Annotated in this window: 43 protein-coding genes, 1 rRNA gene and 1 pseudogene (1 of these 45 running past the window's edge); 6 read left to right on the forward strand and 39 right to left on the reverse strand. The window is 34.8% G+C overall.

The genetic code is table 11. The annotated features are described in order from the left end of the window. From BM383_RS11225 to BM383_RS11255, 7 genes are all read right to left on the reverse strand, one after another. Positions 1-117, reverse strand: a 16S ribosomal RNA gene (locus BM383_RS11225); the annotation flags it as partial. A gap of 582 nt (positions 118-699) precedes the next feature. Further along, positions 700-1,437 carry a tyrosine-protein phosphatase gene (locus BM383_RS11230; protein ID WP_093025238.1) on the reverse strand — a complete coding sequence of 246 codons (738 nt, stop codon included), beginning with the start codon at positions 1,435-1,437 and terminating at the stop codon, positions 700-702. Positions 1,438-1,530: 93 nt separating this feature from the next. Further along, positions 1,531-3,654, reverse strand: a complete 2,124-nt coding sequence (gene scpA, locus BM383_RS11235) for a methylmalonyl-CoA mutase (RefSeq protein ID WP_093025239.1) — start codon at positions 3,652-3,654, stop codon at positions 1,531-1,533. A gap of 9 nt (positions 3,655-3,663) precedes the next feature. Next, positions 3,664-5,043 carry a methylmalonyl-CoA mutase subunit beta gene (locus BM383_RS11240; protein ID WP_093025240.1) on the reverse strand — a complete coding sequence of 460 codons (1,380 nt, stop codon included), beginning with the start codon at positions 5,041-5,043 and terminating at the stop codon, positions 3,664-3,666. Between the two features lie 167 nt (positions 5,044-5,210). Continuing rightward, a complete protein-coding gene (locus BM383_RS11245) occupies positions 5,211-5,642 on the reverse strand; it encodes a DUF2059 domain-containing protein (RefSeq protein ID WP_093025241.1) in 432 nt (143 codons plus the stop codon). A gap of 15 nt (positions 5,643-5,657) precedes the next feature. Beyond that, positions 5,658-6,293, reverse strand: a complete 636-nt coding sequence (locus tag BM383_RS11250; RefSeq protein ID WP_093025242.1) for a porin family protein — start codon at positions 6,291-6,293, stop codon at positions 5,658-5,660. A gap of 147 nt (positions 6,294-6,440) precedes the next feature. Continuing rightward, on the reverse strand, positions 6,441-7,439 hold the full coding sequence (locus BM383_RS11255) for a PorP/SprF family type IX secretion system membrane protein (protein WP_093025243.1): 999 nt from the start codon (positions 7,437-7,439) through the stop codon (positions 6,441-6,443). A gap of 338 nt (positions 7,440-7,777) precedes the next feature. Here BM383_RS11255 and BM383_RS11260 point away from each other — a divergent pair, with 338 nt between their 5' ends. After that, positions 7,778-8,674 carry a NifU family protein gene (locus BM383_RS11260; protein ID WP_093025244.1) on the forward strand — a complete coding sequence of 299 codons (897 nt, stop codon included), beginning with the start codon at positions 7,778-7,780 and terminating at the stop codon, positions 8,672-8,674. A gap of 80 nt (positions 8,675-8,754) precedes the next feature. Here the strand turns inward: BM383_RS11260 and BM383_RS11265 are convergent, their stop codons facing one another. Further along, a complete protein-coding gene (locus BM383_RS11265) occupies positions 8,755-11,001 on the reverse strand; it encodes an inorganic phosphate transporter (protein WP_093025245.1) in 2,247 nt (748 codons plus the stop codon). A 194-nt stretch (positions 11,002-11,195) separates the two neighbouring features. Between BM383_RS11265 and BM383_RS11270 the strand changes: the two genes are divergently transcribed. Beyond that, complete coding sequence (locus BM383_RS11270) at positions 11,196-13,220, forward strand: thioredoxin domain-containing protein (protein WP_177229111.1); 2,025 nt, start codon at positions 11,196-11,198, stop codon at positions 13,218-13,220. Here BM383_RS11270 and tsaB read toward each other — a convergent pair. From tsaB to cyoE, 11 genes are all read right to left on the reverse strand, one after another. Continuing rightward, positions 13,217-13,888, reverse strand: coding sequence for a tRNA (adenosine(37)-N6)-threonylcarbamoyltransferase complex dimerization subunit type 1 TsaB (gene tsaB / locus BM383_RS11275; RefSeq protein ID WP_093025247.1), 672 nt, complete (start codon positions 13,886-13,888; stop codon positions 13,217-13,219). The genes BM383_RS11270 and tsaB overlap by 4 nt on opposite strands. Positions 13,889-14,210: 322 nt before the next feature. After that, positions 14,211-15,479, reverse strand: coding sequence for an efflux RND transporter periplasmic adaptor subunit (locus BM383_RS11280; RefSeq protein WP_093025248.1), 1,269 nt, complete (start codon positions 15,477-15,479; stop codon positions 14,211-14,213). Positions 15,480-15,492: 13 nt separating this feature from the next. Further along, complete coding sequence (locus tag BM383_RS11285; protein WP_093025249.1) at positions 15,493-16,830, reverse strand: TolC family protein; 1,338 nt, start codon at positions 16,828-16,830, stop codon at positions 15,493-15,495. A 79-nt stretch (positions 16,831-16,909) separates the two neighbouring features. Beyond that, positions 16,910-17,128, reverse strand: a complete 219-nt coding sequence (locus BM383_RS11290; RefSeq protein ID WP_093025250.1) for a hypothetical protein — start codon at positions 17,126-17,128, stop codon at positions 16,910-16,912. Position 17,129: 1 nt separating this feature from the next. Further along, the gene (locus tag BM383_RS11295) at positions 17,130-17,672 is read right to left on the reverse strand and encodes a DUF420 domain-containing protein (RefSeq protein ID WP_093025251.1); all 543 of its coding nucleotides are present in this window, start codon (positions 17,670-17,672) and stop codon (positions 17,130-17,132) included. A gap of 15 nt (positions 17,673-17,687) precedes the next feature. Further along, on the reverse strand, positions 17,688-18,365 hold the full coding sequence (locus BM383_RS11300) for an SCO family protein (protein ID WP_093025252.1): 678 nt from the start codon (positions 18,363-18,365) through the stop codon (positions 17,688-17,690). After that, positions 18,355-19,032, reverse strand: coding sequence for a hypothetical protein (locus tag BM383_RS11305; RefSeq protein ID WP_093025253.1), 678 nt, complete (start codon positions 19,030-19,032; stop codon positions 18,355-18,357). The genes BM383_RS11300 and BM383_RS11305 overlap by 11 nt, the downstream gene beginning before the upstream one ends. A 71-nt stretch (positions 19,033-19,103) precedes the next feature. Then, positions 19,104-19,490 (reverse strand): cytochrome C oxidase subunit IV family protein, encoded by a 387-nt coding sequence (locus BM383_RS11310; RefSeq protein WP_093025254.1) that lies wholly within the window; start codon positions 19,488-19,490, stop codon positions 19,104-19,106. Positions 19,491-19,512: 22 nt separating this feature from the next. Further along, entirely contained in the window at positions 19,513-20,484 is a 972-nt protein-coding gene (locus BM383_RS11315; RefSeq protein WP_093025255.1) for a cytochrome c oxidase subunit 3, read from the reverse strand. Between the two features lie 49 nt (positions 20,485-20,533). Beyond that, complete coding sequence (locus tag BM383_RS11320) at positions 20,534-21,118, reverse strand: cytochrome c oxidase subunit 3 (RefSeq protein WP_317040079.1); 585 nt, start codon at positions 21,116-21,118, stop codon at positions 20,534-20,536. Then, positions 21,115-22,023 carry a heme o synthase gene (gene cyoE, locus BM383_RS11325; protein ID WP_093025256.1) on the reverse strand — a complete coding sequence of 303 codons (909 nt, stop codon included), beginning with the start codon at positions 22,021-22,023 and terminating at the stop codon, positions 21,115-21,117. Before cyoE ends, BM383_RS11320 begins: the two co-directional genes overlap by 4 nt. 184 nt (positions 22,024-22,207) lie before the next feature. Here cyoE and BM383_RS11330 point away from each other — a divergent pair, with 184 nt between their 5' ends. Next, entirely contained in the window at positions 22,208-23,320 is a 1,113-nt protein-coding gene (locus tag BM383_RS11330; protein WP_093025257.1) for a DUF2891 domain-containing protein, read from the forward strand. On the opposite strand, the gene BM383_RS11335 is transcribed toward BM383_RS11330, so the two are convergent. The 11 genes from BM383_RS11335 to ruvB form a co-directional block, all read right to left on the reverse strand. Next, on the reverse strand, positions 23,317-25,446 hold the full coding sequence (locus BM383_RS11335; RefSeq protein ID WP_093025258.1) for a gliding motility protein RemB: 2,130 nt from the start codon (positions 25,444-25,446) through the stop codon (positions 23,317-23,319). The genes BM383_RS11330 and BM383_RS11335 overlap by 4 nt on opposite strands. Before the next feature lie 82 nt (positions 25,447-25,528). Further along, positions 25,529-26,344, reverse strand: coding sequence for an energy transducer TonB (locus BM383_RS11340; protein WP_093025259.1), 816 nt, complete (start codon positions 26,342-26,344; stop codon positions 25,529-25,531). 100 nt (positions 26,345-26,444) lie between these two features. After that, entirely contained in the window at positions 26,445-27,167 is a 723-nt protein-coding gene (locus tag BM383_RS11345; protein WP_093025260.1) for an energy transducer TonB, read from the reverse strand. A gap of 60 nt (positions 27,168-27,227) precedes the next feature. Continuing rightward, positions 27,228-27,602 carry a VanZ family protein gene (locus tag BM383_RS19060; protein ID WP_093025261.1) on the reverse strand — a complete coding sequence of 125 codons (375 nt, stop codon included), beginning with the start codon at positions 27,600-27,602 and terminating at the stop codon, positions 27,228-27,230. Continuing rightward, on the reverse strand, positions 27,595-27,975 hold the full coding sequence (gene gcvH / locus BM383_RS11355) for a glycine cleavage system protein GcvH (protein ID WP_093025262.1): 381 nt from the start codon (positions 27,973-27,975) through the stop codon (positions 27,595-27,597). The genes BM383_RS19060 and gcvH overlap by 8 nt, the downstream gene beginning before the upstream one ends. A gap of 68 nt (positions 27,976-28,043) precedes the next feature. Further along, positions 28,044-35,189: a T9SS outer membrane translocon Sov/SprA gene (gene sov, locus BM383_RS11360; RefSeq protein WP_449421148.1), complete on the reverse strand. Its 7,146-nt coding sequence runs from the start codon at positions 35,187-35,189 to the stop codon at positions 28,044-28,046. Between the two features lie 71 nt (positions 35,190-35,260). Then, positions 35,261-35,842, reverse strand: coding sequence for a Holliday junction branch migration protein RuvA (gene ruvA / locus BM383_RS11365; protein ID WP_093025264.1), 582 nt, complete (start codon positions 35,840-35,842; stop codon positions 35,261-35,263). An 82-nt stretch (positions 35,843-35,924) separates the two neighbouring features. Beyond that, positions 35,925-38,201, reverse strand: a complete 2,277-nt coding sequence (locus tag BM383_RS11370; protein WP_093025265.1) for an NADP-dependent malic enzyme — start codon at positions 38,199-38,201, stop codon at positions 35,925-35,927. Between the two features lie 93 nt (positions 38,202-38,294). Further along, a complete protein-coding gene (queG, locus tag BM383_RS11375) occupies positions 38,295-39,221 on the reverse strand; it encodes a tRNA epoxyqueuosine(34) reductase QueG (RefSeq protein WP_093025266.1) in 927 nt (308 codons plus the stop codon). A gap of 1 nt (position 39,222) precedes the next feature. Further along, positions 39,223-40,551: a cytochrome P450 gene (locus tag BM383_RS11380; protein ID WP_093025267.1), complete on the reverse strand. Its 1,329-nt coding sequence runs from the start codon at positions 40,549-40,551 to the stop codon at positions 39,223-39,225. A 5-nt stretch (positions 40,552-40,556) separates the two neighbouring features. Continuing rightward, a complete protein-coding gene (gene ruvB, locus BM383_RS11385; RefSeq protein ID WP_093025268.1) occupies positions 40,557-41,579 on the reverse strand; it encodes a Holliday junction branch migration DNA helicase RuvB in 1,023 nt (340 codons plus the stop codon). 218 nt (positions 41,580-41,797) lie between these two features. Between ruvB and pckA the strand changes: the two genes are divergently transcribed. Then, entirely contained in the window at positions 41,798-43,390 is a 1,593-nt protein-coding gene (gene pckA / locus BM383_RS11390) for a phosphoenolpyruvate carboxykinase (ATP) (protein WP_093025269.1), read from the forward strand. A 120-nt stretch (positions 43,391-43,510) separates the two neighbouring features. Beyond that, positions 43,511-45,054 (forward strand): annotated as a pseudogene (locus BM383_RS11395) (IS1182 family transposase). 533 nt (positions 45,055-45,587) lie between these two features. Here the strand turns inward: BM383_RS11395 and BM383_RS11400 are convergent. The 8 genes from BM383_RS11400 to BM383_RS11435 are packed head-to-tail and all read right to left on the reverse strand — an operon-like array spanning position 45,588 to position 57,010. Beyond that, positions 45,588-47,369 (reverse strand): cytochrome c oxidase subunit I, encoded by a 1,782-nt coding sequence (locus BM383_RS11400; RefSeq protein WP_093025270.1) that lies wholly within the window; start codon positions 47,367-47,369, stop codon positions 45,588-45,590. Between the two features lie 38 nt (positions 47,370-47,407). Continuing rightward, complete coding sequence (locus BM383_RS11405) at positions 47,408-48,538, reverse strand: cytochrome c oxidase subunit II (protein ID WP_093025271.1); 1,131 nt, start codon at positions 48,536-48,538, stop codon at positions 47,408-47,410. A gap of 29 nt (positions 48,539-48,567) precedes the next feature. Further along, positions 48,568-49,947, reverse strand: a complete 1,380-nt coding sequence (locus BM383_RS11410; RefSeq protein WP_093025272.1) for a quinol:cytochrome C oxidoreductase — start codon at positions 49,945-49,947, stop codon at positions 48,568-48,570. 36 nt (positions 49,948-49,983) lie between these two features. Further along, positions 49,984-50,541 (reverse strand): c-type cytochrome, encoded by a 558-nt coding sequence (locus tag BM383_RS11415; protein WP_093025273.1) that lies wholly within the window; start codon positions 50,539-50,541, stop codon positions 49,984-49,986. Between the two features lie 8 nt (positions 50,542-50,549). Further along, positions 50,550-51,074 (reverse strand): DUF3341 domain-containing protein, encoded by a 525-nt coding sequence (locus BM383_RS11420; RefSeq protein ID WP_093025274.1) that lies wholly within the window; start codon positions 51,072-51,074, stop codon positions 50,550-50,552. Beyond that, a complete protein-coding gene (nrfD, locus tag BM383_RS11425; protein WP_093025275.1) occupies positions 51,067-52,464 on the reverse strand; it encodes an NrfD/PsrC family molybdoenzyme membrane anchor subunit in 1,398 nt (465 codons plus the stop codon). The genes BM383_RS11420 and nrfD overlap by 8 nt, the downstream gene beginning before the upstream one ends. 43 nt (positions 52,465-52,507) lie before the next feature. Next, on the reverse strand, positions 52,508-55,618 hold the full coding sequence (locus BM383_RS11430) for a TAT-variant-translocated molybdopterin oxidoreductase (RefSeq protein ID WP_093025276.1): 3,111 nt from the start codon (positions 55,616-55,618) through the stop codon (positions 52,508-52,510). Between the two features lie 33 nt (positions 55,619-55,651). Further along, complete coding sequence (locus BM383_RS11435) at positions 55,652-57,010, reverse strand: c-type cytochrome (protein ID WP_093025277.1); 1,359 nt, start codon at positions 57,008-57,010, stop codon at positions 55,652-55,654. A gap of 226 nt (positions 57,011-57,236) precedes the next feature. On the opposite strand from BM383_RS11435, the gene BM383_RS11440 reads away from it, so the two are divergent. Further along, positions 57,237-57,611 (forward strand): SPOR domain-containing protein, encoded by a 375-nt coding sequence (locus BM383_RS11440; RefSeq protein ID WP_093025278.1) that lies wholly within the window; start codon positions 57,237-57,239, stop codon positions 57,609-57,611. A gap of 52 nt (positions 57,612-57,663) precedes the next feature. Here BM383_RS11440 and infB read toward each other — a convergent pair whose 3' ends face one another. After that, positions 57,664-57,671, reverse strand: partial view of a translation initiation factor IF-2 gene (gene infB, locus BM383_RS11445; protein ID WP_093025279.1) — the end only. Its footprint extends 2,878 nt past the window's final position; the window shows 8 of its 2,886 coding nt (coding positions 2,879-2,886); its start codon lies beyond the right edge, outside the window; its stop codon occupies positions 57,664-57,666.

Raw genomic sequence — 57,671 nt, forward strand, 5'->3', positions numbered from 1 at the left:
ACGCGTTACGCACCCGTGCGCCGGTCTCAAAATAGCAAGCTATTTCTACCCCTCGACTTGCATGTGTTAGGCCTGCCGCTAGCGTTCATCCTGAGCCAGGATCAAACTCTTCATCGTTAAATCTTAAATAATTTTTAACTATATGAAGCGCATAAACTCTTTATACTCAAAATGGATTTGCTTAAATCTTTGATTTTAAATCTCTTTAAAATCGTGCTGTTAACAATATTTTCAATGAACTTGATTTCTTTATCTTTACCTTCTCTCCGAAAGCGGGGGCAAATATAAGAAGTTTATTTCTTAAACTCCAAAAATTTTTTGAAGTTTTTTTTTGATTTTTTTCAATCCTAAAATGAATTAAAAAAACACAAACCCTTATCCCACCTGTATTTTAAAGAACTCGCCTTGTTTCTTAAAGCGGGTGCAAAAGTAGATGTTATCTCTAAACTAACAAACTTTTTTGAAGTTTTTTTAGTTTCTTTTTTTTTAAGACCTAAACCCTAAAAAAAACCACAACACCAACTCTTCAATGAACACCTCTTTCTTCCAAAGCGGGTGCAAATATAAAACCTTTTTAAACCAATCAGCAAACTTTTATTTAGGTTTTTTGAAAAGAAAAAACCTAAATCCTTATATCCAAATAGTTACACATTGAATTAATTCAATTATGTCATTGAATCGGCAATACTAAGTCAATAATTAATGAAAAAGCGCATTAGATTCCATTGCCTTTTGAAGCTGTTTGTGTGATTTAATCATCAATTTAGATTTAAATGACTTTACATGACGCATATGATGTATATCAGAACCCGTAAAATCAATCATCTGATTTTTCAGTAATTTATCAGCTGCTTCTGCAACAGACCTTCCATAATACCCAATTCCTGACAACATATTCATTTGTAATAAACACCCTGCTTCTTTCAACATTTCATATTGACTAAAGTCATTATGATAATATAAGTATCTTTCAGGATGAGCCATAACCGGCTTATACCCCTTTAATTGAATTGCATACAAAATTTCTCGTAAATTAATTGGAGGATTCATATATGAGAGCTCTACCAATATATATTTATCCTTTAAAGGAATAATATCATTTGCTTCTAATGTTTTTTCTAAAAAATTAGAATCTAGAAAATATTCTGAAGACGCTTTCAACTGAACGCTCACGGCAAGATCTTGCTTTGTATTCTTAAGCAAATCATATGCCTTCAATATTGTTTCAGAAGTATTCTCCCAAACATTTGGCAACGTATGTGGAGTTCCGATAATTTTTGAAAACCCCAACTCCTTCATCCCGTTTAATAGTTCTTCTGATGTCTCAACACTATCAGAGCCATCATCGATACCAGGAAGAACGTGTGAATGTATATCTATATAACCTGAGGGAATTAATTCTTTTAGAATAGGCTTCTTTCCAAATGAAAAAAACATAGTAATTTAATTTTTAGGAATGCAATGTAGCAAACATTCTACAAATTACTACGCCTCATCCACACTACTTTTATGATTACAGCTAGGTTTTCATTACTCAATTATCATATTGAGTATTTCTATAGCAGCCTCACTAATTTTTGTACCAGGCCCAAAAACACCTGCAGCACCAGCTTCTATTAGAAATTTATAGTCTTGCTGAGGAATCACACCACCTACAATAACCAAAATATCATCTCTTCCATATTCCCTTAAAGTTTTTACAACCTGAGGAACCAAAGTTTTATGACCAGCTGCCAAACTTGACACACCCAAAATATGAACATCATTTTCCACAGCCTGCTTAGCTGCTTCTTCAGGAGTTTGAAATAATGGACCTATATCTACATCAAAACCAACATCCGCATAACCAGTAGCTACAACTTTTGCCCCACGATCATGACCATCTTGCCCCATTTTAGCTATCATTATACGAGGACGTCTTCCCTCCTGCTCAGCAAACTTATCTGTTAGCTCTTTTGCCTTCACAAAGCTTTTATCTTCTTTCATTTCTTTACTATAAACACCACTAACCGAATTAATTTTCGCCTTATACCTTCCAAAAACATTTTCCAAGGCATTGCTAATTTCACCAAGTGTTGCTCTTTTTCTAGCAGCATCAACTGCCAATGCAAGCAAGTTCTCACTATTACCTTTTGCTGCTTCTGTCAATTTACTTAATGAAGCCTCTACTTCCGAACTATTTCTAGACTCTTTTACCTCTTTTAATCTAGTCAACTGCTGATGCAACACCTTCTTATTATCTATTTCTAGAATTTGAAGAGGCTCTTCTTTAGACAGTCTATATTTATTAACCCCTACAATCACATCCTTTTCACTATCAATTTTAGCCTGTTTTCTAGCAGCCGCTTCTTCTATCCTCAACTTCGGAATCCCAGATTCGATAGCCTTAGTCATTCCTCCTAATTCCTCTATTTCTTCCATCAAAGCCCAAGTCTTTTTCACAAGCTCCTCCGTAAGCGACTCTACATAGTAACTACCCGCCCAAGGATCTACTGTTCTTGTAATATTTGTTTCTTTTTGCAAATATAATTGTGTATTTCTAGCTATTCTTGCCGAAAAATCTGTGGGCAATGCTATAGCTTCATCCAAAGCATTTGTATGTAAACTTTGAGTCCCTCCAAAAGCTGCCGCTGAAGCCTCTATACAAATCCTAGTCACATTGTTAAATGGATCTTGTTCTGTTAAACTCCAACCACTTGTTTGACAATGTGTTCTTAAAGCTAATGACTTCGGATTCTTTGGTTTAAATTGATTAACCAACTTAGCCCACAATATTCTCCCGGCTCTCATTTTTGCTATCTCCATAAAATGATTCATTCCGATAGCCCAAAAGAATGAAAGTCTTGGCGCAAAACTATCTATATCCATTCCGGCTTTTAAGCCCGTTCTTATATACTCTAGCCCATCTGATAATGTATATGCTAATTCAATATCTGCTGTTGCACCCGCTTCCTGCATATGATATCCAGAAATACTGATACTATTGAACTTCGGCATATTCTTACTTGTATATTCAAAAATATCTGAAATAATCCTCATGGAAGGAGTAGGAGGATAGATATAAGTATTTCTTACCATAAACTCCTTTAAAATATCATTTTGGATTGTTCCGGATAGTTGTTCAAGCTTTACTCCTTGTTCTTCAGCTGCTACAATATAAAACGCCATAATTGGCAATACAGCCCCATTCATAGTCATAGAAACCGACATTTGATCTAACGGAATTTGATCAAATAACACTTTCATATCTTCTACAGAATCAATCGCAACACCCGCCTTACCTACATCTCCCACTACACGCTCATGATCACTATCGTAACCACGGTGAGTTGCCAAATCAAATGCAACAGACAATCCTTTTTGACCAGCCTCTAAGTTTCTTCTGTAAAAAGCATTACTTTCTTCCGCAGTAGAAAAACCTGCATATTGACGAATTGTCCAAGGTCTTGTCACATACATTGTACTGTATGGCCCGCGAAGATAGGGTGGTATTCCAGCCGAAAAATGTAGTTGCTTCTTTTCACTTAGATCATCTTCACTATAAATAGACTTCAACACTATACCTTCCGCTGTAGTATACTGTTTCCCTTTATCTTCTACTTGAGTAGACTTAGATCTATTTACTACTAACTCCTGAATATTTTTTCTTTTCATCCTAAATTTTTAAGATTCTGAAAATAATCGTTGCTTCTCCCATTTCTCTGATAAACGTCTTACCAGAATAGGCTCTATAAGCGTTTTGCGTACATTCTTCTTTGGAAAGATTGCTTGGCGTATTTCATTCTTCATCCTATCCTCTTTGTTTGGAAATACATTTGTTCCCACAGCATAAATTTTGCCTTCATCAAACATCGCCTGTTCTTTTAAAGCACTCTCTTTGATTTTCTTTTGTATTGTATGGTTTTTTAGCTGCACTAAAAAGCCTCCTCCATTCTCAATTGATTTGAATAATTCCAAAGCTTTTTCAGCAAGTTGACCTGTTAAAGATGATATATAATAAGACCCTTCAGCCGGATTTTTAACTTTATCAAAGTAACTCTCCTCCTTCAATATGAAAAGTTGATTCCTGGCTATTCTATCTCCAAAATCATTTCTTTCATGAAACACAACATCATAAGACCTATTTTCTATTACATCTGCACCTCCTAAAATAGCACTCATACATTCCGTTGTAGTTCTCAACATGTTTACATTATAATCATACAATGTTTTATTTCTCAATGATGGGATTGCCTCCACAGTAAAAGAAACTTTTAAATCACTGTAAGCACTTATTAATGTATCCATCAAAGACCGTAAAGCACGTGTTTTAGCAATTTCAAAAAAGTAATTTCCAGCATAAGCTACATTAAATATTAAATGTAGTTTTCTTGAAATATTTTGTGATGAAAAATGATTTAAATACTCGTTGCAATGAGCTAGCGCGTATGCTATTTGCTGAATCATATTGGCTCCTGAATTTTGATATAGTCCAACATCAATTCCAATGGAAATATTCCCACCGGAATTTAGCAAACTATCTAATGATTTATGATCATCTGAAAGTGAAGAATACCAATTTCCTGTAGTAGCTAGATTTCCTATAATATCTACACAAATACTATGGTTGATTTTACTATTCTTTAAATATTCTTGAAGCGCTAGCAAAAACTCTACATCTAGAAACTTGACATCAATAACCAAACTAACATTCGAGAGATCGACTCCAGAGAACAACAGTTCAAAATCAACATCGCTCTTTAATACCAGCTTAATTCTTGCTATTTCTAATGCTACCAAAGAGAGTAATTTCTTTTTTGCATCAACTATATTTTCAACTATAACGGACTCTTGAATTTGCCATTCCTTCACCAACGGAACATGAATACCGTTTTGCAAATCCTCTATCGTATAAAACGGTTTCACATCAATCCCTTCCAAAGAATGCCAAACTAGAGTATCATTAAAATCTTTTCCTTTAAGATCAAACTGAATTTTCTGTTTCCATTGTTTAGCTGAAACTTCAGGAAATTCATCAAATAAATTATTTTTTGTGAAGCTCATAGCAATTGCTTTTTATCAAATGTACTAAAAACCTATAGCAAATCTATCAAATACACATCACATTACCAGAAAAACAAGCGAATAACTAAAACGTTGTATTGAATTGCCTGTAAATTAAAAAAGCATCCTTAGTAAGGATGCTTTCTACACTGTTATGAAAACTTAATTTAGTTTTGTAATTTTTGTTGAAGCTTCTGAACAAGCTGCATACCCCATTGCTGCCCAACCTGCATAGATTCTGAAGTAATTGCAGGAGTTGCTTCTGCATACTTTTTACCTATTGGTGTTTGGTAAAATTTTATCAATGCTTTTAAATCATCTTCCGTCAACTGCTTTTTATAAACAGGAACTAACATTTGTACTAAATCATCGATTGAAGTACTTTTCATTTCATTTATAAACTCATCCACTGCTTCAGAATTTGAAGGACTTTGAGCTTTGTACATTTGAGCTACTTGATCTAGAACTGCAACATACGACTCTTTACTTCCATTTAAATCAAAAAGTGTTTTTAAAGTTTTAGCATAGGAATCTTCCTGTGCATGGGAAATCGAAACAACACCAACAAAAAGCATGATAGTTAAAAATAATTTTCTCATAATTAAAATGTTTATTTATAAAATTCCATATGACAATCCTAATTGCCATACCGATGTTCTAACTTCATCTCTTAGAAGCAAACCGTAGCTATATCTTGCTCCAATTTTCAGCCTGTTGGTAAGATAAAAACCAACATCAAAATTTAAATTTACTGAAATTCTATCTTCCGGATCATCACTGTAATTAAATAATTCTTCCATTGATTCATCATCTAACTCTATTGATATACCTTCAGCCGATGCAGTAATATTTCTAGCTAGCGAATATCCAACTTGTGGACCTACAGCAAAATCAAATTTCATTAAGTTTAAACGAAACATTAATGGAAGTAAAAGCAAATCTTCTTTACCATCTGCCTCCACATCCATTGAAAACATTCCACCAATTAAATCACTAGTATTTCCATTAGCTTTTACGGTTTGTCTAGCATAGAGCAATTCTGGAGCAAAAGTAACTTTTGGCGCTATAGGCACACTTACAAAAACTCCTAAATAATATCCTAGTCCCGCATCATACTCTGCAAATACATCTTCGTCTCCTACATATTCATAATACGCATAATTTCCACCACCTAAAATACCGACATCAAAACCATCTTGAGCATGAACAGCCGTTGAACAAATCAATACTAATAAAAATAATTTTTTCATAGTTGTAAGAAGTTGATTTATGGTAAAGATAGTTCAAAGCAATCCCCCATTAAAACAGAGGCTTCTTTTTTGGATAAAACCTAATAATTACAAACAAAAAAGGGATGTTTATTAAAACACCCCTCTTAAAATATTATTATATTCAATTTATTTTGCAAATGGACAATTACAGTGATAAGGCTCCTCTTCTTTACCTATATCAAAACCTAACGTAATTTGATGATATCCTCCATTTTGAAATTTAATATCTCCAAATTGATAAGAATACGTATATGCAAATAAGAAGTTATTATAATTAAAACCTACGATTGGAGAAAGCAACTGTAATTTTTGCTCATTTACAGACTGACCTAAAATGTATTCAGCACCATCTAAGCTAGTTCTATATGACAAACCTCCCCAAACATTACCAAAATCATCTATACTTCTATAAGCCTTTGCATTGATATCTATAGTTGATTCCTTTGTGTATTGTACATATTGAAATAATGTAGACGGCTCAAACGTCCATTCTCCGTTTCCAAAAGTATATCCAGTAGAAAATAATATTCTTCTTCTATTCCCTGGTTCTACATCTGAATAAACCCCTCTTCTTACCTTTGTCAAATTCATAACAGCACCATGAATATAAAAATCTCCAACCATGTAAGACACACCTAAATCAATATTCATATAAGAAGCGGTTTGATCTGACCCGTAGATATTAGGATCTGGAACACCATTGTAATCAAAGAATTCTGATTCATCCAAGCTTCCCTGTAGAAAAACTCCACTAATACCAAAAGATAACTGATTTAAAAATCTAGATCTTTGATCTAAACTAATATGGTGGGCATAGGTTAACTTTAAACCTGTTTGAGCATGATATCCATTTTTATCATTCAAAATGACAGCTCCCAAACCAGACCTTTCGCCTAAACGTGTATTCACACTTAAAGTTTGTAACGACGGGGCATCTTCTATTCCAAACCATTGTTGTCTGGCCGTTAATCTTACCTCTGTACCAGAAAAAGCACCAGCCATAGAAGGGTGTACTAGATAGTAGTTATCCGATAAATAATCTAAATAAACTGGTAAACCTTCTTGAGCATACATGTATCCTGAAAAAACAGTAAATAGAAGAAAAAAGTATTTTTTTAAATTCATGGTTATTTGTTGTCGTTTTTTAGTAAGTCTTTCAGCTTAGCTGTAATCTTAATTAGCGGCTCTTTTTTTTCAGATTTTATTTTCTAAACGTTTGTTTGTATCAATTTATTACAAAACTTAAATGATTCGTTAACAGAACATCAAAAATGTAAGTAATCAAACAACTTTTAGTAAATACTTCATTAAAAAATATTCAAAGCAGCAAATTACTGAAATCCTAATCAATTTTCATAACAATTTCTTAAATTAAATCAAAAATTATCAATCCATAAATTAATATCTCTATGAAAAATTAAAACAGTTTTGTTTTCCGTATTTTTGTGAAAAATATACAAATTATGACCCAATATAAAATAAGTATTCAGGAAACCAACAATCCTGCTATCATAAAATTCACAGCCAATGAGTTTGTATCTAAAAATTCATTTGAATACAAAAATATTGATGAAGCTGCAGATTCACCTTTGGCGCAGCAATTGTTTTATCTTCCTTTTGTAAAAACAGTCTATATCTCTGGAAATTTTATAGCTATTGAACGCTACAATATTGTAGAATGGAAAGATGTTTCTGAAGAAGTAGGTGAACAGATTGAAAATTATTTAAATAGTGGCAAGCCTGTTGTAAACAAAGATGAAGAAAAAAAACAAGTTCCAGCAACGGTGTATGCAGAAAGCACACCTAACCCAGCTGTTATGAAATTCGTTTCCAACAAAAAGCTGGTAACTACTATTTGGGAATTTAAGAATATAGATGAAGCATCTCATTCTCCTTTGGCTAAATCTCTTTTCCACTTTCCTTTTGTAAAGGAAGTTTTCTTGGATGAAAACTATGTTTCTATTACCAAATATGACATGGCTGATTGGGGAGATGTAACAATGGAGTTACGCGAATTCATTAGAACCTATATTGCAGACGATAAAGAAATAGTTAATGAAAATGCTCCAAAGAAAAAAGAAAATGAAGCAATAAGTGAAGAACATTTTGAAAATTTAGATACTACTTCACAACAGATCATCAATATTATTGAGGAGTATATTAAACCTGCTGTAGCCAGTGATGGTGGTAATATTCTATTCAAAAAATATGAAAAAGAAGATAATAGAGTTTCCGTAGTGCTTCAAGGTGCTTGTAGCGGTTGCCCTTCTTCCACTTTTACGCTAAAGAACGGAATTGAGAACATGTTAAGAGAAATGCTTCACAACCCTGAAATTAAGGTGGAAGCCATTAACGGATAAATCATAATTCAAAACTAATAAATTAAAAAAGGAGTGTTGATAAAATCAACACTCCTTTTTTATTACATACTATTTTTTTCTTATTTGATAATCTTGTTATAGTCTCTATGAAACTCCTGAAATAACTCTAACAATTTAATAGTTGCTCCTATCAAATCTTGAGTTTCCAACAACAAACTAAAATACAATTTAGTATTTTTAGGACTCGTTTCCGTTGTTCTAATTCTATCAATCTGCTTTTGAATTAACACCGAAACCTTTTCTCTCAACTCTTTATGTTGATAGATAATATCAGTAATATCATCAAAAGTTTCATTAGCAAAGTTCTTAGAGATTTCATTGAACACTACTTGTAGCTCTTTATCAATTCCTTTTAAATCTCTAATCTGATTAAACTTCAGGTTTTTATGATTGTTATTTACGTGACCAAAACTGTTTTTGGTAATATAGCCAATAGACTGAACCATATCTTGCAAATAATCCAATATCAAAATGTAGAATTTACTAGCTTCTACAGAAGTATCATCTAATGATTTAATGAAATAGAATACATCACTCTTTAATCCATCAACCTCGTCTTCTAGCTTTTTGAGGTCTTTCTTATTCTTCTTTAAGTTACCTAAATCTTGCAAACCTAAGTTATCAATAACTCCAGTGTACAAATGATTTACTTTTCTAATTACTTTTGAAATATTATCTGAACTTTCGTTGATAATTTCATTAATTGTAATAAGATCTGTTCTATCAAATTTTCTGTTGGCCTCTTTCTCTTTTTCAGATTTCTTATGAGCCAAGTAACTTCTAAGTAAAAGTAAACTAGCCAAAATAAGCAACCCAACAATTGCAATAATACCTCCAAAGTAAATAATTGTTGCAAAAATAGCTGCCGTTACAAAGGCAACCAAAGCTGTTACAAACCAACCTCCAATTACATTGAAAACTCCGGCAACTCTATATACAGCACTTTCTCTACCCCAAGCTCTATCTGCTAAAGACGATCCCATTGCTACCATGAAAGTAACATAAGTTGTAGAAAGTGGTAATTTTAAAAGTGTACCCACAGAAATCAATATACTTGCAACCACAAGATTTACAGCTGCTCTTACCATATCAAAAGCAGGAGCTTCCTCATCATTCTTCTTTACTATTGGTTTCTGAAATCTTTGATCTATTTTTTTAGATAAAGAATCTGGAACCACATACCCAATTCCTTGTGATAAATTGACCGTTGCTCTTACTACTAATCTGGAAAGACCGTTTGGCTCAAATCTTTCAGCACCATCATTTTGTCTTGCCAAGTTCACCCCGGTTTCTACAACCGCTCTTGCCTTTTTAGAAAACCAAAGCGTTACAATCATTACAAGCCCAGCCAAGAATAGCATTTGGGAATTTGCAGGAACTTTACCAGCTAATCCTTCCATAGTAAAGTTTGCTTGCATTCCGCCATCTACCCATAATCCGTATGAATTATAAGCCGCTAAAGGAACTCCAATAAAGTTCACCAAGTCATTACCCGCAAAAGCCATTGCTAAGGCAAAAGTTCCAATAATAATAACAAGTCTTAAAATATTTACTTTGAAAACACTTTGCAATAACTGAGAAACTGCTGTCCAGACAACAAAACTTATCCCCAATAATAACAACGTATTATCATTTACCCAATCAAGTGCTGTTGAAGGAATAAAAGAAACACCTTTCAATCCTTTAAAAAGAATAAAATAAGAGATTGCCGTAATTGAAAGTCCTCCAAAAATTCCGCCTGTATATTTTAAATTCTTTTCAAAATGAAATGTAAAAATCAAACGAGAAAAATACTGAATAATGGCCCCAACCGTAAATGCTATGAGAACCGAGATAAAAATACCCCGTATAATCCCAAAAGCTTGTTCTGTATTGATATATCTAAAAAGTTCATCAATACCTTGATCATCAGAATAAATCTTAACCAATGCAATTGCCACTGCAGAACCTAAAAGCTCAAAAACGATAGAAACCGTAGTAGATGTAGGCAGTCCTATGGAATTAAAAACGTCTAGAAGCAGAATATCTGTAATCATAACCGCTATAAAGACAATCATAATTTCTTCAAAATAGAAAGATTCCGGATGGAAAATTCCCTTCCGTGCAACTTCCATCATTCCACTAGAAAATACAGCTCCAACACCAATACCCACACTAGCAACTATCATAATGGTTTTCATAGAAACCGCCTTTGATCCGATTGCTGAGTTTAAAAAGTTTACGGCATCGTTACTTACTCCTACAACTAAGTCTATAATAGCAAGGGCAAACAATGCCACTAACATGAAAATATATACCTGATCCATATTAAATTATTCAGAGCACAAAAGTGAGGCAAGTTCAAAAACTATATGTTAATTTAATGTTACCAATTAGTTTCAAATGCTTCATTTCCATACTCAATTTAGTATTTCTTAAAAACCTCGTAAAAGTACTATTTACAAAAAGTATACAAGTTATTTTAAAATTAATTATCTTAAAAGTTCAAACATCTATTAAAATGGCCACACCAAATAAATTGATTCACGAAGAAAGTCCTTATTTAAAACAACATGCCTACAATCCTGTAGACTGGCATCCTTGGTCAAATGAAACATTGGAGCTAGCAAAAGAATTGCAAAAACCATTACTCATAAGCATTGGTTATGCCGCTTGTCATTGGTGTCATGTAATGGAAAAAGAAACGTTTGAAGATACAGACACCGCTTACTATATGAATAAAAATTTCATTAATGTAAAAGTGGATAGAGAAGAGCATCCAGATGTTGATAGAGTTTATATGAATGCTTTGAAATTAATGACTAATAGCGGAGGTTGGCCACTAAATATTTTTGCTATGCCAGATGGAACTCCTTTTCACGGCTGCACTTATTTACCCAATGAAACCTGGAAATCTAACATTCAAAAGTTAGCCGACATATACTATAACGAGAAAGAAAAAATTCAGCTATACACTGGTCAAATCCTCAATGCTCTAAGATTGTTTGATTTAACTGAAAAAGTAGAAACTAGTTGTATTGACATTCGATTAATACGCATGGCAAACAAAGAATGGTCAAAAAAATGGGATTCTGAAATGGGCGGAACAAAAGGAGCTCCAAAATTCATGATGCCAAGCGAACTCAATTATCTTTTAAATTTTGCAATTCTAGAAAAGAACGATGAAATAAAAACTCATGTGTTCAATACACTTACTAAAATTGCTCAAGGTGGAATTTTTGATGTTGTGGCAGGAGGTTTTTCAAGATACAGTGTTGATGAAAAATGGCATGTTCCACATTTTGAGAAAATGCTGTATGACAATGCTCAATTACTCTCTCTTTACAGCAAAGCTTACAGACATTCCAAAAATGATTACTTCAAAACTATTATAGACAAAACTGTGCATTACCTTCTGAAAGATTTCAAGAACGAACAACATTTATTTTATGCTTCTTACGATGCCGACAGTTTAAATAATGAAAAAACACAAGAAGAAGGAGCGTATTATTGCTGGACAAAGAATGAATTAATAGAGCTTTTAGGGAATGAATTTCCATTGTTTCAAGAAGTTTTCAATATCAATGCTGCTGGTTATTGGGAAGATGATAAATACGTTTTATTCCGAACTAAAACATGGGAAGAACTGGCTACTTCTCTTCACCTAGAAAAGAATGATCTAGAAAAACGCATTCAAATTTGTTTAACTATTTTAGAAAGTGAAAGATCAAACAGACCTAAACCAGCGCTTGATCACAAAATAATTACCTCTTGGAATGGACTTATGATCTCTGCTTTAGTAGAAACTTACTTAGCCCTTCAGTATGATCAATTATTAGATTTAGCCATTTTATCTGCAAATTCGGTTCTAAAACATCTTACCAGTAGCGAAAACAAACTCTATCACACCCTAAATTATTCTAAAAAAATTCCGGGATATTTAGAAGATTACGCAGCCATAATCGATGCATTTTTGAAACTATATGAAGTAACTGGAGATTTCAAATGGTTGAATGAAGCCAAATTTTTAGTCAACATTTGTTTAGATGAATTTTATGAAGAAGAAACCGGAATGTTTTATTTCACCTCAAAGAATCAACCTGCCATTATTTCTCGTGGAGTAGAAAGAACGGATGATGTTATCCCGTCTTCCAATAGCATGATGGCTCAGAATTTATTCAAATTGGCTTCGTTGACTTCTTCAGAAATTTACAGGAAATATGCATTAACAATGACTATCAACATATTTTCAGACGCAAGAACACACCCACAAATGTATAGCAACTGGCTAGATCTCTCCTTAAAAACAGATTCTGACACCTATGAAATTGTGATTATTGGTAAAAATGCGAAGGATGTTTATTTACAATTTACAGAAAACTATTATCCGAATCATGTGTACGCCCTAAGTACTTCGCCATCGGATTCTCTCATTTTTAAAAACAGATTTCAAGAAGGAAAAACGCTCATTTATGTTTGTAAAAACAACGTTTGTCAATTACCACATGAAACCGTAGCGGAAGCATTAAACGAAATAAACAATTAGTTCTTTTTGCCTGCTATAAAATCTTTCAAATAAAAAGGTTCAAAATAAGCAACATCTTCGAAATCCTTTTGCTCGAATTTTTCGGAAGCAATCATTCCTAATTCTTGAGCAGAAGGAAATCTATCTTCGAGATACTGAATATGCACGTTAGATATAAGCTCTTTGGTCTTTGGCATTCCATCACCTAACAGAACCACTTTTCCTTTCTGGATATATTCCTGAAACGAATTTTCATCAATCACTTCAGCCTTAATTTCTCTTATGAAATTCAAATTTTTATCTAAAATGGCCGAATACACTTCCATACGACGCGCATCTAACAAAGGAATAATGTAATCAACTTTACACAATGAAGCTTGCTTTGCTAAAACCTCCAGCGTAGATACGGCTATCAAGGGTTTATCCCACGCAAAACACAATCCTTTAGCTGCTGAAACTCCAATACGAAGACCTGTATATGACCCCGGACCTTTGCTTACAGCAACGGCATCAATATCTTCCTGAGTTACACTAGCCTCTTCCATCGCAGCCTTTATAAATACATGTAACTTTTCTGCATGAGAGAAATTACCCGTATTTTCTTCCTTTAAAGCAATCAATTTTCCATTTTCCGTAATGGCAACGGAACAATTGGTTCCTGAAGTTTCAAGACATATGATCTTTGACATGAGAAAAAATTTATGCAAAAATAAAAAAGAGAAGTGCAAAATAACACTTCTCTTTTCCCTTTTTTAATACCAGCTAGCAATAAACTGGCACTTGCGCTAACAAACTTGGGTAATAGTTTTTCTGCTAATTCTTTCTTTTTCTTTAACTATGTTAGCATTTTTCCCCTAAACAAAATTTAACTAAATCAATAATTAAAATCACCTTCTTTTTACCCCTAAAAAGGTTAACTATTAATGAACAATACAAAGAAACAACCTATATTAATATCAAAAAATCCCCATATATGGGGATTTTTCATTTTTTTTTAATTTTTTTCAAAAGCTATTTGATTTCTTCTTTAGTCTTTACTTTATCTCCAGAATTCAATGTTTTTGAAACCATCGTATAAGGCCCTGTAATTACTTCTTCTCCTTCTTTTAATCCACTGATAATTTCAATATTTGATTCATCCTGAATTCCCGTTTTTACAACTCTCAATTTTGCTACATCACCTTCCTTTACATAAACACATTCAAAACGCTCGTCTGCTGTATTCTCAGATGTTTTTGCCACGACTGGCTTTTTCGTGCTTGTGGTATCAGTTTTCATGATTACCGCGCTAATTGGAACCGCCACAATTGCATCTTTCTTTGTAGTAATAATATCTACCGTTGCAGTCATCCCAGGACGAAATGGCGAAAACCCTTCTGGTTTACCTTCTAACAAATCTTTGTACGAAGATTCTAATATTCTAACTTTCACTTTGAAATTGGTAACCTGATCTGCACTTGTAGTTTCATTTGCTGTATTTGCAATTTCGGTTACTAATCCTTTGAACTCTTTCTTCAAATAGGCATCAACTTCTACAATCGCGCTATCACCAACTGCTACTTTTACAATATCATTTTCGTTTACATCCACTTCAACCTCCATGTTATTTAGGTTGGCTACACGAAGAATTTCGGTACCTGTCATTTGTTGTGTACCCAAAACACGCTCTCCTATTTCCACATCTAGCTTCGAAATTGTTCCAGATACCGGAGCATAAATCGTAGTTCTTTTTAAATTATCCTGAGCTTCTGAAACTGAAGCTGCAGAACTTTTCACATTGTAAAAAGCAGATTCTTTACTTGCTTTTGCACTTTGATAAGCAGATACAATTTGGTCCCATTCAGACTTTGAAATAATGCCCTTTTCAAAAAGAACCTTATTTCTATCATAATTTTGTTTAGCCTCTAGCAAACCTGCTTCTGCTTGCTGTAAATTTGCTTTGGTTGTTTGTAAGGCTGCTTGAGTCCTGCTTACACTTGACTCATAAATATCTGGATTGATACTTACCAGCAAATCACCTTTTTCTACTTGTTGACCTTCTACAACCGGCAAAGCAATGATTTCACCGGAAACTTCAGAAGAAATTTTAACCTCTACTTCCGGTTGAATTTTACCTGTTGCAGAAACTGTTTCTACAATACTTAATTTTTCTATTTTTTGAAGTGTTACCTCCTTGCCTTCATCTTTTTGGCCCAGCATTCCTGCTTTGTTTAAGCCAAGTAAACCTAAAATAATGATCAAGATAACGGCTAAAATGATAATAAATGTCTTTTTGTTCATAATTGAGATAGGATTAATTGGCAGTTATTGGAATGCCAAAATAGAATTCTAGTACTTTAAGTTTAAAAATATAGTCGTATTTATTTTGCACAACATCAGACTGTGCACTTTCGAATTCGGTTTTTGATTGATTGAAATCATAAGAATTAAGAAGTCCAACATTGAATCTTTCTGTAGAAAAATTATATGCTTGTTGGCGCGCTTCCAATGTTTTCAAAGAAGCCTCGTATAATTTTCTTGCATTAGAAGCATCCATATAGGCTTGATAAACATTTTTTTCAAGATCTAATTCACTTTGCTCCAAAGTATACTCCGCTCTAAGCACATTTATTTTACTTCTTTGAACTTGTGCTCTTGTATTAAACCCATTTAAAATAGGAACACTTAGTTGCAACCCTACCGAAAGACCGTCAAACAAATACAATTGCTCACGAAATGAAAAATAGGGACTTTCTGACCATCTGGTATTGTAATTTGCAAAGGCAGAAAGAGAAGGATAATATCCTGATCTAGCAACTTCAACATCTTTTTCAGCAACATCAAGATTCGCTTCAGCAATTTTAAGTGTATTCAAAACCTCTTTTGCCTTCTCAGAAATCTGTTGTGGTGATTTGGTTAAAACATCAGCATCTTCCGGAACATCAAACTCTTCATCGGCAATGTCAAAATTCATATAATCCTTTACTAATAAGGTTTGAGCCAAACCAACTCGGGAAATCAACAATGCATTTTCTGAACTGATAATAGCTTGCTCTTGCGAAGCGTCGGTAGCTTGTAACTCATAAATATCCCCTGCTGGTAAAGAACCGGCATTGATCAACTCTTGAGTTCTTTCGATATTTTCCTTGGTTAATTGATTTTGTGCTTTTAAAACTTTCAACTGTTCTTTATTGAACAAAATTTGAAGGTACGCATTGGCTACCATTAAAACCACATCGTCTTTCATACCGTCTAAAGCATATTGACTTGCAATTTTATTCAGCTTTGCTCTTTGAAAATTTTTCCATGCCGAAAGTCCTGAGAATAAATTTACACCACCTCCTACGTTTGCTGAAAACGAAGCAAAAGTTTGATTAATAATGGTATTTGTAGTTGGATCTTGGTTGGCACCGGTGTTAGAACTGTAGCTACCTGAAGCACTTAATGATGGAAGAAAGTTTCCTTTTGCAGATAAAATATCTACATCGGTAGTTTCTAAATCTAAAGTAGATTGCTTTACAGAAATATTATTCTCAAGTGCGTAGTTTACACATTCTACCAATGTCCATTTCTTTTCTTGTGCGTTTACAAATGAAATCGCAAAAAGACAAAGTAGAAATACACTTCTTTTAAATTGTATAGCGTATTGCATAAATAATAGGTCTAATGTTTTTTGAATGATTCTTCAGTTGCATTAGACTAGCATTTATACTTTTTGTTACAAATAAATCTTAATTTCTGAATTTTCTATAAATTATGAAGACAACGCCTGCTACTAGAACGTAAGGAACCGCCATAAGATATACAATTCCGTTATTGATTGCTTCTGCCTGACTGGTATCATCACCATTTTCTAAAACCGCTCTACACATAGCACATTGCGCGGATCCTTGCAAAACAAAGAAACACACAAAAGCTACGGATAAGATGTATTTTATTTTCTGATTCATACTACCCATAATACGGAGCAATCATAAAATAAACCACTACACCAGTAGTTGCTACATACAGCCAAATAGGAAACGTAATTTTTGCAATTTTTCTGTGTTTATCAAAACGCTCTGCCAACGCTCTTACATACGAAATCAAAACCAATGGAATTATTGCAATGGATAAAAGAATGTGTGTAATAAGAATCACATAGTAAATATACTTAGAAGCTCCTTCTCCACCGTATGGAGTAGAATCTGCACTCATGTGATACGCAACATACATCACAAGAAAAACAAGCGAAAGCCCAATACAAACCTTCATCAAATTTTCATGTAATTTTACATTCTTATTCTTGATTGCCAAAAAAGCGACTACCAATAAAATAGCAGTTGCGGCATTGATACCTGCATAAATTGGAGGTAAAAAATAAAAAGGCTCTACATCTAAGCCAAAATCGGCTAACTTTATTGTGAATAAAATTGCTACTGCAATTGGAATAATTACCGACAGGGCAATAATCCACTTATTATATTTTTTTTCTACAGTTCCTTGTGCTTCCATTTTTTGTAACTCGTATTATTTTCTTAACTCTATAGCTATATCGTTCATTAAATCTCTAATTCCGTCGTCTTCTAGACCGTCGTAATATACAATAGGATTTCCATATTTATCTTTACGACTTACAATATTTCCGTTCTTATCAATCAACGCAAATAGCCCTGAATGCTCAAAACCTCCATTGGAAACATCACCCTCTCCAACATAAATATTGAAACCTGAATTGGCTAACTCAAAAATATCATCTCGATCTCCTGTAAGAAAATGCCAGTTTGGATTTTTAACTCCGTACTTATCTGCATAATTTTTTAAAACCTCTGGAGTATCGTTTTCAGGATTAATGGTTATAGAAGCGATTCCAAAATTCTTTTTCGTAATAAATTCATTCTGAATTTTTATCAAATTCTGATTCATCACAGGACAAATGGAAGGACATGTTGCAAAGAAAAACTCTAACACATACACTTTCCCCTCATAATCTTTATTGGTGATGGTGTTTCCATTCTGATCGGTAAAACTAAACTCAGGCGCTTTACCCATAGTTGTCATTTCTATATAATCTTCCATCCCCACCATGTGACGATCATCATCTACAATGGTATCGTTTTGAACTTTTTTAGAAATCATTCTTACTGTTAGAAAACCAAAAATCAAAACAATAATTATTAATCCAATAACATATTTTTTATCCTTCATCTCCACTTAATTCTTTTAATCTTCTTTGATCTGAATCAAATTTTCCATTTCTTTTATCACGGTATTCCTGAAACAAAATTCTAAGATCTTCTGTAACTTTCTTTTGTAACTCCGCTAAATTCTCTGCGTTGTAACCATACAACTTCCCTTCGTCCTCATCATCTAATCGACCTCTTAAATTCATTTCCTTATCAATTATATAGAAATGGTTGTTCATTGCCATTGTAGAAGAATTGATACTTCCTTTGAACTTTTGAAAATAGGTATTTACGGTTTGCTCATCTGCAAAAACAAAACGCCAATATTTCAAATCTACATACTCTCCAATTTTACTACGAATAGCTTCCTCGGAAGGTTCATACTTTTTTGGAACTACAAATATCACTTGGAAATCTCTAAATCCTTTTGCCCATTTATAAGCTTTCTCATTAAGATTTGAAATTTCCGGGATGTGTTTCAAAGGATCTTCATTGAACATCATTAAAACCGAAATATGATCTTTCAAATACACATTTGCTGTATCATATTCTTGATGAAAATCAGTTAGCTCCGGCACATTTTGTTTAACTACATCTAAAGGCGTGTAGTAATGCTTTGAAGAAAGCATGAGAAATAAAAATGTTACAGGAATTACAAATAACGACCCTAAAATTAATTTCTTTTTCATACATCATTTTAAAACAGTACAAAAATAAAAAAAGGCGGTTAAAAAACCGCCTTTCCTATATTCTTAACTTATTAAAAATCCCATTTAATAAATCCGTTTTGGTAAACTTCAAAAATGTAATCTCCTTCAGTTAACAAAATAAATGCTAAGTAAGGAATTAAAATTACTAACGGAATTACCAAAGAGTATTTAAAACTTGGTTTTTCATCTCTAAGGTGCATAAAGTCCCAAGCAATATAGTAAGCTTTTACTATTGTAAGAATAATGAATATCCAGTTAAGTAAACGCATGCCAAAAACTTTTGAACTCATTAAAAAGTCTGGCTTGTAAATACCAAGTACAACTTCAACTGTTGTAACGATAGATAAGAAGATTAAAACTCCCCATATCTTTTGAACGTTAGACTTGAACTTAACAGTTCCTCTGAATATTTCTAATTTATGTGTATCGTGTCCCATGATTGTAAACTTGATATTTTAATTAAACAAGGTAGAAGAATGTAAATACAAACACCCATACTAAATCTACAAAGTGCCAGTAAAGACCAACTTTTTCTACCATTTCGTAGCTCTTTCTTTTCTCATATGTACCTACAATTACATTTGTAAAGATGATGATGTTAAGCACAACTCCAGAAAATACGTGAAAACCGTGGAAACCTGTAATAAAGAAAAAGAAGTCTGCAAATAATTTGCTTCCATACTCATTTCTATGAAGGTTTGCACCTTGTACTATATATTTAGCACCTTCTAATTTTTCGATAGACTCAGCTCTATTAAGAATAGTCTTTTTACCATTCTCATCAAGATCTTGAAGTCTTACCAAAACATTGGCATCTGCTTCAAAAGCTTCCTGAACTTCAGCAACTGTATAATCTGCTTGAGAGTTTTGGCTCAAGAACCATAAATCTCCTGGCTCCTCAGTTTCTGCTGCTTCAGCATGAACAAATTCTGATAACGCAACTTGCTCTCCTGTTTTTGCATTTACAAATTGAAGAATACTACCACCTGTAGTTTCTACAGCTCCATATTCTCCACGAATAAAAGTGCTCCATTCCCAAGCCTGAGATCCAACGAATGCTAAACCTCCAACAATAGTAGCAAACATATACCAAGCAACTCTTGTCTGCTTAAGTTTGTGTCCTGCATCTACTGCCAAAACCATAGTAACAGAAGACATAATCAAAATAAAAGTCATCAATGCGACGTAGTACATTGGCAACTTATGACCATGCATAAAAGGGAAGTGAGTAAACACTTCATCGGCAATTGGCCAAGTGTTCATGAACTTAAACCTAGAAAAACCGTAGGCTGCTAAAAAGCCCGAGAAAGTCAAAGCATCGGAAACGATGAAAAACCACATCATCATTTTACCGTAACTTGCATTTAACGGCTTATTACCGCCGCTCCAAACTTTACCTTCTGTATCTGCATGTGTAACAGTAGCTTCCATATAAAGTATATCTGTGTTAAAAATTTCTCAAATTTACATTTTTTTCCATTTAAACGAAATAGAAAAAAGAAATCAGCATCAACCATAAAACATCTAAAAAGTGCCAAAAAGTAACACCTAGTTCAAATCCAAGGGTTTGACCGTTTTGGTATCGCTGTTTATAATGATTATAAATTACAACTAAAAGGACTATAAGGCCCGCCACAACGTGTAATATGTGCAAAACTGCAATTAAATATACAAACGAAGTGGTCACATTACTCGCTGGTCCCGTAAAGAAATACCCCTGCGCTATAAGTTCCTGAAAACCTAAAAATTGACACACTATAAATCCTATTCCTAATAACAAGGTTAACCCTAAAAATAGACTTGTAGAACTTCTATTTCCTTTTGAAAGTCCGGTCCATGCTAAATGCATGGTAATACTACTGATTAATATCATTGCAGTACTCACCAAAAATAACGATGGAATTTGAAAAGAAGTCAACCAGTCTTTTCGCTCACTACTTACAAGATATGCACTGGTTAATCCTGCAAACATCATGAACAAACTAATTATTGCAAACCATAGCATCATTTTTTTTGCTCTGGCAATTTTTTGGGTTTCGGTTCCCTGAGTTAAATCCATCATCATCCTGCAATAAATTTATCGGCTACGTAAATTATTTGTATTAAAGTTATATAGGTAACACTCGCAAGCATTAAATTTCTTGCAGATTTGTTATCTCTCTTATGGTATAATTTGAATGCGAACAACAACATTCCTATCCCACATAACGTAATTAACACTGCTGCAACTACTGAAAGATGCAAGTCTCCTGTTAATCCCGTTACCGGAAAAATTGCTGTAATCATCATCCAAAATGTATACATGATAATTTGCATTGCTGTTCCTTTATCTCTTTCTCCTGTTGGAAGCAGATTAAACCCACCTTTCTTATAATCGTCATGAAGCACCCAACCAATTGCCCAAAAATGAGGAAACTGCCAGAAAAACTGAATCATGAACAACATTCCAGGCTCTATACCAAAATTATTAGTGGCTGCTACCCAACCTAACATGAAAGGAATAGCACCAGGAAAAGCACCCACGAAAACAGCAAGCGGTGTTTTTGTTTTTAGAGGCGTGTAAACACAAGCATATAAAAAGATGGAAATAGCACCAAACATTGCTGTTTTAGGATTCACATAATACAAAGTAATTACTCCTAAAATGGTAAAAGCAATAGCAATAAACATTGCTACAGGAACGGAAACCCTACCTGCAGGTAAAGGTCTGTTCTGTGTTCTTTTCATCAAAGCATCCAAATCCTTTTCAATCACTTGATTAAAAGCATTTGAAGCCCCAACCATAAAATATCCTCCAAGAGCCAACAATAATAACGTATAAATAGAAATCGTTTCTGCTCCCAAAAGATAACCAGCAACTGAAGAAAACACGACACTCGCAGCCAAACCAACTTTGGTAAGTTGCTTGAAATCTTCAAAAGCTATGGAAAAAGAATTGGATTTAGAAATAGTATTCAATGCTGTCTTCATCAAGATTTACATGATTGTGGCCGCAAAGATAACCGCCAGATAAGTTTTGCGCAATGTATTATCCATCTTTTTTCTGGACGAAAAATAGGTTTAACAATTAACCACAATGATTTTACTCATTTTTTTAAAACAATTCTTAGAAAATTGAATCTTCAAATTCATGTATATTTGAAAAAATACTAACATGAAGAAACTTATTTTACTCGCATTACTCGCTACAGTTTCCTGTTCTGAGAACAAATCAGAAAAACAACCAAAAACTATAAATGATGTTCAGAAAGAACAAGCCTTTCAACTTTCTATGGAAGAAGCATATAAAATTTCACAATTACCAATTACTTGCATAACTACCGAATTCCCTAATAAAACAAGTCAATCTCTTAGAAATGCTGAAGACTTAGGAAGTCCTTCTCAACTCCACCCAGCTTTTTACGGATGTTTTGACTGGCATTCATCCGTTCACGGTCATTGGTCCATCGCAGCCGTACTAAACAATTTCCCCGATATCAAAAACAAAGACACACTTATTTCAATATTAAAAAATAGCATTTCGGAAGATAAGATAGCCGGCGAAATAACCTATTTCAACAGATCTAATGAATACAGTTTTGAAAGAACTTATGGATGGGCTTGGCTATTAAAACTTTCCGAAGCCTTAAAAACTTCAAACATAGAAGAGTTGAATCAACTTCATGAAACGCTACAACCGCTTACAGAAATTGTTGTGCAACGCTATCTTGATTATTTACCAAAATTGCAGTACCCAACCAGAGTTGGTACACATACGAATACCGCATTTGGTTTAAGATTAGCATATGATTATGCATTGAACGAAAAAAATAATGAATTAAAAACGTTAATTGAAAAAACAGCTGATCGATTTTTCAAAAATGATGCTGACTGCCCTATTTCATGGGAACCTGGAGGAAGCGATTTTCTTTCTCCTTGTTTGGAAGAAGCAGACCTGATGCGTAAAATTTTATCAAAAGACAAATTCAAAATTTGGTTTGAAAACTTTCTTCCGGAAATGAAAAACAAAGATTATCAATTAGCTACTGGAATTGTAGGTGATAGATCTGACGGGCATTTAGTTCATTTGGATGGACTAAATTACAGCAGAGCTTGGTGTTTATACGGTATTGCAAACACTTTAGGAGAGGATTACAATCATTTAATCCCTGTTGCTAATAACCATATTAAAAACGCTATTGACAACTTAAATGGTGATACCTACGAAGGCAGCCATTGGCTAGGAACCTTTGCACTGTATGCTTTAATAGAAGGAAGTAAAATTTAAAAATCGTTATACCAATTAAATAAGTCTGTTCTAAAACCAAGAGAAAACCAAACTGTACTTTGTTTAAATGTAGTTTCGGTCTCCGCAGTTGGATCAAAATTTCTCAAAAGCACATTACCGTATAATCGCAAGTTGGTTACAGGATTTATAACGTAACCAGCTTGTAATTCGGTAATAAAAATACTCGTTTTATTACCCTGAAGCATTTCTATTCCAACATCTGCAGTTCTATCGTCATAGCTTCTGTAAATATCTCCACCATAACTATAGCTATCTTCAGTAGTATTGAAATCTAATCCTCTTTGACCATATGTAAGTTTTCCATAGCCAAACCAGCGTCCTTTTCTATAATTTGCTATAGCAATCATCTCTCTAAAATTGGCACCCCATAAATGTGCCATTGATTGATTATTGTGTCCGTAATTATACCTAGGATATCTATGCGCATAGGTGTATGGACGTACTTGGTTATATTCAAATTGCAACAAAAGATCTTTCACTTTAAAAGCATTGTAATACTTAGCTCCTAACTGAAAACCATATTTATTTTTCCAACTTTTTTCTCCACCTGTAAAATCACCTGTTGAAAGTTCATCTAAAATGAATTGCCCATATAAGTTCACACTATTATTTAATTTGTATTTACCGGTTAATCCCATTAAGGCATTTCCGGAACGTGAACCCGCATTAAATTCTATTGCTCTGTAAAATATAACCGGATTTAAATTAGCTACATCAAAACCTCTATTGTTATCATCATTCCAGATTACGGACTCGAAGAATCCTAAGTTTAATCGTTTAGAAACATTCCAACTTAAATAATGTGTAGCCATAAATTTCGTAAGAAAAGCACCATCTTCAGTAACCTCTGGCCTAACATCTTTTAACCACATCCAAGTATTGGTATATTTCAATTTCCAAAAGGTAGTATTGATTTTGAAAAACGGATAAGGACTTGCTACATCACTGGTTAATAAAGAACGATATCCATCTCCAATAAAATTCTTACCATTACCAAACTGAAAATTAAAATGCTTACTTGGAGAATAGGATAAATAAGCTTCTGCAACCGGATAATCATAACCATCTTCTCCGTAAGCTTTAGCTATTCCACGCCCTGGAATTATAGCCGGGTTTCCACCGTCTGGAGCCATGCTCTCTGCATAGTCATTAAAATAACCGGCAAAACGTCCTTGACTCTCATAAAAAGTAGTATAAAAGGCTAGGTTTTTTCCAATCCCACCTTGCACCTGCACTGCTCTCGTATTATTATAGGTATTGATTCCGCTTTCTGTATCTTTCCCAACCCGAAGATCGGCCACGATATCAAAATCTATCCAATAATCTTTTCCTCTTATAGTTGCAAAATGCTCATTCCAAAATTTACGTCCGAACCATGTTTTTCGATCTTGCAATAGAGAGTTCGTATAGCCTTCAAAATCATAATACTGCTGCACTTCATTATATAAAAATGGTTTTGAAGCCGTATGAGAATTAGTCCCCACAGCATTCATGGCAGCATCAAAAATAGCATACCGTTGATGCTGAAAAGGCACATTTAGGTTACTTTCAAATTCTTTATTTACATAAGTACTTTTCTTGAAAGCATCATATTCATTTGTTGCATCTAATTTTGCAAACGCATCCAAAGAATCTGTAACTACTACACTTCTTTTTCTTTCAGACGAAATCATATCAGATGGCTCTTCTAAATTAGAAGTATTCATTTTTGAAAATGGATATTTCAACTGTAAAGAAAACTGCATATATGTTGGTTCACCGTTATATGTAGCAGGCTGTATATTATCCAATGTAGCAAAAACATTTTGCATTTCAGACTTTAAAGATTCTTCTGCTGTATCTATATAAACCAACTTGAAAGCTCCTTCTTCTGAAACTTCAAATAGTATACCTATTGGATAAACTTTTGTAGAATCTACACCTGAAGGCTTATGAAAACTCTCCTTTATTTTAGCTAGTAAAGTACTATTAAAACAGCTCTGCATGAATACCGTAGAATCACACTCTTTAAAACTTGGATATACTTCTGAAGTATTTTGAATTGTTTGTCCAAAAGAAAAACAAACAAATAAAAGTAAAAGGCTAGTTAACTTTAGAGTCTTCATAAGACAAAAACATTATTTATGACGGAAAGATAGCATTTTTTAAATCAGGGATAAAAAAAATCCGCCGAAGCGGATTTAAATTCTATTTAACATCAAAAATGATGGGAATACTATAGCGAACAGCTACATTTTGATTACGCTGCTTACCCGGCGTCATTTGAGGTAATTTATCAATAACTCTATTCGCCTCCTTTTCTAAAGCATTGACAGCTGCCCTTGATTGAATATCTGTCACATTACCATGTTTATCAATCTTAAATTGAACATAAATACGTTGCTTACCACTCAAACCATAATCTGAAGCAATTTGTGTATTAAAATTTCTTTGAATCACCCTACTTATCTTTGTAGCTAAGCACGCCGTTTTCTCCTCATTAGTTGCTAACTTCTCACAACCTGGAAATACTGGAACAAACTCTACAGCATTTATATCTAAAAATTCAGGCATTTCATCCAATTCATCCTCCCCCTTATCGCTATACAACGAGCTTATTGATACAGGTTCATTTTTATCATCTTCATTCCCTTTTAATTCAGCAGTAATCTCCTCAACCGGATCTTCATCGTCAACAATATCAAAAATATCAACCACAGGTTGTGATACCGTTTGTTGTTGAACAACAGGCTGAGTTGCTTTAGGTTCATTTGGTACAATTTTAAATACAGGAATATCAGATTCATCAACATCTGCACGTCTTTCAATATTTACAGCGATATCATCTTCATTTTCTGGAAAATTAATTTGGAACATTCCATAAACCATGAGCAAACTTAAAATTAAGCCAACTTGAAAATTGAGGAAACCGTTTTTTCGTAGATTTGCATCATACTTACTTGGTACGTGATTTTGATTTTGGTCGTTGCCGCGACCAAAAAACTTAAAAGTCTTGTTTTTCATAATGATAAATTTTTAATGTTAATAATCTTACGAAAACAATAAGCGTACCAAAAACAAAAAGCCCGAGCATTGCTCGGGCTTTTTAATATATAATCTTGATTTAGTTCAATCTAAATACAATTGGATATGCAAACGTTACTGGCGTTGGCTTACCTCTTTGTTTACCTGGAATTAACTTAGGAAGTTTTTCAATAATACGAGTAGCTTCTTTTTCCAAGTTTTTATCTGGACCTCTAGTTCCAATTACACTAATGGTACCGTCTTTATTAATTCTAAAGTTTACGTAAACTCTTCCTTGAATTCCCATTTCCTGTGCAATTTCAGGATATTGAAAAGTCTTTCTTACGTGAGCATCCAATTTTTCTTTGAAACACTCTGCTTGTTTACTTTTAGGTTTCTTTTCACATCCAGGGAACATAGGCTTATCTTCAATAACAGTAAAAGGAACATCTGTTACGATAGGCTCTTCCTCTGCTACTTCTTCAATTTCCTCAACTTCTTTGATTACCTCTTCTTTAGTTGTTTCAGTAGATTCAATCTCAACTTCTTCGATTTCCTCATCATCTTCAACAACTTCAATAACTTCCGGTGCTGGTGGCGGTGGAGGTGGTGGAGGTGGCGGTGTAGTTAATTGCATTGTCACTGGCACGTCCTCGTCAAGATCATCTTGAAGATCCATCGTATAATCAAGTTTTTCTACTTTATCGTAGGTCTTGAATTCAATGGCAGCCCAACATAACCCGCTAATTAACGCCAAACCAATTGCAAAAAACAGGCTTATGTTCCTGTTAAGATCGGCTTTTGGGTTTTTCTTAAGTTCCATAATGTTTGTTAAAATTTTACGTTTGCTAATTTAAATATTTATTTCAATTAAAAAAACCTTTTAACGCTTAGCTTTTTCAATTATAAATTTCACTACTAACGAAGCAAGAATTGTGCCAAGAGTATTAAAAAGAACATCCATATAATCCATATGCCTGGTTGTGGTAAGTGTTCCTTGTAGAACTTCTATAACCACTCCATAAACAACATCTACAAACATAGCCAAAATCAAACAATGTTTGATCCATTTACTATCCAATTCATATTTTATGAAAAGGTACACTAGCAATGTATTTATAAAGTGAAAAGTGGTATGAACGTACTTGTCAAAATTATCTATTTCAACCTTTGGCGCATCACTTAAATTAAAAAGGCTGAGATATGTTATAAAACATACCCAGCCTATTGATAATATTAAATATTTATGCTTAAGCACCTATTAATTCTTTGTAAGCTTCTGCTGTTAAAAGATCATCTAATTGTGATTCTTCAGAAAATTTAATTTTTATCATCCATCCTTTTTCATATGGATCTGAGTTTACCAATTCTGGCTCTTCTTCAAGAGTTTCATTGAATTCTGTAACTTCTCCACTTAAAGGCATAAACAAATCTGAAACTGTCTTAACGGCTTCTACGGTTCCAAACACCTCTTCTTGGTCAAGTGTTTCGTCAAGAGTTTCTACTTCTACATACACTATATCTCCTAGTTCACTTTGAGCAAAATCTGTAATCCCAATAATGGCGATATCACCTTCAATTTTCACCCATTCGTGATCTTTGGTATACTTTAAATCAGCAGGTATGTTCATTCTTTTAATAAATTAATTAGTTATTAGAGAAGTCAAAAATAATTTTTATTTCTAAGATAAAAAATTAATTAGTTTCCAAAATTATAGATCACACTAAATCCTGATCTAATTGTAGTTTGTGGATAGGCTGTAGATATGGCAAATTTGGAAAACGTATGATCGTAATAAAACTGCATATTGATGTTTTTGGTAAGCGCATAATCTGCTGTGAATTTTGCCGACCAAACTGTTTGCCCAGCTGTCACTTGATTATTATCTATATCTAAACTTCGTATTACAGTAATGTTATCACTCATTGTAATATCTGCCTTTAAATTCAAATCTCCACTAAACGTCTGTTTTTTACCTCCAATTCTAGTAGTCATTCGTATATTTTTCATACGATAACCAAGACCAAGAACATAATCATTACCCGTTAAATCTGTTAAAAGATTATTATCTAAACTCAGCGACAACGATCTATTCTTACGCATTTCTGCAGTAACATTAACCGAATTTTTCATTTCGAAATCCACACGAACAAGCGGATTGAACTGTTCTACTAAATTCACATTGGTATACAGTAATTCGCTTTTAAAATTCCCGCCAGAGTTCAATGACTCATCTGGTTGGCTATCATAATCAACCCCTAATAACGGAGCTGAATAATCTAAATTTGAGGTGAATTGATTCAAGGTATAACTAGACCTATATCCATTGGATATAGAGAATCTACGAAACTTATCTTTAAACCATTCAAATTTCATTAAACCTGTAAACTTCAGTGTCCAACCAGGTATTGGTATATTTCTAAATACACCCGTACTTACTTTACTAGCATTTTGCCCGGTATAAGCTGCCAAGAAAGCCGGCATTACTACTTTTTGACTTGTTTTACCGAAACCTAACGGATAACCATCATCATCTACATCGTAGTTACCTGTACCGTAAAACTGATCGGCTAATCTTTGAGCTACCACCAATCTATCTGCCTTGAAGTTCTCAAAAGTTTGTGAAAATGCTTGTCCCGATTTTTGGAAAGCAGTAGCTATCATATTATTTGATATACTGTAGTTACCGTATGTATTTCCAATCTGCAGATTGTAATCTAACGTTCCGTCTGCATTGATATCTTCTACATTAAATGTTTCTGTATAACTTTCAGAATATTGTCTATTTGCAGATAAACTAATGGTTAAATCTGAAAGTGGCTCAACTTCCGCAGTAAAATTCACCGTAGAACCATGCAGTTGTTGGTACTGCTCATTGTATTCACTGTAAGTTGTAAGCCAACCATTCTTTGCCGCTTCATAACGAACATCAGCTTGACTACCAAAGATAAAACCTAGAGAAGGTTTTAATGTACCTACAAAACCAATGCTATTTGTATAACCCGGAAGTACTTTACCATTGTTTTCTGAATAGGTTAAATTCATTTTCTTTACCATGGTAACCAAACCTACTAAACCATTTGAGAAAGCATTGGATTTCTCTTCGGTTTGTTCTTCTTGCTCTTCCGGTCTTTCTCCTCCTCTACCTGGAGGTCCACCAGCACTTCTTGGTCTTGTTGTTTTTCTTTGTTTCTTTTGTTGCAGTCCTAAATAACGGTACAAACGTTCCATATTAAAGCCTGCATTAATGGAATGCGTATTTGCGTTCTGAATGGTATTGATTTGTTCTCCTGCCGCTTGCTCAATTACATCTGACCCCCTCTGCCAATCAAATTCTCCAGTAAATTGATAACTTGCATTTACAAACGCCAACAAAGGCACTTTACTAAACGGAACCGTATAATTTAACTGCAATAACTGCGCATGGTGATTGGGTTCTCCTGTATTCCAATACCCATTCCAAACACTCTGCGTTTCATCTACCAAAGGATTTCCTTCATCATCTAATAGATAATTTCCATTTACATCTGTCTGAAAATAATTTTTAACGATGTTGTTATTAGAGGCTGAAAAATTTAAATTTAGAGATTGTGTTATTTGATGATTTATGGTGTATTGCCAATCAAACAAATAGTTTCTTTGCTGAATTAAGTTTGGCTCCAAACTACCTTCGGTTAGCGAAACATTTCTAAACTGTTGTTGATTTAAGGTTCGCTCAATACTGGAAGAAACAGAAACGTTTTGCGGTAAAAGATTAAAATTAAAATCTTTCAACCATTTCCAGTAATCTCCATTAAACAAAGAATCGGAATTTTTAAATGGCTCTACTTTTAGTGGCTGAAAACTGTAATTATAAATTGCTTCACTACGAGTATATTGATCTTTGTAGAACTGCAACTCATAATCTCTATGCTTTACCTCTGTGTAAGACTGATTCAACGTAAAGTTTTCTACATCATAAAAATGTGGCGTTTGCTCCGCTCCTCTATTTTTTCGAACACCTATAAAATTGATACTTTGCCTTTTGGTATAATCTTGAGATTGCTCTAGAATTTGATCTTTTTCATCCTGTGTATCCGCGGCATCAATACGATCTTGAAGCTTCAAATCTTCGTAATACGCATCATATTCAGGAGTTATAATTTCTTCAGAATGACTAAAGTTAAACGGCACATAAATACCCCAATTTTTTGGAAGCAATTGCCCTAAATTCACATTAGTCACCAATGAAAATTGTTTGGTATCATCCAAACTTCTTTCTGTTGGAGCATCGTCAATATTACCAAAACCTACAGTGGTTATAGAACCTGTCGCAGAAACATCTGCAAAATCTGCAAGATTTGCATCAAACTGACCTACAGTAGCCCAACCACCTTCGCTGTCCATCTCTGCTAAACGAAACTCGTTAAACCAAACCTCACCACAAGACATTGTAGTTGTTGAAGCATTTTTAACTCCCACCATTAAAACACGAATACTTGCCAGCGAAGGATTACCTTTCATAGCGTAACGCATTACTCCAGAAGTATAAGGCTCTTCTTCATCAATAACATTTAAATCTTCATCGTAAAAAACTATTTCAGAAAGCGTTCCATCTGCAATTCCTGTAGACTTCATTGACGTTAATGTTTCTAAGGCTACTTCTAGATTATTTTCTTCAGGCCAAATGAGTTCTGCAGTAGTAGAGTTTGCAGCTGTTACTTGCAATGGCACTTCAATTTGATAATAATTACTTGTAAAATCTGTACCAATTCTAATGAAACCAACCATTTCATTATCACCAAGAGGAATGTTATTTGATTCCTCGGCATGCATAAACATTTTTAGCTTTTTGTACTGACGGAAATCTACATTCACATTTTTATAAACACCTCTAGAATCTAAAGGTTCCAAATCACACACTGTAAAAGATAGTGATTGTTCATTTTGACGAACTACTGTATTATTATTGTTCAATTGCTCACGCTGAACTCCCGGAGGCATCACATAAGGTATTGGCTCTCTTTGTTCATTCTCAAGAATATTTACGGTATTTACTTCTGTTGAAGTAATATCATCATCGGGATCATCTTCATTTGTCTCCAAGGTACTTGTATACGAACGCCAATCTCCACGAATCAAATCTAACGTACCAAAACGCAATACCAAATCGTCCTGAAAACCTGACAAATACATACGAATATGGGTAATTGAGTTAAAATTCTCAATATCACCAATACTTTCTGAAGGCTCATCAATCGGAATCTTATATTGAATCCATCTTACCGAATAGGTACTACTGTTTGGTGCAGTAACATCTACCTCACGAATATCTGTAACAAACTCGTCATTAATGGTAATATTAGGTTTTATTGGAATAGAATACGCATAATAGCTATTGATAGTATTCATAGTATTATCTCTATTCACATCCTCTACATCTGGAATGGTAGTGGATCCTTGGTCATTATCATTCGTGGTAATAGGAGAATTTCCTTCTGTACCGTTATAGTTGTAATATCTATCTAAAACTCCACCATCTGCTCCTAAATAATATTCATAATTATCTCCTGCCGGATCTGAAGGATTTACGGTTGCTGAGTTTGGGTAATACAAAGCTTCTTCAGCATCACTTACCCCATCCAAACCAACATCTTGTGCTGTTCTTTCAGATTCTACATCGCTAAACGCATATACCAAAGATTGTGACTGCGGCGTTTTACCCCAGGAAGTAGAATTTTCTAACCCATCATTCAATCCATTCTCATATAGTTTTCTACCATCTTTAAGTACATCTTCAGAAATTTGTCCAAGGTTAAAAACTAATTCCCCTTCTTCTCCTGCAAGTGGCCCGTCTTGGTAATAAGGATCTAAAACCCAAAATTGAATATATTCTACATTCGCTTGTTGAAAATCTGTAGTTGATATAGATCTAATGATTCCCCCAAATTTATCATCTGGACCAGTGGTTTCAAAAGATGGATTATCATTATAAGGTCCTTTCTCTTCTGGGAAATATGCTAAATCTAAAGTACTCTGAACTGTACTTTGTCCCTGCGCTACATCTTGTTCCGGAAATATTTCATCTATATAAACCCTACGTGTGGAATTCAGCGAGATGTCATCATTTGTAATTCCTGTAGGTCTTTGATTTGTATAGAAAATAGGATCAATGGTATACCAAGCCAATTTTGCTCTTTTATAGCCTGCTTCCAAATCATCGTTACTCATTTCTCCTCCATAATTTATTGGCGGACTTGACAAAAACCAAGAGGTAGCTCCACTAATATCTATACTTGTTTGAGCTCCTTCAAAATCATCTACGTAAGCAGTAGTTTCACCATCAAAATTTGCATTTTTATTGGTTCCTGCATGAAGGTACGCAAACTCTCCTCGGAAGGAAATGTTTGAAGGCGCATCTGTATCAATATTTGGTAATTTGTTTACCAAACGTGTCAAAAATGGAACTTCGGTAGAATATGTTGCATTCATACCATACATGGTATTATTTACCGATTCTTGACCATAATTTGTTTTTTGAGTTAACGGACGTTCATTAAGATTAATTAATGTACCTCCCAAGATAAAATTATCACTAAACTTATGCTCTACATTTACACCAGAATATCTTGTAGTCTGCTGTCCGAATAAAGAATTATTTTCAACATCTACCTGAATATTTGCTCCAGAAGCTTCCAGAGTAGGATCTAAAATTTGAACCGTACCAGCTTGATAATTTACGGTATAATCTATTCCTTCTGTTAAGGTTCTTCCATCTGCGGTTACGGTTACAGAACCTCTAGGAATGTTGTAGGCTCCCAATTGAATACCGGAAGAACCTTCTGACTTATATCGTCCATCCAAACGGAATTTGTTTTTATCTGCATCTTCTGTTGCTGAAGCCTTAGTTTCCTTATACATTTCACGAAATACATATTTTGCCTGGTTTGCATTCAATGTAGTTTCGTATGCGATATCATCATCATAATCATCGCCACCTCCTAGCAAATCATATAAATACTCACCAAATGGTTCCACTTTTGTAAAAATGATTTTACCATTTGCACGATCTATCGTAATTCCATCCTGAAAATCGTAATAACCATCACCTCCTGTTTGTGGATCGCCGTATGTATTCAATCTATCAACATCAAAAAGATTCAATAAGGTTTTCTCCTCTAAACCTTCCGGCCATGATGCTTCATCTACAGGTGAAATATAATTTACCGGTGAAGGATCTGTATACAAAATACTCATTCGGAAATCATCTTCACTTAAGCTATAAGCACCTGTGGAATAAATATTTTTCATCATCAAATCCCAAATAGGATCCTTCACACGCGTAATGTTACTCTTCAGCATTTTAACCACCAAGTTATTGTTGGTTACCGATGTTACAGCACCATCTTCATCTGTAGTGGTTGTTGTAGCATCTACACCGTCATTGGCAAACTCCCCCACTTGATACACTTGTCCATTATAGGTATACTGAAATGCAACTCCCAAAACTTCGTCGTTACTTAACGGCTGAATCAAAGAGATATATCCCAACTGCGTGTTCAATGTATAATCTGAACCTTGAGTTAACTTTTGCGCACTCTCTAGCATACTATAATCTAACCCTTGAGAAACAAAAGTTTGTAGTGATCCAAAACCATTTTGAACAGTGGCCACGTCTCTAATGGCACTATTCAACACACCCGAACCTCCAATGGCTGTAGGATCATAATCATTGGCTCCATTTCGTGGTAATGCATTTGAAAAACCAGGATTGGTGTTGAAGAAACCGGAATAACTATAGTTTTGACGTTCAAAACGAGTGTTTTCATCACTTGACTGGTATTCTCCCAAATCCTGAATAGCTACAATATTACGTACATTGTCTGTTTGTTGACTTCTATTGGTTACCCAAACTTCAATTCTGGTAATCTGAACATTTCCCCTAATAAGCGGATATAACTCTAAGTTATAATCATAGGTATCACGGAAGTACTGAGCAAGAAAATAGTGTTTGTTCGCTTCATAATCCAAAGCATCTAACTCAAACTCACTAATAGTACCTCCCGCTTGAGCCGTAACTGTTTTTGTTTGTGATTTTTGCTCGGAAAAAATCCCTGTAATAGTGGTTCTACCAAACTGTAATTGCGTTTTAACACCAAACAAACTTTGTGCTCCTTTGATTAGGCTACTATTTAGAGGAAAACTAACATTACCAACTTCTATTTTTCGAAGCCAATCATCTTCGTTTGGCGTGTATTCTAATTTTATTAGATTTTGAAAATCAAACGTAGCATCGGTATCATAGTTTGCATTTACATTCAAACGCTCACCAACTTTCCCCTGTAATCCCACACGAATAGATTGATCAAAATCTAAACTTAAAGAACTTCTGTTTCTAGGTGAAAGCGATGGATTGTCAGTCTTTTGATACTGCACACCCATAGAAACACCAACGGTTCCCGTAGGAACCACCGAAATGGTGTTGCCACCAAAGATTGATTCAAAAAAGTTATTGTTTACATAAAAACTTGGTAGCAAATCCTTCTGCCCTTCTTCGCCTTCTTGTGTTTTTCCATCAACAGCTTTAATCTTTTGCTTAAAGTATGCTTTCATACTTTCTTGCTCAATTAAATTCTGATATTCTTCCGGAGTTAAAAAAACGGGATAGTTTATATTATAGTCACCTAGAGTCTGGTTGTAAATATACCTATCCAATGTAGGGTCATAAGTATATAAATTAGCAATACTTGTAGGATTGGGCAACGCTAATTGACCTACCGAATATCCTGCTGACTGATTTTCTTCTTCTTCATTTTCACCTTCAGGTTCCTGAGCATAAAGCGTTCCCGTACATAAGAATGCCATGAACACTCCTGCTAACTTCAAGGCATTATACAGCCATGAGACAGAATAATTGGTTGGTTGTTTATAGGTCATTATAAATTCTTCAGTGCTTCTTTAATAATTTCTTCAACACTTAGGTTAGGTTCTTTTGCTAGAATTTTATTGACAACTTTCTCAGCCTGTTTTCTAACAAAACCAAGAACTTCTAATGCTGATAACGCTTCATCTTTATTCGTATTGTTTGGTAAAGTGTTAATATCTTCAACATCATGAATTTTAAGAACTTTATCCTTCAAATCTAGAATTACGCGTTGTGCTGTTTTTACTCCAATTCCTTTTACACTTTGGATAACAGCTACATCACCAACTGCAATTGCATTTTTCACCTCGGTTGCTGTAAGCGATGAAAGCATAGTTCTTGCTGTTCCCGGACCTATTCCTGAAACTGAAATAAGCAATCTGAAAATTTCTCTCTCTGCAACAGTGTAAAAACCGTATAGCGTATGCGCATCTTCCTTGACCTGTAAATGCGTAAAGAGCCTTAGATTTTCATCAGTTCCTATTCTGGAAAATGTATTGAGAGATATATTAATAAAATATCCAACCCCGTGGCAATCTATGACCACATGAGTTGGATTTTTTTCTATAAGTCTACCTTGTATATGGGTTATCATTTGTTAAACAACTGTTAAGCCCCCAAAAGTAATAAAATTATTTACAAAGCAATTTACCTTAACATTATTAGGCTCACCAAGCTTACTTTTTGCTTTTTTCCTGTGCATCTACTACAGCAACGGCAGCCATGTTTACCATTTCATTTACACTTGCTCCTAACTGAAACACGTGAACTGGTTTTTTAACTCCCATAAGCATTGGTCCAATAGACTCTGCTCCATTTAATTCCTTCATTAACTTATAGGTAATATTTGCGGAATCTAGGTTTGGAAAAATTAATGCATTTACTTTTTTACCAGCCAATTTTGAAAACGAAAACTTATCCATCATCATTTCTCTATTAAGAGCAAAATCTGATTGCACTTCACCGTCTACAATTAAATCTGGATGTTCTGCATGTAATGTTTTAAGCGCCATTCTTATCTTCTTAGCGCTTTCATTATCTGAAGAACCAAAATTGGCATAAGATAACATTGCCATAACAGGTTCCAAACCAAACAATTTAGCAACGCGTGCCGTCATTACAGAAATCTCGGTAAGTTCTTCTGCATTTGGATTGATATTAATTGCGGTATCTGAAAGAAACATTGGCCCACGGTCTGTAAGCATTAAATTGGTCGCTGCCACTTTGGTAACCCCCTCTTCTTTTCCAATAGCTTCTAAAACGGGTTTTACTACAGAAGGATAATTTCTAGAATATCCGGTAACCAAAGCATCGGCATCACCTTCATTTACCATCATTGCCGCAAAATAGTTACGCTCTTTCATTTTGCTTTCAGCATCATAAAATGTAACTCCTTTGCGTTTTCTGCTTTCCCAAAAATCTTTAGCATATTTAGCACGCAGGTCGGCCAATTCTTCTGTTTTTGGATCTAAAATGACGATGTCTGCATCAAACTCTAACTCTTCTTTTAAGGCTAAAATACGTTCTTTATTTCCTAGTAAAACTGGAATACCAATGCCTTCATCATTTATAATTTGAGCAGCTTTTAAAACATCTAATTGATCTGCTTCTGCAAAAACCACACGCTTAGGATTACTTTTTGCACGGGTATGCAACATTCTTACAATTTTATTATCGTTTCCTAAACGCTGTAACAATTCTTCTTCATACTTGTCCCAATCAAGAATTTCATCTGTTGCCACTCCACTTTCCATTGCAGCTTTTGCTACTGCAGGCGGTATTTTTGCAATTAACCTAGGATCAAATGGTTTTGGGATGATATATTCTCTGTTAAACGTCATTCTGGTTTCTCCATAGGCAATATTCACCTGCTCAGGAACCGGTTCTTTTGCCAATTCAGCCAACGCTTTTACCGCAGCTTGTTTCATTTCTTCATTGATTTTGGTAGCCTTCACATCTAATGCACCACGGAAAATGAACGGAAAACCAAGAACATTGTTCACCTGATTTGGATGATCTGATCTACCTGTAGCCATAATAATATCTTTACGAGTATCAATAGCCAAATCATAATCAATCTCTGGATTTGGATTTGCCATCGCAAAAACAATAGGATTTTCTGCCATGGAACTTAACATATCTGGAGAAACAATATCTGCAATAGAAAGCCCGATAAACACATCAGCATCTACCATGGCTTCTTCTAATGTATCTATCTTTCTATCCGTAGCAAATTCAAGTTTTTGCTCTGTTAAGTTTTCTCTATCTTTTCTAATAACGCCACGACTATCTAGCATTACAATATTTTCTGCACTCGCTCCAAAAGATTTGTAAAGACGTGTACAAGAAACTGCTGCCGCACCTGCTCCACTTACCACGATTTTCACATCTTCAATCTTCTTTTCTGCCAATTCCAAAGCATTTAATAAAGCTGCAGCAGAAATAATTGCAGTTCCGTGTTGATCATCATGCATTACGGGAATATCCAATTCCTCTTTTAATCTTCTTTCTATTTCAAAAGCTTCCGGAGCCTTAATATCTTCTAAATTGATTCCTCCAAAAGTTGGTGCTATAATCTTTACGGTTTCTATGAACTTATCTACATCTTTGGTATCTAGTTCTATATCTATTCCGTCTATATCTGCAAAGATTTTAAAAAGCAATCCTTTACCTTCCATAACCGGTTTTGCAGCTTCCGGCCCAATATCTCCTAAACCTAAAACAGCAGTACCATTTGAAATTACAGCAACCAAATTTCCTTTGGCCGTGTATTTATAAACATTCTTAGTGTCTTTATGAATTTCTAAACAAGGTTCTGCAACACCAGGCGAATATGCCAGCGCTAAATCGCGTTGCGTAGCGTAGGGTTTTGTAGGAACTATTTTGATTTTTCCGGGCTGTGGCTTGGCATGATATACCAAAGCCTCTCTTCTTCTGCTTTGCTTTTTACTCATAATCTTTTTTTAAGCGATCTAAACAAAGATAGAAGTATTGCAAAAAAGAATCACATGATTTTTGTTATATTCAACAAAAACTATGAAAAGATATTATTCTTTTAAAAATTTAATATTTCTATTCAATCCTGCGAACTTAGTTCGCTTTACAGCTGATTTTTTAAAAACTTTGCTAAAGGTTTCTTGGGTGAGTTCTTGCCAATCTTTGTAATCCATTTCAAGCAATTCAGGGTTTGGATGGAATAATGGCTCAGTATGCGCTTTGGAAAATCTATTCCATGGACACACATCTTGGCAAACATCGCAGCCAAACATCCAATCATCCATTTTTCCTTTGAATTCAGTTGGAATATTTTCTTTCAATTCTATTGTGAGGTAAGAAATACACTTGCTACCATCTACCACATAAGGTTCTACAATGGCCTGCGTTGGGCAAGCATCTATACAAGCTGTGCAAGAGCCACAATGATCTGTTGTAGGACCATCGTACTCCAAAGGAAGATCTACAATTAATTCTGCTATAAAAAAGAAAGAACCGGTTTGCTTGGCTAGCAAATTGGCATTTTTACCAATCCAACCCAATCCGCTTTTAGCAGCCCACGCTTTATCTAGCACCGGAGCTGAATCTACGAAAGCTCTTCCGCCTACTTCGCCAATTTCTTCTTGAATAGCTTCTAACAATATTTTTAGCTTGTCTTTGATTACAAAATGATAATCCGTTCCGTATGCGTATTTTGAAATTTTTGGCGCATTTGGATTTTGAGTTTCCGAAGGATAATAGTTCAATAATAAGGAAATCACCGACTTTGCATCGTCTACCAGTAAACGTGGATCCAATCGCTTATCAAAATGATTTTCCATATACTGCATTTTGCCATTTCGGCCTTCGTTCAGCCATTTTTCTAACCGAGGCGCTTCTTCCTCTAGAAAATCTGCTTTTGAAATTCCGCATGACAAAAACCCAAGCTCTTTGGCTTTGGCTTTTATAAACTGTGTATATTTAGTTGTGTTTGAATTCAAGTTATCGTCTTGTAAACTTCAAAATGGCATTTTTAGGTTTTAAACTGATCAATGGTGTAATTTCTATAGTACCACTTTTGGGCTCTATTTTGAAATTTTTCATCAATTCATTTAAAGCTAAAATCATTTCGTACATGGCAAAATTATTTCCAATACATTTTCGAGGACCAGCACCAAAAGGATAGTATGCATCTCCATTTTTAAACTGATAATTCAAAAAACGATCTGGATTGAATGTATTTGGATTTTCCCAAAAATCTTGATGATGATGAATTTCAAAGATAGAAAGTAACACATTGGCTCCTTTCGGAATTGTAAATCCATTAATTTCATCTGCTTCTTTACTCACCCGATCTATAAAATACACCGGAGGATACATTCGCATAACCTCATTAATCACCGCATTGGCATACTGACTTTTCTGAATAAGAGTCATTACATCAGATTCTTCTTTATGCGTTATTATTTCTTCGGATAACTTTTCCTGAACTTGAGGATTTCTAGCTAACAATTCGCATGCAAATGTGAGCGCATTGGATGTGGTTTCATGCCCAGCAACAAAAAGAATTAAAATCTCATCTATCAATTGATCTTCGGTCATGGAACTTCCATCTTCGTAACGCGCATCGAGCAACATATCTAGTAAATCATCAGTTTTTTGAGTAGACGATTTTCGCTTATCTATAATTTTCTTTAAAACAATTTTCGATTGTTTGGAGAAAGCAATGTTCTTTTCTATTTCGCCTGTCAACTTAAACCACCACTTTTTGTAAGGCTGACGCAATTCGCTAATCAACATTTTTTGCGCAGTTTCCGTTATATGTTGAAGCTCCTGTATATCGGTTTTATCTGCCACATTACTGAAAAGCGCCTTCACTACAGTTTGAAAAGCAAGATCATTCATAATAGGAAAAATATCAATTTCCTTCTCGGTAGTGATATGTTGCAACTCATCTACAATAGCTTCTTGAACAGCTTCCAGTAACAACATCAATTTCTTTTTGTGAAATGCAGGCTGAATGAGTTTGCGTTGTGTTTTCCATTGTTTACCTTCAGCAGTCAACAGACCATGACCTACATATTTAGCGAGTTCTTCCGTTTGAATATCTGACTTTTTATAATTACGCTGATTTTTTTGCAAAATATGTTCTGCAAAATCTGGATCTCTGGAAAAAAACAGATTGGATCGTGGACTTACTTTTAAACAAAATGTATCCCCCAGCCGCTCAAAGTTGGCTTGATGAAAAGGCAACGGATTTTTAAGAATCTGTTTGGCGTTTTTCAGAAACCGAAACGTAGAAACCGTAGGGATTTTTTTATCGCTACTCATATACTTTAGAACAATCCGCCCTGGATATTTCCCTTCACTCTACCCAAATGCTTATAGGCAAGTTCTGTTACTTCGCGTCCACGAGGAGTTCTAATTATAAATCCTTGCTGTATAAGAAATGGCTCATACACTTCTTCAATGGTTTCTCCATTTTCGGAAACTGCAGTCGCCAATGTAGTAATACCAACCGGACCACCTTTAAATTTATCAATGATGGTTTCTAGAATCTTATTATCCATCTCATCTAAACCATGTGCATCTACATTCAAAGCTTTTAAAGCGAATTTTGAAATTTCAATATCAATGGTACCATTTCCTTTGATCTGAGCAAAATCACGAACTCTACGTAGTAACGCGTTTGCAATACGCGGCGTACCGCGACTACGACCGGCAATTTCTATAGCCGCTTCCATTTTGATTGGAACCCGAAGAATATGTGCAGAACGCTGAATGATATCAGCTAACAATTCCGTTGTATAATATTGTAAACGACTCTGAATACCAAAACGCGCTCGCATGGGCGCTGTAAGCAATCCTGAACGCGTGGTTGCACCAATTAATGTGAAAGGATTTAGATTGATTTGAACAGTTCGGGCATTTGGGCCAGACTCAATCATAATATCAATCTTGTAATCTTCCATGGCAGAATATAGGTACTCTTCCACTACCGGACTCAATCTGTGAATCTCATCGATAAAAAGAACATCGCGCTCTTCTAAATTGGTTAATAAACCAGCCAAATCACCTGGTTTATCTAATACAGGACCCGAAGTAATCTTGATTCCAACCTCCAATTCATTTGCTAAAATATGTGCCAATGTAGTTTTTCCTAATCCAGGAGGTCCATGGAAAAGTGTATGATCTAAAGCTTCTCCTCTTAAGTTCGCAGCTTTTACAAAAATCTGTAAATTCTCTAAAACAGCATCTTGCCCTGAGAAGTCTTCAAAAGACAACGGCCTTAACGCTCTTTCAATATCTAATTCTTCTGACGAATATTGATTTTTATCGGGATCAAGATTGCTGTTCATGAATTTAATTTAGTAAATTAGAGAAAATTTTATAAATAATTAATCTTACTGAAACAAAGATACTAAAAGAAAGAGTTATTATTATAATTCAATTTATGCAATCTACCGATGACAATTGTCATGTATCAGTAAGAAAAAATGTTGGACTTTTATACTGTTGAAAAACGATAATAGAATTAAAAATAAAATCTTTTACTAACTACATAAAATAATTACAAATGGGATTTAATCTTAAACAATACGGAATTGAGGTTGAGACAATACACAGAAACAGTAGTGTACCCGTTCTTTACGAACTAGGTCTTAGACTTGAAAAAGGAACTGCAATCTCTAGCGTTGGTGCATTAATGACTTACTCTGGAGAAAAAACTGGTAGAAGCCCAAAAGATAAAAGAGTTGTAAAAAACCCTAGATCTGCAAACAATATTGATTGGGGAGATATCAATATCGAATTAGACGAGTATACTTACATGGTAAACAGAGAAAGAGCTGTTGACTATTTAAATATTAAAGAACACTTATACGTAGTAGATGCCTTCGCAGGATGGGATCCAAAATACAGACTTAAAGTACGTATCGTTTGTACAAGAGCATACCACGCATTATTTATGCAGAACATGCTTATCATGCCAACCGCTGAAGAGTTAGAAAACTTTGGAGAACCAGACTATGTAATCTTCAATGCAGGTGGATTCAAAGCAAACAGCTTTACTTCTAGCATGACATCTAAAACAAGTGTTGATGTAAACTTAGAGAAAAAAGAAATTGTAATCTTAGGTACTGAGTACGCTGGTGAGATGAAAAAAGGTATTTTCTCTATCATGAACTACCTAATGCCACTAGAAGGTGTAATGCCAATGCACTGTTCTGCTAACGTAGGTGAAGAAGGAGATGTTACCATCTTATTCGGATTATCAGGAACTGGTAAAACAACGTTAAGTGCGGATCCTAAACGTAAATTGATTGGTGATGATGAGCACTGCTGGACAGATGAAGGTACTTTCAACATTGAAGGTGGATGTTACGCAAAAGCCATTGATCTAAGCGCAGAAAAAGAACCAGATATTTTCAATGCGATTAAATTTGGTACTGTATTAGAAAATGTAGGATTTGATCCAAATACAAGAGTCGTAGATTATTCTGATGTATCTTTCACTCAAAACACAAGAGCATCTTACCCTATTAACTATATAGAAAACGTTCAACTTCCTTGTGTAGCTGGTCACCCTAAAAATATCATCTTCTTAACTTGTGATGCATTTGGTGTGTTACCTCCAGTAAGTAAATTAACACCAGAACAAGCTAGTTACCACTTCATCTCTGGATATACTGCAAAAGTAGCAGGAACAGAAATGGGAGTAACAGAACCAGAAGCTACATTTAGCGCATGTTTTGGAGCAGCATTTATGATGTGGCACCCTAACAAATATGCTGAATTACTAGCAGAAAAAATTAAAGAACACGGAGCTACAGCTTGGCTAGTAAACACAGGATGGAGCGGTGGAGCTTATGGAATAGGAAACAGAATGAAACTGAAATATACTAGAGCTATGATCGATGCTATCCACAACGGAAGTTTTGAAAACGTAGACTATGTAACCGATGAAGGTTTCGGATTCCAAATTCCAACAAGCTGTCCTAACGTACCTAGCGAGATTTTAGTACCTGAAAATACATGGGCTAATAAAGCTGAGTATGAAAAAACAAAAGTTAAATTAATCTCTTTATTCCAGAAAAACTTCAAAAAATTTGAAAGCGGCGTGAACCCTGAAATACTTGAAGCTGGACCTAAAGAAGTTGTAAACTCTTAATAATACATAATTGTAACCTATGAAGTAAAAACCATTGTGTTAAAAATCAATCTAGAAGAGGCTGTCTAAAAAGGCAGTCTCTTTTTTTTGAAAGAATTTAGATTTTGCTTAAATTTAAGAATGAATCGTAAGCAAGTTTGGAAAACCTACCATCAGTCACAGCTTAGTCTTTTACCACCGAGTTATGATGACTTAGTACCTGATAACCATCCCGTTCGGATAGTAGACACGATACTCGAATCGATAGATTTAAGTTTTTTGGAACAGAAATATCGTGGCGGCGGTACCTCAAGCTATCACCCTAAAGTTTTATTGAAGATATTGGTTTATTCTTATCTAAGGAATTTATATTCTTCACGAAAGATCGAGCAATCACTTTCTGAAAATATACATTTTATCTGGCTCAGCGGTGGAGCAAAGCCTGATCATAATACGATTAATAATTTTCGTTCGGGTAAATTGAAAGATTCTTTCAAAGAGATATTTAATCAAGTAGTACTTCTTTTAAATGAGCAAGGTTATTTAAGTTTAAAGGATATCTATGTTGATGGCACTAAGCTAGAAGCTAATGCTAATAAATATACTTTTGTATGGCTAAAAGTATCAAAACTTCCCGTACACGGATTGAGAAACAACTAAAAGAACTCTGGCAGTATGTAGAACAAGTCTATGCAGATGAAGAACAACTACCAAATACTCCTGATTTTGCAGCTATAGATCCTGAGAAAGTCTCAGCCACTATACAACAAATTAATCAGGCACTTGAAAAAAAAACTGTTGATAGTAAGGTAAAACAGAAACTAAATTATGCGCAAAAGAACTGGCCTAAGAATGTAGCTAAGTACAACGAACAGCAAAAGAAGTTAGGGCATCGTCAGAGTATGAGTAAGACCGACCCTGACGCTACCTTCATGCGCATGAAAGAGGATCACATGAAAAATGGTCAGCTAAAACCCGGGTATAATCTACAAGCTTCCACCAATAATCAATTTATAGTACATTACTCGCTGGCGCAAACCACCGCCGACACTACCACTCTTATCGATCATTTGGAAGGTTTTGAAAAAGCCTTTGAACAGACACCTGAAACTCTAACAGCAGATGCTGGTTATGGTAGTGAAGAAAACTATCAGGCACTTGAAGATAAAGACATAAAAGCCTTTGTTAAGTACAATTACTTCCACAAAGAACAAAAACAAGCCAAAGCCCTTGTAGATAAAGCCCCCTTCCATCCAGATAAACTCCATTATAACCAGCAGACAGATACCTATTATTGTCCAATGGGGCAGCCTATGAATTATATAGGAGAAAAACAAAGTAAAACTACCACAGGATACCTACAGACTTACCATCGTTATCAGGCTGCAAACTGCCAAGGATGCACTTTAAGAGGGATATGTCATCAAAGTAAAGGCAATCGAATTATTGAACGAAATCACAAACTTATTGCTTATAAAAAGCAAGCAAAAGAGCGGTTACTGAGCGAGCAGGGAATTACCCATCGCAAACGAAGATGTTGGGAAGTAGAGGCTGTGTTTGGTAATATAAAGCAAAATATGAACTATAAAAGGTGTATGCTTAGGGGCATAGACAAGGTAGAAACCGAAATAGGGCTGATAGCTATGGCTCATAACCTGAATAAACTCTTCCTAAGCAGGGCGTAGAACCTCCCTCTAAACTTTACTCATAATTATTAAATCATATGCTATTCTCCTCATTAATCAACAGAGGTAAACAACAAAAAAAAGACCGCCATAAATACTTTTTAGACAGCCTCTTTGCTTGCATTCTATTTACTCCTTAGTTCAATATCAACATAGAATTTTCTAAACCTAATTCCCATAGACATATAATAAATCATCTACTATACTTCAAGACCTAAAGAAGAATACAACTAGTTACAATGATTAACTAATGTAAGCTATAAACGTCATAAGATTTTTTTAATATTCATAGAACGAGATAACCTTTATTTCCACAAGCACCTAAATAGCGGTAATAGAGACTAGATAAAAACAATCATATAGAAATGTAGTTATAGACAAACTAACATCACTAAACCGACTACAAATACATATTAATCCAGTTGTTATAGCAAACTTCAAACCTAATTTATCTTTATAAACAGATAATATATTTACCAAAAAGAAAAGGCTACCAGTTTTGGTAGCCTTTATATATATTTTTTTGGATTGAATTAATGATTCATTTCCTCTTCACCATCTTGCAATGGAATAGTTTGCGGAACAAAATCCTGTCCAGGAATCACATACTCTCCATCCTCGTTAGTTTTACTATAATCGTATGGCCACCTGTGTACGTGAGGAATTTCTCCTGGCCAGTTACCGTGTAAATGTTCTACTGGAGTAGTCCACTCAAGTGTATTTGATTTCCATGGGTTTTGAGTTGCCTTCTTACCGTAAAACATACTTCTGAAGAAGTTCCATAAAAAGAATAATTGTGCAAAACCAGCTAATAACGCAAAGATTGTAATTACAACATTTGTGTCTTGTAATTCATCAAATAATGGAAACGCCGAGTTACTATAATAACGTCTTGGAAGACCAGCTAGTCCAATAAAGTGCATTGGGAAGAAAACACCATAAGCAGCAATTAAAGTTAACCAGAAATGAACATAACCTAAATTCTTGCTCATCATTCTACCAAACATTTTAGGATACCAGTGATAAATACCAGCAAACATTCCGTATAAAGATGAAATACCCATTACTAAGTGGAAGTGAGCTACTACGAAATACGTATCATGCACGTTAATATCCAAAGTACTATCTCCTAAAATAATACCTGTTAAACCACCAGTAATAAAGGTAGAAACCATACCTATTGAGAACAACATGGCTGGGTTCATTTGAAGATTACCTTTCCATAGTGTTGTTATATAGTTAAATCCTTTTACAGCCGAAGGAATCGCAATCAATAAGGTTGTGAATGTAAATACAGAACCTAAGAATGGATTCATCCCTGATACAAACATATGGTGACCCCATACAATTGTAGAAAGGAAGGCAATAGCTAAAATAGAAGCAATCATTGCACGGTAACCAAAAATTGGTTTACGTGAATTGGTTGCAATAACTTCTGAAGTGATACCCAATGCAGGTAACAATACAATGTATACCTCTGGGTGACCAAGGAACCAGAACAAGTGCTCATACAATACTGGAGAACCTCCTTGATAGTGTAATGCTTCACCTCCAATAAATATATCTGACAAGAAGAAGGAAGTACCAAAACTTCTATCCATAATCAATAATAATGCAGCAGATAATAATACTGGGAAAGAAACTACACCAATTACAGCTGTAATAAATAAAGCCCACATAGTTAAAGGTAATCTAGTCATAGACATACCTTTTGTACGTAAATTCAAAACAGTAACTATATAGTTCAAAGACCCCATTAAAGAAGAAGCAATGAAAATAGCCATAGATACCAACCATAATGTCATACCTAAACCAGAACCTGGTTGTGCTTGTGGTAATGCACTTAATGGAGGATAAATAGTCCATCCAGCAGCTGCAGGACCAGCCTCAATAAATAATGATCCTACCATGATAATCGCAGATAAAAAGAACATCCAATAAGAAAGCATGTTCATAAAACCTGAAGCCATATCACGTGCTCCAATTTGCAATGGAATTAATAAGTTACTAAAAGTACCACTTAAACCCTGTGTTAACACGAAGAATACCATAATGGTACCGTGGATAGTTACTAATGCTAAATAAATATTCGCATCCATTACTCCATCAGGAGCCCATTTTCCTAAAAGAACTTCAAATATCTTAAAAGATTCACCTGGCCAAGCCAATTGCATTCTGAATAATAAAGACATGGCAATACCAATGATACCCATTAACAAACCTGTAATAAGGAATTGTTTAGAGATCATCTTATGATCTTGACTAAAGATATACTTTGTTACAAAAGTTTCTTTATGATGTGCGTGTTCTGACATGATTTATTTTTATAATTTTTTTAAACCGAAATCCTTAATTAGTTTACTCCAATAATTGAAGCTTCGTCATCTGAAATAAACACTTCTGACTGTGCCATTTCACCATTTGAAGAATCATCTTTACCCATTGATGCAGCAAAAGTTTTTTGCTCTTTCATCCAAGCATTAAAATCTTCTTCAGATTCTACGATGATTTTCATTTGCATATTGTAGTGAGACTGCCCACAAATTTTGTTACACAATAATAGGTAATCAAATTCGTATGGGTCTGCATCTTCACCATTAGCACGCTTTTCAGCTCTAATGTCATTAATACGCTCTACCTTTTCTACAATTCCTCCATCAGCTCTCATTTCCTCAGTTGTTACTGTTGGAGTGAAAGAGAATTGAGTGATCATACCCGGGACACAGTTCATCTGTGCTCTAAAGTGAGGCATGTATGCAGAGTGAATTACGTCTTGAGATCTCATTTTGAATAAAACTTTCTTACCTACTGGTAAATGTAATTCTGTTGCAATAACATCATCATCAGCATTTGGATCTGCTTCATTGATTCCTAAAATATTAGAACTTGCGATATCAATCAATCTAACATTGGCTTCACCTAATGTATTATCTTGACCAGCGTATCTAGCTTTCCAGTTAAACTGTTGTGCATATAATTCTATAACCATAGGATCTTCATCTTCAGAATTCACATCCATAATCGTAGTCCAAGTAAATAATCCATAAAGAATTAAACCAGCTAAAGTAATTACTGGGATAATAGTCCAAATCATTTCTAACTTGTCATTATCTGCATAGAACAATGCTTTTTTACCTTTTTGTCCTTTGTATTTATAAGCAAAGAAAAATAACAATCCTTGAGTTAAAAACTGAACGAAAAAGATTAAAACCATAGACATGGTCATAAGAAAATCATAATCGTCACCATGTTCAGATGCTGGTGTACCTAGAACTAAAGGTCCCCATTTGAAAACACCATATATCATGAAGATATAAAAAGCGGCCAAAAATCCAAACATTAGATAACCGTTCAATTTGTTATCCTTATCATTTGCAACCTCCGAATTATCGGTATGTGCTTGCGACAATTCGAATATCTTGCTCATTTGCCAAATTGCGATGGCAACCAGAACTAAAACTATTATTGCTAAAAAGGTAGTCATTATATAATTTTTGTTTACTCTATACTCTATTAATAGTGGAAATGTTTACTTTCTTCAATAAATGGATCACGCTTAGGTAACCATACTTTAGTTTTAGCAAAAGCACTTGTTACTGTAATTAAGAATAAACCTAAGAAGAATAAAATACTTCCAATCTCTGGAGCTCCGAAAGACCAGTGCTCACCTACTGTTGAAGGCATTACAATTTGGAAAAGATCCATGTAATGACCTATAAGAATAAACGTACCCGCTAAGAAAATAAACCAAGGTTTACGTTTAAAATCACTATTCATTAAAATAAGGAATGGGAACAAGAAGTTGATGGCAACCATTCCAAAGAATATTGGATTATAGTGCTCAATTCTTGGTAAGAAATATCCAGATTCCTCAGGGATGTTTGCATACCACTGTAACATGAATTGTCCAAACCATAAATATGTCCAGAAGATACTTAAACCAAACATAAATTTAGCTAAATCATGTAAGTGACTATCATTAACAAACTCTAAAAGACCTTTAGATTTCAAATAAACAGTACTCATAGCAATAACTGTAATAGCACTTACAAACATTGTTGCGAAAACATACCAAGCAAATAATGTACTATACCAGTGTGGCTCTAAACTCATGAACCAATCCCAAGCCATCATAGATTCTGAAACAAAGAAGAATAATAAGAAAAATACAGATATTTTAAAGTTCTTCTTATAGTTTGAATCATCTGTAGCTTCATCTTGAGCCAATGAATATTTTCTAGAGATAAATCTATATCCAATCCAACCAGCGATAAAGATAGCAGCTCTAATAATGAAGAAAGGTGAATTCAAATATCCACTTTTACCAGCTAAAATTGTATCGTGATCTGTAATTCCAGGTTCCATCCAAAGATACAGGTGATTCATGTGTGATATTGTCAATACAAAAAAGACAAACAAAATAATACCACCAGGAACCAAGTAAGATGTAATCGCCTCCATTACTCTAAACAATACTGGAGACCATCCTGCTTGTGCTACTCTTTGAACTGCATAGAATACCAAGGTACCTAGAGACAACATAAAGAAGAAAAATCCAGCAATTAACACAGCAGACCAAGGTCTGTTTTGTAATTGATGAAATACATGCTCTGCGTGTTCATCGTGACCAGCTTCCGCATGATGTGTACTTTCTGCATTATGTTCATCTTCGGCATGATGGGCAACTTCACCTTCATGATGATCCATTTTCATTACATGCGCTTCTTCCGCTTCAGCATGGCCACCGCCGTGATGTGCACTAGCCTCTTTTACTATTGCAGCAGCTTCTTCAACAGTTGATGGAGCATTTAAGAATCCCATTGCGATTCCAATTAACCCCAAAACCATGCAAACAATTGCAGTAATTTTTAATTTATTTGATAACGTGTACATATCTCTTAACGAATATTTTTCTGTTGAAGTTTGTTTTTATTTCGACAATTTAGTTTTGAGACTCATCACATACTCAGCAACTTGCCAGCGTTCTTTCTCATTCAATTGAACAGCATAAGAACCCATAGAGTTTAATCCGTAATAAATTACATGATAAACACTACCTTCTGAAATATCTCTATCGGCATAATTAGGAACCCCTAAAAACTTTTCTCTCTCTACCAATGTTCCATTACCATCACCTTTATCACCGTGACAAATGGCACAATAAATTGTAAAAAGCTCTTTACCTTTAGCCATATCAGCTTCCATATTCACACTATCCAGAGGACTATGAAGATTTACCTTAGCTAGATCGTACCCTTCTGTGGTGTTCTCATAATCATAAGGCAACCATCCTCTTTTGATTGTATTTGCTGGCGGAAGTTGTGCTTCTTTATCATTTGGAAAAGCGTCTGACTCCTGGTATGTTTCATAACTTACACCTTCATACATGTTAGGGAAGTATTGATAGTTTGGTTTAGAACTATTGAAACAAGAAGTTACAGAAGCTGCAACACCCAAAACAATTCCTATTTTAAATAAGCTTTTCATATCTTATATTAATGCTTTTCTGAAACAATTACTTCAACTGCTCCAGTTTCTTCTAACAAAGCAGTTAATTCTTTTTCATTTCCATGAAGCGCAATCTCCATTAAGAAATGATCATCTGTTGTTCTTACGTCTGGATTTTCAGCTTCTTTAAATGGCCATAATCTACTTCTCATGTAGAATGTGATTACCATTAAGTGAGCCGCAAAGAAAACTGTCATTTCAAACATAATTGGAATGAATGTTGGCAAGTTTTCAATGAAACTAAAACTTGGTTTACCACCAATGTTTTGAGGCCAGTCAACAATCATCATATAGTACATCATTGTTGCAGCAACACTGATTCCTACACAACCAAAAATAAAAGAACAAATAGCTAATCTTGTATGCTCTAAGCCCATGGCTTTATCCAATCCGTGTACCGGAAAAGGCGTAAAGATTTCTTCTATATGATGCTTTTCTGCTTTTACCTTTTTAACAGCATGTAAAAGCACATCATCATCATTGTAAATAGCTTGTATAACTTTATTACTCATGATTGCCGTCTCTTAATTTTTTATATTTTTCACCAGATGATTTCAAAATAGTTTTTACCTCTGCCTGTGCAATTACAGGGAATGTTCTTGCATATAATAAGAACAATACGAAGAAGAAACCGATAGTTCCAATGAACACTCCTATATCTATAAATGTAGGAGAGAACATTGTCCAAGATGATGGTAAGTGACCTTTACTTAAGTCGATAACGATAATATCGAAACGCTCAAACCACATTCCTATGTTTATCACAATAGAAACAATGAAAGACCACATATAGTTCGTTCTTAATTTTTTAACCCATAAAGTTTGTGGAACAATGAAGTTACAGATAATCAATGCCCAGAAAGCCCACCAGTAAGGTCCAGTTGCTGCTCCAATAGACATATATGTATAATCTTCATAATTTGTTCCTGAATACCATCCGATAAAGAATTCAGTGATATAAGCAACCGATACAACTCCACCGGTTAACAAGATTACTTTATTCATATTTTCGATATGAACAATCGTAATGTAGTTTTCTAGATTTGAAACCTTTCTCATGATGATCAACAATGTTAATACCATTGCAAATCCAGAGAAGATAGCTCCAGCTACGAAATACGGAGGGAAAATTGTTGAGTGCCATCCAGGTATTACAGAAGTAGCAAAGTCAAAAGATACAATGGTGTGTACCGAAAGTACTAAAGGAGTTGCCAAACCAGCTAATACCAAAGAAACCTCTTCAAAACGTTGCCAATCTTTAGCACGTCCACTCCATCCGAAACTTAATAAAGAATAAATTTTCTTTTGGAAAGGCTTCACAGCTCTATCACGAAGCATTGCAAAATCAGGTAACAAACCAGTCCACCAGAAAACCAATGAAACCGATAAATAGGTAGAAATTGCGAATACATCCCATAAAAGCGGTGAGTTAAAGTTTACCCACAAAGAACCAAACTGGTTAGGAATAGGTAATACCCAATAAGCTAACCAAGGACGTCCCATGTGAATAATTGGGAAAAGACCCGCCTGAACTACCGAGAAAATTGTCATTGCCTCAGCAGAACGGTTAATCGCCATTCTCCACTTTTGACGGAACAATAATAATACTGCAGATATCAAGGTACCTGCGTGACCAATACCAACCCACCAAACGAAGTTAGTAATATCCCAGGCCCAACCAACAGTTTTGTTAAGCCCCCAAACACCAATACCGGTAGATACAGTATAAATGATACATCCAAGTCCCCATAAAAAGGCAACCAATGCTATTGAGAACACTATCCACCATTGTTTGTTTGCTCTCCCTTCAACCGGAGCGGCTACATCAACAGTAACATCGTGATAAGTCTTATCACCGGTTACTAAGGGTTCACGTATAGGTGCTTCGTAATGCGACGCCATAATACTATTTTATATAATAATTATTAGTTTATTTTATTTTATCTTAAGCTTCTTCTGTGTTTCTAACTTTTACTTGATAGATCACATTTGGTCTTGTTCCTTTGAATCCTAGTAAATGATACATACGGTCATCTTCTTTTAACTTAGATATTTCACTCTCTTTGTTATTAACATCACCAAATACCATTGCTCCAGTACTACATGCAGCAGAACAAGCAGTTTGGAATTCTCCATCCTCTATTGTTCTACCTTCACGTTTGGCATCAAGAATAGTTTTTTGTGTCATTTGCATACACATAGAACATTTCTCCATAACACCTCTAGAACGTACTACAACATCTGGATTCAACACCATACGACCTAAATCATTATTCATATGGAAATCAAATTCATCATTCTCAGCATATAAGAACCAATTGAAACGACGAACTTTATAAGGACAGTTATTAGCACAATAACGAGTACCAACACATCGATTATAAATCATTTGATTTTGACCTTGACGACCATGTGAAGTTGCCGCTACAGGACAAACTGTTTCACAAGGCGCATGATTACAATGCTGACACATCACCGGTTGAAATGCTACCTGTGGATTCGCAGAAGGATCTTCTAACTCATGATAAGTTGAAATTGCCCCAGGAGCTGCTTCCACTTTTTCAACATCCGCTTCAAAACTTTCTTCAGAAGAATAGTATCTATCAATACGCAGCCAATGCATATCTCTAAATTTTCTAATCTCACTTTTACCTACAACAGGTACATTATTTTCCGCATGACATGCAATAACACATGCTCCACACCCTGTACATGAAGACAAGTCTATAGACAAGTTAAAGTGATGCCCAACAGTTGTATCAAATTCCTGCCATAAGTTAGCCTCATCAGCTTCAACCTCTTGATGCATCATAGATACTTCTGGTTGAGGATTCCAATGATGAGCATTTTCAGTATTAAATACCTCTAAAGTAGTTTCTCTTAAAATATCTCCACGACCATCTAAAGTATTTTGCATCTGAACTGAAGCAAACTCATGAGTCCCAGAAACTTTTTCAATTTTCACAGGCTGAACATTATTTCCTTCAAAATAAAACGGATAAGCATTTACACCTACCTGCATTTCTTCTTGAACACCTTCCTTCTTACCATACCCAAGAGCTAAACCAACAGATCCCTTTGCTTGACCAGGTTGAATTAAAACTGGAACAGTAGCAGAAACTCCATTAACGGTAATTTTTGCATAACTACCGTCTAAACCTCCATTATCAGCTAATGTATTTTCAAAGCCCCATGCATCAGCATCAGCTTTAGATACCGTTAGATAGTTATCCCAAGTATTTCTTGTAATTGGATCCGGAAATTCTTGCAACCAAGGATTATTTGCCTGCTGACCATCACCCATACCGGTTTTGGTATACAACATCAATTCAACACCTTCTACTGAAGATTTCGCTAAACGAACAGCGTAATCACCAGCACCAGAAGCTAAAACTACAGGTGCAGATTCGACATTCATAGCCCCTTCCGAAACAACTCCTTCATTAGAAGCTGTTACACCAGCAGATGTATTTTTATAAACCCCATCATGTAATGCTTGATTCCAACTAGAACCATTCAAGATTGACGTTGTCCAATTTTCTTTTACATATTCGTAATAAGAAGTATCATTACCCATCCAGTTTAATAATGCATCCTGAAATTGCATAGTATCAAACAATGGACGAATAGTTGGCTGCATTAAACTGTAATGACCTTTTTTAATCTCTACATCACCCCAAGACTCTAAATAATGAGGCATTGCAGCTACATATGTAGATTTCAATGCTGTTTCATCCTCTTTCATAGAGAATACTACAGATGTACCTACTTTACTCAATCCTTGTTCAAAAGATTTAGCTTCTGCTAAAGTATATAAAGGATTTACCCCCACCATTACTAGAACTCCTACTTTACCAGAGTTCATATCTTTTATTAACGATTGAACTGAACTAAAATTACCTTTTCTAGTATATAAAGGTGAAGATGGATCAAAAGCCTCACTAGACAGACTCTCATTGATAGCTAAAGCCAATGCTTGCGCATTATCATCTTGCAAACCTGTAAGAACAACTGCTTTTGAACCAGCTTTCTTAACCTGCTTTGCAGCAGCCTTCACAGCCTCTTCTGCAGCTTCAGGAAGAGAACCTCCTATAGAAACTCCAGTCATAGCACCGTAAAATTTAGCAATTGCTATTTTAACTTGACTTGGCGTTAACGCAACTCTCTTATCTGCATTAGCACCTGTCAAACTCATATTAGATTCAAACTGAACATGGCGAGACATTTTTCCATTACTCGGAACTCTACCCTTTGCATAACTACCTTCAAAACCTCCACCTTGCCAATCAGCAATAAAATCAGCATCAAAAGAAACTATAACTTCAGCTTTTGACAAATCGTAATCTGCCATTGCACGTGTACCATATTTAGCTTCAAAAGCATTCAAAGCTGCATCTTCCGAAACAGCATCATAAATAACATGCTTTACACCACCAACAGCAGCAGAATATTCGCTTACCAATTTAGCAGTGGAAGGACTCGCAAAAGTTTGCGTTAAAAACACAACATCTTTACCCTGAGCTTTTGCTTGTTGAATTTTAGCCTTCACATCAGCATTCAAATCAGACCAAGAAACATCTTTCCCATCCTTTTTAGGACCCTGAACACGTTTTGTATCATACATAGACAATACAGATGCAACTACTCTTGCATTTGCACTACTATTAACTTCTGCTTTATCATGATTTTTTACAAATATTGGCCTACCCTCTCTGGTTTTAACCAATACACTTGCAAAATCATACCCATCCGCTATTGTAGACGCATAGTAATTAGCTACACCCGGACGTATTTCTTCTGGCTGTACTACGTAAGGTATTGCCTTTTTCACAGGACCTTCACAAGCTGCTAAAGATGCAGCAGCAGTACTAAAACCAACAAACTTTAAAAAGTCTCTTCGTGATGTTGCTGAAGAATCTTCTTGAGATTGCTCTCCTAAAAATTGATCAACAGGAATCTCATTTACAAACTCATTCTGTTTTAGCGTCTCAACCTTAGAGCTATTCTCAGGTTTTAGCTCTTCGACACTTACCCAGTATTTTTTGTTTGATGCCATGTTATATATAAAATTAGCTCTTTTGACAATTAATTAATAGTGACACTTACCACACTCTAGACCACCTAAGTCACCAATGGTCAACTCATCTTTACCATACTTTTTGGCAAGTTGATCGTGAATTTTACCGTAATACTCTTCATAGTACTCATTACCATCCATCTTCACATTTGTCTCACGGTGACAGTTGATACACCAACCCATAGTTAACGGCGCATACTGCTCTAAAACTTCCATCTCCTCAACTGGTCCGTGACATTCTTGACACATTACACCAGCAACAGTTACGTGTTGAGAGTGATTGAAATACGCAAAATCAGGTAAATTATGAATACGAACCCATTTCACAGATTCTGTTTCTCCAGTATAAGTCATTGTTGAAGCATCCCAACCAACAGCTTTGTATAACTTTTGGATTTGAGCATCGTAAAATTCTTTTGGATGTTTTTCTGTTCCCGTCTCTTCAGCAACCTCACTAATATTCTTATGACAGTTCATACAAATATTCAAGGAAGGAATTCCTGATGTTTTACTAACACGTGCAGAAGAGTGACAATACTTACAGTCAATACCATTATCACCAGCGTGAATTCTGTGTGAGAAATGAATTGGCTGCACTGGCTGATAACCTTTATCTACACCTACCTGCATAAAGTAACCGTAGGCAAAGTATGCAGAAACCAACAATAAGAAAATCACTGAAACAATCACCAAGAATTGGTTTTGAACAAATGCTTTCCAAATCGGCAGTCTTTTTTCTTTCTCTTCGCTTAATGCTATTCCATTCGCTTCAGCAATTCTTCTTAATGTCTGATTAACCACATAAAGCATTACAATCATTAACGCAAAACCAAGCGCTAAAGCTCCTAAAACTATATTTGTATTAATCCCACCTGAATTACCACCATCTGAACTCCCAGAACCACCATCAGTTGAAGCAGTTTGTTTTGGCTCAGCTTTTGGCTGCATTGTGTAAGCAATGATATCGTCAATATCCGCTTCAGACAGCTGTGGAAAAGCAGTCATTTGAGTTTGGTTAAATTCTTCATAGATAGCTACCGCATCAGCATCACCTGCTTTTATCAATGCAGAACTATTATGAATCCAACTGTACAACCATTCCTTATCATGCTTGTCGCCTACACCACGAAGCGCAGGACCTGTCATTCTTTTATCTAAAGCGTGACATGCAGCACAATTGGAGTTAAAGAGTTTTTTCCCATTTGCAGGATCACCAGCAGCATCAGTACCTGAAGTAGCTGCTTGCTCTGTAGAAGCAGCATCTTCCGAAGTTGCTTCCTGTGAAAAAACAGTGGTTGAAAATGCTAACAGAAGTGCTAGACTTAAACCTAAAATTTTAGAGGTTGAATAACGGTGTTTCACCTTTTTCATATTAGTAAATTGTATTATCAATCTAAAGTTGGCATGATTTTTACAATGATAAAAATCATATATTCCGATGAACTGAGAGCAAAAATACAATATAGAGTCCATTTTAGAAATGTTACAGAAGCGTTAATATTCAATTTATATCAATTCTAAATAATTTTAAATTTCCATACCCAAACAATAAAAATTACTTTTGCAACATTAAGTATTCAATATGAGATTTTTAAAGATGAAAAAACTGTATGCATTATCCTTTTTAGGATTATTTTCTACACAGATAAATTATAGTCAAACGGAAAATAACAACATAGAACAACCCGAAGTTGTAGCCAAATTAATGGAACTTAAAACTGAGCTTGGATATGATGAAAACATAGATAAAATCTATAAAATTCAGATATACAGCGGTGGTAAAGCCAATACTGAAGAAGCTTCTAAAGAATTCATAGAAAAGTTTCCTGATTGGAATTTTGAAATCAACTATGAGTATCCAAACTACAAATTAAGAGCAGGAAAATTTAGAACAAGACTAGAAGCAGACAAGCACTTAATTGCCATTAAAAAAGAATACCCAGGAGCACTGATCATTAATCCTAAGAAATAAAAAAAGCCGGCTTAAAAGCCGGCTTTTTTTTACTTCTTATTAATTCTAAATATTATAATT

The organism is Pustulibacterium marinum (assembly GCF_900116665.1).
Taxonomy (GTDB): Bacteria; Bacteroidota; Bacteroidia; order Flavobacteriales; family Flavobacteriaceae; genus Pustulibacterium; species Pustulibacterium marinum.

What these genes read in the sequence shown, in the direction of transcription:
- BM383_RS11230 (WP_093025238.1), bottom strand. Translation starts at nt 1,437, where the DNA reads ATGTTTTTTTCATTTGGAAAGAAGCCTATTCTAAAAGAATTAATTCCC.
- scpA (WP_093025239.1), bottom strand. Translation starts at nt 3,654, where the DNA reads ATGAAAAGAAAAAATATTCAGGAGTTAGTAGTAAATAGATCTAAGTCT.
- BM383_RS11240 (WP_093025240.1), bottom strand. Translation starts at nt 5,043, where the DNA reads ATGAGCTTCACAAAAAATAATTTATTTGATGAATTTCCTGAAGTTTCA.
- BM383_RS11245 (WP_093025241.1), bottom strand. Translation starts at nt 5,642, where the DNA reads ATGAGAAAATTATTTTTAACTATCATGCTTTTTGTTGGTGTTGTTTCG.
- BM383_RS11250 (WP_093025242.1), bottom strand. Translation starts at nt 6,293, where the DNA reads ATGAAAAAATTATTTTTATTAGTATTGATTTGTTCAACGGCTGTTCAT.
- BM383_RS11255 (WP_093025243.1), bottom strand. Translation starts at nt 7,439, where the DNA reads ATGAATTTAAAAAAATACTTTTTTCTTCTATTTACTGTTTTTTCAGGA.
- BM383_RS11260 (WP_093025244.1), top strand. Translation starts at nt 7,778, where the DNA reads ATGACCCAATATAAAATAAGTATTCAGGAAACCAACAATCCTGCTATC.
- BM383_RS11265 (WP_093025245.1), bottom strand. Translation starts at nt 11,001, where the DNA reads ATGGATCAGGTATATATTTTCATGTTAGTGGCATTGTTTGCCCTTGCT.
- BM383_RS11270 (WP_177229111.1), top strand. Translation starts at nt 11,196, where the DNA reads ATGGCCACACCAAATAAATTGATTCACGAAGAAAGTCCTTATTTAAAA.
- tsaB (WP_093025247.1), bottom strand. Translation starts at nt 13,888, where the DNA reads ATGTCAAAGATCATATGTCTTGAAACTTCAGGAACCAATTGTTCCGTT.
- BM383_RS11280 (WP_093025248.1), bottom strand. Translation starts at nt 15,479, where the DNA reads ATGAACAAAAAGACATTTATTATCATTTTAGCCGTTATCTTGATCATT.
- BM383_RS11285 (WP_093025249.1), bottom strand. Translation starts at nt 16,830, where the DNA reads ATGCAATACGCTATACAATTTAAAAGAAGTGTATTTCTACTTTGTCTT.
- BM383_RS11290 (WP_093025250.1), bottom strand. Translation starts at nt 17,128, where the DNA reads ATGAATCAGAAAATAAAATACATCTTATCCGTAGCTTTTGTGTGTTTC.
- BM383_RS11295 (WP_093025251.1), bottom strand. Translation starts at nt 17,672, where the DNA reads ATGGAAGCACAAGGAACTGTAGAAAAAAAATATAATAAGTGGATTATT.
- BM383_RS11300 (WP_093025252.1), bottom strand. Translation starts at nt 18,365, where the DNA reads ATGAAGGATAAAAAATATGTTATTGGATTAATAATTATTGTTTTGATT.
- BM383_RS11305 (WP_093025253.1), bottom strand. Translation starts at nt 19,032, where the DNA reads ATGAAAAAGAAATTAATTTTAGGGTCGTTATTTGTAATTCCTGTAACA.
- BM383_RS11310 (WP_093025254.1), bottom strand. Translation starts at nt 19,490, where the DNA reads ATGGGACACGATACACATAAATTAGAAATATTCAGAGGAACTGTTAAG.
- BM383_RS11315 (WP_093025255.1), bottom strand. Translation starts at nt 20,484, where the DNA reads ATGGAAGCTACTGTTACACATGCAGATACAGAAGGTAAAGTTTGGAGC.
- BM383_RS11320 (WP_317040079.1), bottom strand. Translation starts at nt 21,118, where the DNA reads ATGATGATGGATTTAACTCAGGGAACCGAAACCCAAAAAATTGCCAGA.
- cyoE (WP_093025256.1), bottom strand. Translation starts at nt 22,023, where the DNA reads ATGAAGACAGCATTGAATACTATTTCTAAATCCAATTCTTTTTCCATA.
- BM383_RS11330 (WP_093025257.1), top strand. Translation starts at nt 22,208, where the DNA reads ATGAAGAAACTTATTTTACTCGCATTACTCGCTACAGTTTCCTGTTCT.
- BM383_RS11335 (WP_093025258.1), bottom strand. Translation starts at nt 25,446, where the DNA reads ATGAAGACTCTAAAGTTAACTAGCCTTTTACTTTTATTTGTTTGTTTT.
- BM383_RS11340 (WP_093025259.1), bottom strand. Translation starts at nt 26,344, where the DNA reads ATGAAAAACAAGACTTTTAAGTTTTTTGGTCGCGGCAACGACCAAAAT.
- BM383_RS11345 (WP_093025260.1), bottom strand. Translation starts at nt 27,167, where the DNA reads ATGGAACTTAAGAAAAACCCAAAAGCCGATCTTAACAGGAACATAAGC.
- gcvH (WP_093025262.1), bottom strand. Translation starts at nt 27,975, where the DNA reads ATGAACATACCTGCTGATTTAAAGTATACCAAAGATCACGAATGGGTG.
- sov (WP_449421148.1), bottom strand. Translation starts at nt 35,189, where the DNA reads ATGGCATTCTTATGTACGGGAACGCTTTATGCTCAGGAACCTGAAGGT.
- ruvA (WP_093025264.1), bottom strand. Translation starts at nt 35,842, where the DNA reads ATGATAACCCATATACAAGGTAGACTTATAGAAAAAAATCCAACTCAT.
- BM383_RS11370 (WP_093025265.1), bottom strand. Translation starts at nt 38,201, where the DNA reads ATGAGTAAAAAGCAAAGCAGAAGAAGAGAGGCTTTGGTATATCATGCC.
- BM383_RS11380 (WP_093025267.1), bottom strand. Translation starts at nt 40,551, where the DNA reads ATGAGTAGCGATAAAAAAATCCCTACGGTTTCTACGTTTCGGTTTCTG.
- ruvB (WP_093025268.1), bottom strand. Translation starts at nt 41,579, where the DNA reads ATGAACAGCAATCTTGATCCCGATAAAAATCAATATTCGTCAGAAGAA.
- pckA (WP_093025269.1), top strand. Translation starts at nt 41,798, where the DNA reads ATGGGATTTAATCTTAAACAATACGGAATTGAGGTTGAGACAATACAC.
- BM383_RS11400 (WP_093025270.1), bottom strand. Translation starts at nt 47,369, where the DNA reads ATGTCAGAACACGCACATCATAAAGAAACTTTTGTAACAAAGTATATC.
- BM383_RS11405 (WP_093025271.1), bottom strand. Translation starts at nt 48,538, where the DNA reads ATGACTACCTTTTTAGCAATAATAGTTTTAGTTCTGGTTGCCATCGCA.
- BM383_RS11410 (WP_093025272.1), bottom strand. Translation starts at nt 49,947, where the DNA reads ATGTACACGTTATCAAATAAATTAAAAATTACTGCAATTGTTTGCATG.
- BM383_RS11415 (WP_093025273.1), bottom strand. Translation starts at nt 50,541, where the DNA reads ATGAAAAGCTTATTTAAAATAGGAATTGTTTTGGGTGTTGCAGCTTCT.
- BM383_RS11420 (WP_093025274.1), bottom strand. Translation starts at nt 51,074, where the DNA reads ATGAGTAATAAAGTTATACAAGCTATTTACAATGATGATGATGTGCTT.
- nrfD (WP_093025275.1), bottom strand. Translation starts at nt 52,464, where the DNA reads ATGGCGTCGCATTACGAAGCACCTATACGTGAACCCTTAGTAACCGGT.
- BM383_RS11430 (WP_093025276.1), bottom strand. Translation starts at nt 55,618, where the DNA reads ATGGCATCAAACAAAAAATACTGGGTAAGTGTCGAAGAGCTAAAACCT.
- BM383_RS11435 (WP_093025277.1), bottom strand. Translation starts at nt 57,010, where the DNA reads ATGAAAAAGGTGAAACACCGTTATTCAACCTCTAAAATTTTAGGTTTA.
- BM383_RS11440 (WP_093025278.1), top strand. Translation starts at nt 57,237, where the DNA reads ATGAAAAAACTGTATGCATTATCCTTTTTAGGATTATTTTCTACACAG.